Here is a 56,042-nt window from a genome sequence, read left to right on the forward strand (position 1 = left end):
TCCCACTCCTTCGACGTGATGGGCCTCCTGGAGGAGCTGGGCCTGCCGTACGCGGTCGCCGTCAACGACTTCGAGGGCGCCCCCGTGCACGAGCTGGACGAGGTGCGCGAGGCCCTCGACCTGCTGGACGAGACCCCGCTGGTGCGCTGCGACGCCCGCGACGCGGACTCCTCCACCCGGGCCCTGATCGCCCTCGTCGAGTATCTGCTCAGCCGGCAGCCCGACACCGAACTGGAGCACGCGTGACCTCCGCATCGCCGTCCGGTCCGCCGCCGGGCTGCCCGGCCCACCGGCCCATGTACGGACCGGAGTTCGCCGCCGACCCGGCCGCGTTCTACCGGCGGGCCCGCGCGACCGGCCCGACCACCCCCGTGGAGCTGGCGCCCGGCGTCCGCGCCACCCTCGTCACCTCGTACGACGCCGCGCTGCACGTCCTGCGGAGCACGGAGACCTTCGCCAAGGACCCGCGCCGCTGGAACGACCTCAACGACGGCACGGTCCCCCCGGACAGCCCCGTCGTCCCGATGATGATGTACCGGCCCAACGCCCTGTTCTCCGACGGCGAGGAGCACCAGCGGCTGCGCGGCGCCATCACCGACAGCCTCGCCCGGGTCGAGCCCCACACCCTGCGCGGCTATGTCGAGCGCAGCGCCGACACCCTCATCGACCGGTTCGCGCCCACCGGCAAGGCGGACCTCCTCGGCGAGTACGCCCAGGTGCTGCCGCTGCTCGTCTTCAACCACCTCTTCGGCTGCCCGGCCGAACTGGGGCTGAAGCTGGTCGAGGGCATGTCCGGCATCTTCGACGGCGTGGACGCCGAGCGGGCCAACGAACTCCTCAGCACCACGCTCCTCGAACTGGTCACACTGAAGCGGAAGCGGCCCGGACCGGACGTCACGTCCTGGCTCACCCAGCACCCGGCGGAGCTGACCGACGAGGAGATGATCCACACCCTCGTCGTGCTCATGGGCGCGGGCACCGAGCCGCAGCAGAACCTCATCGCCAACGGACTGCGGCTGCTGCTCTCCGACGACCGTTTCGCCGGCGATCTGTCCGGCGGCAGCCTCCCCGTGGAGGACGCCCTCGACGAGGTGCTGTGGACCGACCCGCCGATGGCCAACTACGCCGTGCACTACCCGAAGCGGGACGTGCTGTACGAGGGCGCGCTGCTGAAGGCCGGTGACCCGCTCGTCGTCTCGCTGGCCGCCGCCAACACCGACCCAGCTCTGACGAACCATCAGCGAGTGGGCAACAGGGCGCACTTGGCGTGGAGCGCGGGCCCGCACAACTGCCCCGCGCAAAGCCAGGCCCGGCTGATCGCCTCGGTGGCGGTGGAGAAGCTCCTCGACCGGCTGCCGGACGTCGACCTCGCCGTACCCGTGGAGTCGCTGGAGTGGCGTCCGGGTCCCTTCCACCGAGCGCTCGCCGCCCTGCCCGTGACCTTCCCGCCGGCCTCCGCGGTCGGCGCGACCGCCGGGCCTCCCGTGTCCGCCGCCTCCCGCCCGCAGGGCCCGTACGGCGCCGGTTCCGGTGCCCCGCCGACGGAGCCCACCCGCCCGAGGAGCGGATGGGCCCGGCTGCTGTCCTGGTGGCGCGGCGAGTAGCCGTACCGCGCGGCGCGCAGCCGTTTCGCGCGGGGCCCGGTGGGGCTGCCCGTCAGGCCTCGCGGACCGGGAGCCGGCGGTGACCGTTGGAGATGAACGACTCCACGTACCCCAACTCCCCCTCCTCGACGGCCAGTTCGAGTGACGGGAACCGCTCGAAGAGTGCCGGGAGGGCGATCCGGGCCTCCATGCGGCCGAGCGGGGCGCCCAGGCAGAAGTGGACGCCGTGCCCGAAGGCCAGATGCTCCTTGTCGGCGCGGGTGACGTCGAAGACGTCGGCGTCCTTCCCGTGCCGCTCGGGGTCGCGCCCGGCGGCGGCGTACGCGGCCAGGATCGGCTCGCCCCGGCCGATCACCACGCCCGCCGGGCCGCCGAACTCGGCGAGGTCCAGGTCCTCCACGGCGTAACGCAGCGGCAGGCTCGCCACCGGCGCCTCGGTCCGCAGCGTCTCCTCGATCACGTCGTCCCAGCCCGCGCGGCCCTCCCGGACATGGGCGAGCTGCTCGGGGTGGGTCAGCAGGGCGTGGACGGCCTGGTCGAGGAGGTTGACGGTGGTCTCGTGCCCGGCGCTGATCATCAGCACCAGGGTGTCGATCAGCTCCTGCTCGCTGAGCCGCGTCTCGTCCTCGTCACGGGCGGAGATCAGCCCGGAGGTGAGGTCGTCGCCGGGCGACTCCCGCTTGGCGGCGACGAGTTCGGCCAGCACGGCCTGCAACCGACCGAATGCGGCGGTCATCTCCCCGGGGTCGGCGGAGGTGTCGAAGATCTTGTCCACCAACTCCCGCAGTTCCAGGCCCCGTTCCTCGGGCAGCCCGAACAGGTCGGTGATCACCTGGATCGGCAGCGGGTAACAGAGCTCCTCCCGCAGGTCGACCGCCTCTCCTCGCCGCAGGCCCTCCTCGACCCGGTCGAGCAGCCCCTTGGTGATCTCCTCGATCCGGGGCCGGAGGGCGTTCGTACGGCGCGAGGTGAACGCCTTGGCGACCAGGGTGCGCAGCCGTTTGTGGTCACCGCCGTACGCGGTGAACATGTTCTGCACGGCGACCCAGGTGAACAAAGGCCACTCCGGGGTGATCTCACCGGCGGCGAACCTGGGCCAGTGCTGCCGGGCGTCCTTGGACACCCGGGGATCGGTGAGCAGGCGCTTGAGCAGTTCGGGGCTGCTGACGGCCCAGGCCTCGACGGTGGGCGGCCCCGGCAGCACGACCCGGGTCGCCGGACCCGCCTCGCGGATCCGGGCGGCCTCACCGTGGATGTCACGGCCGGTCGCGTCAATCACCAAGGGGGTGGGGTTGCCCATCGGGCCCTCCTGCGGTCGAAAACAGTCCAACGACACAACGTGCGAGGCCGGTCACGCTACGACCCCGTAGCGTCGCCGGGCGAGATCACGTGGTGCCCGCTGCGTACGACGGCAACTTCCGTGCGCGTACTCGCAAGTCGGGTTCCGGGGCGGCTCCTAGGATCGGGCCCACCCCCCATGAAATGCCGGTGAGTGCCATGACTGTCAGCAGGGCCCCGCGCTGGATGTGTTCCTACAGCCCCGAAGTTCGCACCGTGCCGGCCGGGCGGTGGTGGAACGCCGTACGGGTGCCGGTCGCCCTCGGCACCCTCGTTCTGGAGTCCCTCGGAAGCGCGACGGGCGCCGTCATCAAGGACGGCTACGGCGGCATCATGTACTGGCTCGTGCTCCCGGGCGACGCGTCCGAGTGGCGACTGCCCGACGTCCAGGTCCTCGGCCGCGGCAGCCATGTCGCCGTCCCGCCCCTGCGCCGTACGGCGGGCCCCGGCCTCTACTGGCGCGTCCCGCTCACCCACGACACGTACTGGACCGACACGGCACGCCTCCACACGGCTCTGACGGCCGCAGTCCCCACGCCCTGAAGGGGCGCGGGGAACTGCACGAGCAACCACGACGAACCGGTACTCGCCGAACAACCGCGACTACCCGATCTCCACGGCGTGTTTCTCGGCCCGCTTCTCCCCCCGCTTCGCGGAGCGTGACCGCTTGACCCGGGGTTCCTGATCCGGCAGCCAGCCGAAGGCCAGCGTGCTGCCCACCGCCCCCATCAGCAGGCCCACGACGAACCCACCGATGTTGGACGTGAGCCAGGTGCCCAGCGAGAGCATGATCCCGAGGATGGAGTAGAACAGGCGCTGGGTGGGGTTGAAGAGGATCAGCAACCCGCACAGGATCATCAGCGAGGGCAGCAGATAACCCGCCAGCCCCTGCATTCCGATCTTGAGGATGACCGGCAGCGGCGCCTTCATGGTGAGCAGGATCTCCGCGCCGCCCAGCACCAGCAACAGACCACCGGCGAACGGCCGGTGACCCCTCCATTCCCGGAAGTCGCTCACTAGTCGCAGCCCTCGCTCTTGAAGCTCATGTGCAGGTCGGGGAGCTTGAAGACGGCCGCGGTGGCGGCGTAGTTGTGCTGGTACAGATCGGTGATGGTGACCGAGTCGGCCTGCTGGCCGTAGACACCGGGCATGCCCTTCTGGTCCACCTTGTCGAACGTGCTGGAGTCACGGCCGATCTCGATGTTGTTGAACGAGGCGTCACCCGAGATGTCGTCGGAGTCGATCGCCAGGTTCTTCACGCTGACCGGCGTGCCCTTGTTGCCGGCCGTGAGGATCAGCTGGATGCCGCCGAGGTCGACGCTCTGGCAGAGGTTCGTGAGCTTGCCGTTCTTCACGACCGAGGTCACGACCAGCACCTGACCGCCGGTGTCACCCTCGTTGGGGCTGTTCTCGATCATGTGGTCCAACGAGCCGTACTGGGCGAAACCCTCACCGTCGAGCTTGTCGGCGGTGACCACGAACGGCATGCCGGAGATGGCGAACTGGACGCCCAGCGCGCCCTGAGCGGTGAGGATCATGAGACCCGCGGCGACGGCCGTGGCCGGCACCGCCATCACGGCGGCGCGCTTGAGGCGGACCCGCCCGCGTCTTCCGGACGCTTCGGGACCCTCGGGTCTTTCGTTGGTGGACGCCGCGGCGTCCGAGGACGAGGCCATGTGTGCTCCCTGGACTTCCAAGTCATTGCGATGAAGCTTCGACGGCACGTTGTCCTGGCGCGGACAGCGGTTGCGGCGCACACCTGAGCGCACCTCCCGTGGGTGCAAGGGCTTGCTTGTTACGCCGCAGTAGCCATTCGCGAAGTTACCGGTGGTTACTTTCAAGGGTCAAGACGCTTGTGGCAAAAGGATGTTGGTTGTGCCGCCTCTGTGAAAGCTGAACATCTCTCACCTTTGGTTTTGTCGTCCAGGGCCACTGTTTCCAGCCGAAACGCGCCGGGCCACCGATTGTCAACTTCCTTACAACGCCTTGACGTTGGCTCATTTTCAGGTCTACAACTCTCCCGGGTTTCACCCTCGGATCCGTGGCGCCGGATCCGACGCGCAGCGCATGCCACCGTCCCGAACACCCCGTCGCAGACGAGGGTGTGGGTGGCGCCACCTGAACGCGCTGCGCGGCCCAGCACAGCACCACCCCTGACCGCGGTGCCGGGCACGGTCGCCTTCCCCTCCACTGGGCCGTGTCCCATCCCCGGCTGTCGCAGTCGCTGTCGATCCGTCACGTACGGAGAAGGCGTGTCACGGATCGACAGCGGCCGTAGGGCGCCGTGCGGCATCGCCGCGTTCCCCCGCGCGAACGGTGTCCACTCGCGCGCCCGCACCGCAGCCCGCGCTTCGCGAGGGCTGTCACCCGCACCTGCCGAGGGCCGCCACCGGCGTCCCTCACTTCATGAGAAGAGGCACCCCATGCGTACGCGATCCCTCCTTGCCCTCGCCGCCGGCACCGCCGCCCTGATGGTGTCCGCCATCAGCCCCGCCTCCGCCGCCGACACCGTGCTCACCACAGGCGGCCTCGCCGGTGACGCGGTCGCCGTCGGCGACGTCCTCAGCGCCTCGCTGGCGTCCGGCACCGCCGGCACGTTCCGCTCCAGCGCGACCGGCACGAGCGGTCTCTCCTGTGCCGAGTCGACCTTCACCGCGACCGTCACCGACAACCCGGCCGCGCCCGGCACGGCCACCGAGTCCGTGGACGCCCACACCTTCGGCAGCTGCACCAGCAACGTCCTCGGTGTCCTCGGCGTCAACAGCATCACGGTCAACAACCTGCCCTACACCACGACCGTCACCTCGGGCGGCGCCCTCACGGTCACCCCGGCGGCGGGCTCGGTCATCCAGACCACCGTCGTGCTGCGCACCTTGTTGGGCACCATCAACTGCGTCTACCAGGCGCCGAGCATCACCGGCACGTCCGACAACACCGACAACAGCATCAACTTCACCGCCCAGCCGTTCACCAGGACGTCGGGCTCGTCCCTGTGCTTCGCCACCGGCTACTTCACCGCGAAGTACGCGCCCGTCACGGACACCAACCAGGGCGGCGCGACGGTCTACACCAACTGACCTTCGACTGACCTCGACTCGCCCCTGAATCGGGTCGGTTACCGGTCCGGCGGCCGGTAACCGACCTCCAACCCTTCGACCGGCGGTCGACGCGGTCAGCTGTCGGTACGCGAGCGGCGTCCCCGTCCGCGCAGGTAGAGGGCGGCGCCCGCGGCGAGCACCAACGCCGTGGCGCCACCCGCCACCAGCGGTACGGAGACGCCGCTCGCGTCCGTGGTGGAGGCGACGGGGCTCCCGGGGTCGGCCACCCCGTCCCCTCCGCCACCGGAACCGTCTGTGCCGGCCGCCGGTGTCTTCGTGGACCGCGTCGGCGTGGCGTCGGCGGGCTCGGACGTCTCCGCGGCCGGCGTCTCCGCCGCGCTCTCCTCGCCCCCGGCGGGCGTCTTCGCCGAACTCCCCTCGTCCTTCCCGGAGTCGGCCTGCTTCGCCTTCGGGAACACCACGTCCGAGCACGAGTAGTACGTGTCGACCGTGCTCGTGTTCTGCCAGATCGTGTACAGCACATGGTGCCCCGACCGGTCCGCCGGCAGCTTCGCCGAGAACGCGTACGACCCGTTCCGCAGCGGCGGGTCGGTGACCGAGGCGAACGGCTTCTCGGGCAGATCGGACCATGTCAGCGGTTTCGTGGGGTCGTACCCCGGCTTCGTCAGGAACAGCTTGAAGGTCCCGGTGTGCGGGATCGTCGAGCGGTACGTCAGCTCCAGCGTGCCGCCGGGGGAGAGGCGGGTCGAGGGCCAGTCGGCGCGGGCCAGGTCGAGCCCCTTGTAGGGCGCGAGCCCGCCGCTGCACAGCTGCCCGTCCGGGACGACCTCCCGGTCCCGCCCGTTCACGCCGGCGATCCGCATGTTGTCCCACGCGGTGAAGGGCCCGCCGTTCGCGGCGATCGCCGCCCGGCACGCCGCCGACCCCTGGCTCCCGCCCTCCGGCGAGCACGCCGAGACCCGGCTCACCGGATCCGTCGGCGCACCGTGCGCCCAGGCCGGGGCGACGGCTCCCGCGGTGAGCAGCAGAGGGGCCACGACGGTCGCGGCGGCGGCCGTGACCACGGTGCGGTGGCCGGGAGCGTGACGGCGGCCGGCGCGGCAGCCGTCGCAGCCGTCGATGCGGCAGCCGTCGGTGTGGCGGGCGGACAAGCGGTACATCCGGTACGTCCGATCCATGGGGGTCGAGGGCTGAGAGGGCTGACGGGTCCACCGTGTCGTACGGGACCCATGGGTGCCGTGTTCAACGGCGCGGCCTTGTTCGACCGGTCGGATCCGGCCATGCGTGGTGCGCCGGCAAAGCCTCGGCAAACCCGGCGAAGCGGCACATCAGGACCCGACTCCCGGGCGGCATAGGGGAGTTCCCCGGGGGTCGAGGGTTTTCCCCGTATCCCCATGACCTGGGCTTTGCCTAATGTCATCGCACAGCCGAACCATAGGTAACCCCTGGTGGCACGGCTCGCGCTTGGCCGGTCTCTGCGCCAACCCTTTCTGGACCCCCCGCCGCTTCGATGAAGAAGCGTTTCACTGCCGCTCCTCCCCTGACATGAGCAGGCCACGAAAGGCGAAGCCCTTGCGTACTTCCCCCTCTCGTACCGCAGGACGGAAGCTCATATCCGTCGCCGCGGTCTCCGTCGCCCTGGTGGCCGGCATGACCTCCTCGGTCGCCGTCGCCCAGACCCCGTCCGCGAAGGCCGACGCCGCCCCCGCCGTGGCCGGTGCCACCGAGGCCGCGCCCGGCACCGTCGCCGAGCGCCTGATCGTCGGCTACAAGTCCGGTGCCGCCGAGGCCACGTCGAACAAGGCCGCCGACGCCGACGCCGCCGCCAAGGGCGAGGAGGCCGGCGAGAGCCTCGACTTCCAGCGCCGCCTCGGCAGCGGTGCCGCCCTGGTCGACCTGGGCGAGGACCTCACCAAGACGGACGTCGCCGACGTCATCTCCGAGTACCAGGCCGACCCGCAGGTCGCCTATGTCGTCCCGGACCGCCTGAACAAGGCGCAGGCCACCCCGAACGACACCGAGTACACCAAGCAGTGGGACCTCTACGAGTCCACCGCGGGCATGAACCTGCCGGGTGCCTGGGACAAGACCACCGGCACCGGAGTGACGGTCGCCGTCATCGACACCGGTTACGTCGCCCACTCGGACCTCGCCGCGAACATCGTCGGCGGCTACGACTTCATCGCCGACACCACCGTCGCCAACGACGGCAACGGCCGTGACAGCAACCCGGCCGACCCGGGCGACTGGACCGCCGCCAACGAGTGCGCCGCGGGCGACCCGGCCAGCACCTCCTCCTGGCACGGCACCCACGTCGCCGGCACCATCGCCGCCGTCACCAACAACAGCAAGGGTGTCGCCGGTATCGCCTACGGCGCCAAGGTCTCCCCGCTGCGGGTCCTCGGCAAGTGCGGCGGCTACGACTCCGACATCATCGACGCCATCACCTGGGCGTCCGGCGGCACCGTCTCCGGTGTCCCCGCCAACACCAACGTCGCCAAGGTCATCAACATGAGCCTCGGCGGGGGCGGCGCCTGCACCTCCGCGACCCAGACCGCGATCAACGCCGCCGTGAACCGCGGCACCACGGTCGTCGTCGCGGCGGGCAACAGCAACGCCAACGCGGCCAACTACTCGCCCGCCAGCTGCAACAACGTGATCTCGGTGGCGGCCACCAACCGCGCCGGCGCCCGCTCGTACTACTCCAACTTCGGCTCGGTCGTCGACATCGCGGCCCCCGGCGGCGAGACCCGCACCACCGAGTCCGGCGGCATCCTCTCCACGCTGAACGCGGGCGCCTCGACCCCCGGCAGCGAGTCGTACGACTACTACCAGGGCACCAGCATGGCCGCCCCGCACATCGCGGGCCTCGCCGCGCTGCTGAAGTCGGCGAGCTCCGCGCTCACCCCGGCCCAGATCGAGTCCGCGATCAAGACCAACTCGCGTGCTCTGCCCGGTGCCTGCTCGGGCGGCTGCGGCGCCGGCCTGGCCGACGCGGCCAAGACGGTGCAGGCGGTGACCGGTGGCGGTTCCACGGGGGGCACCACCTTCACCAACACCACGGCCGTCTCCATCCCGGACAACGGCGCGGCGATCGAGTCCTCGATCTCCGTCACCGGCCGCACCGGCAACGCGCCCTCGGCCCTCCAGGTCGGCGTGGACATCACCCACACCTACCGCGGTGACCTGGTCCTGACCCTGGTGGCCCCGGACGGCTCGACCTACCCGCTGAAGGCCTCCAGCTCGGACTCCGCGGACAACCTGGTCACCACCTACTCGGTGAACGCCTCCAGCGAGGTCGCCAACGGCACCTGGAAGCTGCGGGTCCAGGACGTCGCGGCCTCCGACACCGGCCGCCTGAACAACTGGAAGCTCACCTTCTGAGGCTCGGGCCGCGAGGCCTGAACCCCACCGAACAGTCCGGCTGAACGGCCGGACCGACGGACCGCCACCCCCCACTGCCGGCGGCCGACCGATGCGAGCGGGCATCGGTCGGCCGCCGGCGCATGTCTGGCACATAGGAACGAGCGCGTCGGCGGGCGTTAGCGTATGCGTATGGCGACAGAGAAGTTCGAGGGAACCGGCCCGGCCCGGAGCCGGACCGCAGGACCGGGCGAGACGGCAGGGGAGTTCGGCGCGGCTCCGGTCATGGCGGTCTGCCCCCGCTGTGGGGCCTCGGGGCCGGTGGTGCGCTCGGTCCCCGACGCGTGTGCCGCCCCCGACTCCCCGGGCTCCGGTCTCTCCGACCGGCTGGCGAAGGCGCCGGGTGCGGAGTCGAGGTTCGACAGCGTGATGCACTTCCTGGAGGGCATGGTCCTGACCGGTGTCTGCGCGGGCCTTGCCCAGCACGGCGTCCAGGAGGACAAACCCCTCTTCACGATCGGCGGTTCGGTCCTCGCCGTCCTCCTCTTCTTCGGCACCCTCTGGGTGATCCGCGGCGAGGCCCGCGAACGCGCCGTCGTCACGTCCGGCCGGCCCCGCGCCGAAGCCCTGTGGAACCCCGCCCACCACTGCGCCTCCTGCGACTCCGTGTTCTACCCGAGCGGCAGCCCCTGGTCCGGCCCGCTGACGACGGACCAGTTCAGGAAGTACGTGTGGACGGAGGCCGGCTTCCACGAGCAACTCGACGAGAAGGCGAAGCAGGCCGAACTCCTGCCCCGCACAGGAGCCCACGGCCATGCCTGACACCCCCGCACCCGCCCCGGCCCCGGTCATCCGCAGCGACGACCCGGCCTCCTTCCCGCACAGCGTCCTCGCCGAACGGCACCCCGCGCTCATCCGCAAGGTGCGGGACGCCACCCCCTACGGCCCCGAACAGCGCCGCGCCCTGGACGAGTTGCTGCACAACAGCACCGAGGGCGTGCTCGCCCCGCCGGCCGACGACGACTGGTGGGACATCTGGAACGTACGCCGCTACACCGGCCGCTCCTGGTTCTCCCTCCCCTTCCTCGCCGCCGAGAGCTGCTTCTACCGCCAACTCCTGCGCGCCGTCGGCTACTTCGGCCCCGGCCCCTGGCAGGGCGTCGACCCGTTCCGCCCCTTCAAGCTCGCCGAACTGGACACCCCCGAGGCCGCCGCCGAACTCACCGCGCTCGGCCCCCTGTCGGAACAGCCCCTCCCGGACCAGCTCGACGCCCTGCTCCACGGCTCCCTCTGGGGCAACCGGGCCGACCTCGGCTTCCGCCTCCAGACGGCCGGGGACGACGACACCGCCGAGTCCTCCCAACTGGTCGCGGACGACACCGAGTCGCTGCTGTCCCTCCTGACCGGCGCGCCCACCGCCTCCGCCGACCGCACCCTCTGCCTGGTCGCCGACAACGCGGGCCGCGAACTGATCCCCGACCTCCTCCTCATCGACCACCTCCTCGCCCACGGCCACTTCGGCCGCGCCGTCCTGCATCTGAAGCCGTACCCGTACTTCGTCTCGGACGCCACCACCGCCGACACCCTCGACGCGGTCGGGCACCTGGTGACCGCGAAGACCGACGCCGGCACCCGCCTCCGCACCGCCCTCACCGAAGGCCGCCTGGTCCTCCGCGCCCACCCCTTCTCCTGCGCGCCCCTGCCGTACGCGGACATGCCCGCCGACCTGCGCGCGGACTTCGCCTCGGCCGACCTGACGCTCATGAAGGGCGACCTCAACTACCGCCGCCTCGTCGGCGACCGCCTCTGGCCCCCCACCACCCCCTTCCCCGAGGCCACCGCCTACTTCCCCACCCCGGTCACCGCCCTCCGCACCCTCAAGTCCGACGTCATCACCGGCCTGACCCCGCAGACGGAATCCGCGCTCGTGGAGGCGGAGGGACAGACGTGGCGCACGAGCGGGACGAGGGCGCTGATCCAGGTGGGGGGAGCACCGTCCCTTTGACGGGGAAAACTCCTCGGATTCACGCGATGGTGTGATCATGTGCCCCCGTCCGGATGTTCGCCGAGGGCCGCGGGTAGGGCCCGGCCATGACGCAGCCGTTCGCACTCCCGCACTTCTATCTGCCGTATCCCGCACGGCTGAACCCCCACCTCGAAGAGGCGCGGGCCCACTCCGCCGAGTGGGCCCGGGAGATGGGCATGCTGGAGGGGTCCGGCGTCTGGGACCGGGCCGACCTGGACGCGCACGACTACGGCCTGCTGTGTGCGTACACCCACCCCGACTGCGACGGCCCGGCACTCTCGCTCATCACCGACTGGTACGTGTGGGTGTTCTTCTTCGACGACCACTTCCTGGAGCTGTTCAAACGGACCCAGGACCGCCCCGGCGGCAAGGCTCACCTCGACCGGCTCCCCCTCTTCATGCCCCTGGACCTCGCCACCCCCGTACCGGAGCCGCGGAACCCGGTGGAGGCGGGCCTCGCCGACCTCTGGGCGCGGACGGTCCCGGCGATGTCGATGGACTGGCGCCGCCGTTTCGCCGTGGCCACCGAGCATCTGCTCAACGAGTCGATGTGGGAGCTGTCCAACATCAACGAGGGCCGGATCGCCAACCCGGTCGAGTACATCGAGATGCGCCGCAAGGTCGGCGGCGCGCCCTGGTCGGCCGGTCTCGTCGAGTACGCGACCGCCGAAGTCCCGGAGTCCGTCGCGGAGTCGAGGCCGCTGCGCGTGCTGATGGAGACGTTCTCCGACGCCGTGCATCTGCGTAACGACCTGTTCTCCTACCAGCGGGAGGTCGAGGAGGAGGGCGAGAACAGCAACGGCGTGCTCGTGCTGGAGCACTTCTTCGGCTGCGGCACCCAGCAGGCCGCCGAGACCGTCAACGACATCCTCACCTCCCGGCTGCACCAGTTCGAGAACACCGCCCTCACCGAAGTTCCCGGCCTCGCCCTGGAGAAGGGCCTCACCCCCGGCGAGATCGCCGCCGTCGCGGCGTACACCAAGGGTCTCCAGGACTGGCAGTCCGGCGGCCACGAATGGCACATGCGGTCCAGCCGCTACATGAACGAGGGGGCCACCGCCACGCGCGGCCCGCTCGACCTCGGCGGCGCGGTCCTCTCCGGTCCCGCGTTTCTCGCCCAGGCCGGTTTCGGGACGTCCGCCACCGACGTCGGGGCGCTGCTCGCGACAGCCGCGGCGGAGCGGCTCCGCGCCCACACCCATGTGCCGTACCAGAAGGTCGGACCGTCCCGACTACCTGATTTCTACCTGCCGTTCGAGGTGGAGCTGTGCCCGCACCTGGACGGCGCCCGCCCCCGCCTCACCGCCTGGATGCACGAGATGGGCATGCTGAGCGAGGGCGTCTGGGACGAGGAGCGGCTCGCCGCCGCCGACCTCCCGCTCTGCGCCGCCGGCCTCGACCCGGACGCCACGGCCGAGGAACTCGACCTCAGCTCCGGCTGGCTGGCCTGGGGCACCTACGGCGACGACTACTACCCCCTCGTCTTCGGCCATCGCCGCGACCTCGCCGCCGCCCGCCTGACCACGGCCCGGCTCTCCGACTGCATGCCCGTCGACGGAGAGCCGGCCCCCGTCCCGGTCAACGGCATGGAACGGGGCCTCATCGACCTCTGGTCCCGGACGACGTTGGCGATGACCCCCGACGAGCGGCGCGGGCTGAAGGCGTCCGTCGACAAGATGACGGAGAGCTGGGTGTGGGAGGTGTTCAACCAGATCCAGAACCGCGTCCCCGACCCGGTCGACTATCTGGAGATGCGGCGCGCCACCTTCGGCTCCGACATGACCCTCAGCCTGTGCCGCATGGGCCACGGCCCGCAGATCCCGCCGGAGGTCTACCGCAGCGGCCCCGTCCGCTCCCTGGAGAACGCGGCGATCGACTACGGGTGGCTCATCAACGACGTCTTCTCGTACCAGAAGGAGATCGAGTACGAGGGCGAGGTGCACAACGCGATCCTCGTCGTGCAGAACTTCTTCGGCTGCGACTACCCGAAGGCGCTCGGCGTCGTCCACGATCTGATGACCCAGCGGATGCGGCAGTTCGAGCATGTCGTCGCCCATGAACTCCCCGTCGTCTACGACGACTTCGGGCTGTCGAAGGAGGCGCGCGCCATCATGGACGGTTATGTGGACGATCTGCGGAACTGGCTGGCCGGCATCCTCAACTGGCACCGGCAAGTGGACCGTTACAAGCCCGAGTTCCTGGCCCGCCGGGCCCACGGCTTCGTCCCGGACCGCCCGCCGGTACGGCCGTTCGCCCCGGCTCGCACCGGCTGAGTCATGGGCGGCCGGCTCACACCGGCTGAGGTGCCGCCGCCCGGGTCGCGTGCTCGACCGCGGCCCGGGCGAAGGCCCGTACGACCGGGTGCGGACGGCTGCCGTCGCCGGCCAGCTCCGGCTGGAAGAGCGTCGCCAGGAAGAAGGGATGGCCGGGCAGTTCGGCGATCCGCACCTGGCCGTCCTCGTCGTGCCCGGAGAACCGCAGCCCGTGCGCGCCCAGGGTGTCGAGGTGCCGGGTCGCGCCGTACGCGCAGAAGTACCGCTCGACCGACCGCTCGGTGTTCATCACGGACTGCGCGAGCGACCCGGGCTCGACGACGACCGCCGCCTCGTGCCCGACCAGGGAACAGGCGAGCGGTTCGATGAGGAAGTCCTCGGCGCCGGGGTCGTTCTCGGCGTGTGCGACCCGGGTGAGCCCGCACACGTTCCGGGCGAACTCCAGCAGCGCGTGCTGGAAGCCGCCGCAGGTGCCCAGGTACGGGATGCCCTCCTCGCGCGCGGTCCGGATCGCGGAGAGCACCCCCGCCTCGCTGCGGTACGGGCAGCCCGGCACTACCCACACCGCGTCGAAGCCCCGTACGGCTGCCGGGTCGGCGGCGGCGTCCTCGGAGGGGACCCAGTACGCGTCGAGGACCAGCCGGTCCCGCCCGGCGAGGGCGTCGAGGAGGAGCGGGATCCGGCTGTGCGAGACGACATCGGGCGAGCGGTCGCCGACGAGCGCGAGCCGGGCGGCCGGGGCCGTACGGGAGGAGGCGGGCTGAGCCGCGTGGTGGGTCATGACCGTCATCCTGGGCGGCGCCCCGACTTCACGTCCAACGATGATTTCTGCACCCCCGATAAGCATCACTGATGCACCGCCGGACGATCACCGGCCGAACCGCGCCCGCCCCAGTGCGCGATCCTGTCCGCCATGGATCCGCATCTCCTGCGTACGTACGTCACCGTGGCCCGCCTCGCCTCCTTCTCCGAGGCCGCGCGGGTGCTGGGCTACACCCAGTCCGCGGTGTCCCAGCACATCGCCGCGCTGGAACAGGACCTGGGCGCACCGCTGCTGACCCGGCGCCCCGTCGTCCCCACGGCCGCGGGCGAGCGGCTCCTCGAACATGCCGGACCCCTGCTGCTGCGGCTCGACGCGGCCCGCGCCGACGTCGTACGGATGGCCGCCGCGCCCGAGCACGGACTGACGCTCGCGGCGACCCCGACGGCACTCGGCCCCCGTACGCTCGCCGCGCTGCCCGCCGCCGGGGTCACGCTGCGGACCCTCGCCCGCGACGAGATCCCGGCGGCCGTCGCCACGGGCGGCGCGGATCTCGGCCTGGTCGACGGACTCGCCGCCCCCAGCGACCCCCTCCGGCTCCCCGACGTGGCACCCCTGACCACCCGGGGCGTCGGCGAGGAACCCGTCTGCGTACTCCTGCCCGCCGGTCACCCCCTCGCCCGCCGCCCCGGGCTCCGCCTCGCCGACCTCGCCGACGCCCGCTGGCTCGACGCCCCCGGCGTGGGCCTCCCCCTGGACCGGCTCCGCACCACGAGCGGCACCGGCGGCGTCCGCACCGCCCTCCGCTACGAGGGCACCGACCTGCGCACGCTCACCACCCTCGCCGCCGCCGGACACGGCCTGACCGTCCTGCCCCACGGCTTCGCCGCCGACGTCCCCGGCGCGGTCGCCGTCCCCCTCGTCGCACCACGCCTGGTGCACCGTACGGAGCTGGTGTACGGCGGAACGCCCCGGGGAGCGGCGGCGGCCCTGGTGCGGGAGCTGACCGAGCCGCGGCCGGTCCCGAACCCGATGTGACGGGGTGTCAGTCTCACTCTTTCGTGGCTCGTCGTGCCGTGCCGCCCCGGGTAGGTCCCCGGCCGGAGGTGGCGAGACCATGGAACAGACCGTGTTGAGGCCCAAGCCCATGCCGGGCCGGGAGTCCGGTGACGGCCGCCCGTCCGGCACCGCCCGGCGCCCGCACGCCGCGCCCCGCCGTGCCCGGCAGCGGCTGATCACCCTGCTGTTCGCCCTGGTCGTCTGCGCCCTCCTCGTCCTGTCGGGCGTCGGCCTCGGCACGATGGGCGCCACGGTGATCGGCATGAGCCGGCTCGCGGAGCTGCGGGGGAGCGCGCCGGATGCGGCGCCGGGGGTGTCCGCCCGGCCGGGCGGGCTGCCCAAGTCGGCACCGGGGGCGGGGAGTTCGGTCCCGACACCCACCGGCGCGCTCACCCGCCTCACCCTCGGCGTCGAAGTCGTCGACGCCCCCGGAGACCGCGCGGGCGGTACTGACACCGGAGGCGGAGGCGCCCGCGTCGTAGGTGTCCACGTCCCCGGCCCCGGCTACAGCGCGGGCCTGGTCCGGGGTGACACCGTCCTCGCCCTGGGCGGCACCCGGACCGGATCGGCGGCCGACCTGGCGCGGGCCGTCGCCGCCGCCCGGCCCGGCGTGGCGGTGCGCCTCCTGGTGCGGCACGCGACCGGCACCCGCCGGCACCTGGTCGCCGTACCCGGAGTCGTCACCTGAGCCGTCACCTGAGCCGTCGGGCCCGAACCCCCTACACGGCCACCCGGAAATGGCTGGTCAGCCGCCCCTCGTCGTCCAGCACATGGAACGCCAGTCCGGGCGGCGCCTCCCGGTCCGCGACCGCGTCGCCCTCCCAGGGCAGCCGCAGCGTCCAGGTGACCCCGGGGCCGACGACCAGCGGGCGCCCGGCGAACGTCGTCGCGGCGGGCGTGTGGGCGTGCCCGGTGATGATCCCCGCGATCTCCGGCCGGCGCTCCAGCAGCCGGGCGAGCTTCGACGGCTGGCCCAACCGGTAGGCGTCCGGCAGGGGGTGGTGGAGGGCCACCGGCGGGTGGTGGAAGGCGAGCAGGACCTGCCGGTCCCCGTCGAGACCGTCGAGGGTCTCCTCGATCCAGGCGTACGTCTGCGCGTCCAACTCGCCCTCGTCCCGGCCCGGCACGCTGGAGTCGCACATCAGCACGGCCGCGTCCGCGAAGACATGGACGGCGTTCACCGGCCCGTCGGCGGGCGGTTCCCCGAGCAGCGCCTTGCGGTAGGGCGCCCGGCTGTCGTGGTTGCCCGGGCAGGTGAGCACCGGGAAGGGGGCCCCGCCCTCCCGCAGCCCCAGCAGCCGCGCCGCCTCCTCGTACTCGGCCTCCGTGCCGTGGTCCGCGATGTCCCCGGTCACCAGCAGCGCGTCCACCCGCCCCGGCAGCCCCCACAGCAGATCCCGCACCCGCTCCGCCCGGCGGGTCGCCCGGTCGCTCCCGTCCAGATGCAGATCACTGATGTGCGCGAGTACGAGCATCGTCGTACGCCTCCTCGGGGCCTCGCCTAATGGAACACTCGAATACAAGCATTAGTTCTAATGGCTGGGCAACTCCCAAGCGTTAGGCGCAGCCCGCGCGGGGGGCACGGGGGCGCGGCGAAACGCATTGGCCGTACCCGGCGCCCGGCGGGCACGATGGCGGCATGCTGAGCACCCTTCTCGCCTTCCTCGGCGCCTGCACCCTGATCGCCGCCGCACCCGGCCCCAGCACGGTCCTGATCATCAAGGAGTCCCTGCGCAGCAGGCGTTCCGGCTTCCTGACCGTGCTCGGCAACGAGACCGGTGTTTTCATCTGGGGCCTCGTCGCCGCGTGCGGCCTGACCGCGCTGCTGGCCGCGTCCGAGCTGGCGTACGACGTCATGCGCATCGTCGGTGCGATCGTCCTCGTCGTCTTCGGCGTCCAGACCCTGTGGCAGGCGCGGCGCGGCAAGGGGGAGCCGGAGAGCGTGGGGGAGGCGGCCGCGAAGAGCGGCTGGGCGTCCTACCGGGGCGGGCTGCTGCTCAACCTCGCCAACCCCAAGGCCGCGATCTTCGCGATGTCCTTCCTGCCCCAGTTCGTTCCTCAAGGTGCGCCCCATCTGCCCACCATGGTCGGCCTCGCCGCGCTCTGGGCGGTCTTCGAGATCGGCTACTACGGCCTCTACGTCTGGTTCGTCGGCCGGATGAAGCACGTACTGTCCCGCGCGGGCGTGCGCCGGCGCCTGGAGCAGGTCTCCGGCGGTGTACTCCTGCTCCTCGGCGCTCGGCTCGCACTGGAGAGCTAGGGGGTGTTGCGACGCCGTGGTCGTGTCAATCGGCTCGCGTGGGCCGCTGCGGAGGGGCAGGATGCTGCCCGTGGCCCTGTGGTGGCAGGGGACTCCGAGCAGACGGAGGCATGGATGACCGGCACGCCCAGCGACGGGCCCGCGCCCGCCCCGACCGAGGTCCCGCCCGCGCCCTTCACCGCCGACGACTACCGGGCCCGGATGCGGCGCGTGGCCCGCGCCGCCGCGGAGGCCGGGCTCGACGGGCTGCTGGTGGCGCCCGGCCCCGACCTGGTGTGGCTGACGGGCCACCGCCCGCCGGAGACCGAGCGGCTGACGATGCTGGTGCTGCGCGACGGCGAGGACCCGGTGCTGGTGGTCCCCACCCTGGAGGCCCCGGACGCCGCCGGGGCACCCGGCGGCCCCGCGCTCACCCTCCGCGACTGGACCGACGGCAAGGACCCGTACGAGGCGGCCGTCTCCGTCCTCGGCCCGCGCGGCCGCTTCGGCGTCAGCGACAACACCTGGGCCCTGCACCTGCTCGGCCTGCAACGACGGCTGCCGGACACGGCGTACGTCGCGCTCACCGAGACGCTGCCCATGCTCCGGGCGGTGAAGGACGCCGCCGAGCTGGAACGGATGGCGGCGGCGGGCGCGGCGGCCGACCGGGCGTACGAGGAGATCCGGCGGGTGCCGTTCGCGGGGCGCCGGGAGACCGACGTCGCCGCCGATCTCGCCGCGCTGCTGCGCCGGTTCGGGCACTCCCAGGTGGACTTCACGATCGTCGCGTCGGGCCCGAACGGCGCCAATCCGCACCACGAGGCCGGCGACCGGGTCATCGGCCACGGCGACATGGTCGTCCTCGACTTCGGCGGACTCAAGGACGGCTACGGCTCCGACACCTCCCGCACGGTCCACGTCGGCGAACCGGCCGCCGAGGAACGCGCGGTGCACGACCTCGTACGGGCCGCCCAGGAGGCCGGGTTCCGCGCGGTACGGCCGGGCGCGGCCTGCCAGGACATCGACCGGGCCGCCCGCGCGGTGATCACCGAGGCCGGGTACGGCGACCGGTTCATCCATCGCACCGGGCACGGCATCGGTGTCACCACCCATGAACCGCCGTACATGATCGAGGGGGAGGAGCGGCCCCTCGTGCCCGGGATGTGCTTCTCGGTCGAACCCGGCGTCTATCTGCCGGGCCGGTTCGGCGTACGCATCGAGGACATCGTGACGGTGACCGAGGACGGCGGCCGGCGCCTCAACAACACACCGCGTGAGCTGGCGGTGGTCGAGTGACCGTTCCCGTACCCCCGCTCCTTCCGCTCCCCTGACCCCCCGGACGACGGCGCGACCATGACCCAGGCACCGACACCCACCGCGGACAGCGTCCGCCGGCTGGTCCGTACCCTGCTGAAGAACGGGGAGGCCCGGCCCGGCGGCAAGGGCGGCGGCGGCCCCGACGTACGGCCCGTCGCCGGGGACGCCACGCACGGCTCCTGGTGGGTCGGCACCCGCCATGTGCTGCGTCTGGCGACCGACCGGCACGCCGTCGGGCGGCAGCGGCGCGAGCTGCGGCTGCGGGACCTGGTCCGTCCGCACGTCGGTGTCGCGGTTCCGGTGAGCGTCGCGCACGGCGAGTGGTCCGGGGGCCTCACCTACACGCTCGACACGCGGCTGCCGGGCGGGACGGCGGAGGACCACGACGTGTCCGCGGTGGGCGAGGCCGATCTCGCGGCGCTGCTCACGGGGCTGCGCGAGGTGCCGCCCCGGCAGGCCGAGACGCTCGGGGTGCCGCGGCTCGCCCCGCGCTCGCTGGAGGCGCTGCGGGCGGCGGCGGGGCGGGCGGCGCGGCTGCTCGCCGAGGCCGACGAGTTCGACGCGGGACGGCTCGGGCAGCTGACCTCCGCGAACGCGGCGCAGCTGATGGCGCCGGGGGCGGTGCTGGTGCACCACGGGCTGACCGGGGACCGCCTCGTGCTGAGCGCGGACGGCCGGGTGCGGGGGGTGCTCGACTGGGGCGACGCGGCGATCGGTGATCCCGCCGAGGACATCGCGGGCCTCGCCACGGCCGTGGGTTCCCCGGCCGCCGTCCGCGCGGCGACCCTCGCGGGGTACGGGGCCCGGCCCTGTCTGCGCGGGCTGTGGCTGGCCCGCTGCGACACGGTGATCGCTCTCGCGGAGGGGGTGCGGGGGCGGGCCGGTGCCCCGCTCCCCGTCCTCCGCCACCGGGTGCGCCGCACGTGGGAGCCGATCCTGCTGGAGAGGGTGACGGATCTGCGGGGTGAGGACTGAGGAGGGGCGCCTCATGGCTCGGGGGTGCGCGTAGTAGGGCGACTGCGGGCCGTGTGTGGCTGGTCGCGCAGTTCCCCGCGCCCCTGACGGGCCTGCGGCCCCGTCATCTCGCGGGCGTCTCACGCCACCGTCAGTACCACACACGACTCCCCGCCCAGCGTCAGTACCCCGTCCGCCCCTGGGGCCTCCACCGGGTCCCAGGCGGCCAGGATCCTCGCGTGCGGTACTCCGACCGGGATCGTGGCTGTCTCCTTGGACAGGTTCACCGCGACGCGGACGTCGCCTCGGCGGAAGCCGAACCAGCGGGTGTCCTCGTCGTAGGCGACCTTGACGTCGGAGAGGTCGGGGTCGGAGAGGTCGGGGAAGGTGCGGCGGAGGGCGATGAGGGTGCGGTACCAGGCCAGCATCCGGGCGTGCGGCTCCCGCGCCGGCTCGGACCAGTCGAGGCAGGAGCGGTCCCGGGTCGCGGGGTCCTGCGGGTCGGGGACGTCCTCCTCGGCCCACCCGTGCGACGCGAACTCCCGCCGCCGCCCCCGCCGTACGGCCTCCGCCAGCTCCGGATCGGTGTGGTCGGTGAAGAACTGCCAGGGCGTGGACGCCGCCCACTCCTCGCCCATGAAGAGCATCGGGGTGAAGGGCCCGGCGAGCATCAGTGTGGCCGCGCAGGCCAGCAGCCCGGGGGAGAGGGTCGCGGCGAGCCGGTCGCCCTGGGCGCGGTTGCCGATCTGGTCGTGGGTCTGGGTGTAGCCCACCAGCCGGTGCGCGGAGACGCTCGTACGGTCCAGGGGGCGCCCGTGGCGGCGCTCCCGGAAGGACGAGTACGTGCCGTCGTGGAAGTAGCCGCCGGTCAGGGTCTTCGCCAGACCCGCCAGCCCGGCCCGCGCGAAGTCCTCGTAGTAGCCGTGGGACTCGCCGGTCAGCGTGGTGTGCAGGGTGTGGTGGAAGTCGTCGTTCCACTGGGCGTGCAGGCCCAGACCGCCCTGGGCGCGCGGGGTGACCAGGCGCGGGTCGTTGAGGTCCGACTCGGCGATCAGGAACAGCGGCCGGTCCACCTCCTCGGCGAGCGAGTCGACCGCCGTCGACAGCTCCTCCAGGAAGTGCAGCGCGCGGGTGTCCTTGAGCGCGTGCACCGCGTCCAGCCGCAGCCCGTCGAGGCGGTAGTCCCGCAGCCAGGCGAGCGCGCTGCCGAGGAAGTACGCCCGCACCCCGTCCGAGCCGGGCGCGTCCAGATTGACCGCCGCGCCCCACGGCGTGTGGTGCCGCTCGGTGAAGTACGGGCCGAACACGGGCAGGTAGTTGCCGGACGGACCCAGATGGTTGTGCACGACGTCGAGCACGACCCCGAGGCCCAGCCCGTGCGCCGCGTCCACGAACCGCTTCAGCGCCTCGGGACCGCCGTACGGCTCGTGCACGGCCCAGAGGGAGACCCCTTCGTAGCCCCAGCCGTGCGTCCCCGGGAACGGGCACAGCGGCATCAACTCCACGTGGGTGATGCCCAGTTCGACGAGATGGCCGAGGCGTTCGGCCGCCGCGTCCAGGGTGCCCTCGGGGGTGTACGTGCCCACGTGCAGCTCGTACAGCACCGCGCCCGGCAGCCCGCGCCCCGGCCACTCGGCCCGCCACGGGTACCGCCCGTGGTCGACGACCGCGCTCGGCCCGTCGGGGCCGTCCGGCTGGCGGCGCGAGCGCGGATCGGGCCGAACCGGGCCGTCGTCGACGGCGAAGCCGTAGCGCGTGCCGTCCGACGCCTCCGCCTCCACGGTCCACCACCCCGGCCGCTCCGGATCGCGCTCCATGGCGTGCACGGCGCCCTCGCGATGGAGAGCCAAACGGTCGGCCTGCGGTGCCCACACCTCGAACTGCACGGAACGCTTCTCCCTCGGCTGCCGGTGGTGGTCCTGGGTAGTCAGGGGTCGAGCGACCTCGTGCCACCCGGCCGCTCGTGTCCATCGTGCGGCAAACGAGATCGCCGCGTGCTCGGATCGCCGCTTTTGCCCGCACGCGTCGCATCGCCCGGCGGCCGTGTTCGGGCATGTTCCGGCATGTCCGGGGATGGTCACCGTTCACGGCCTGTCTGGACACCTCATGTCCTGCTGACCGACAATCACACGCGTGACGTCGTCCTTCGAGTTCCACACATACCCCGCGCGGCTGTCGGACGCCGAGCGCGACCGCGCGCTGAGGGTGCTCCGTGACGGCGTCGCGCTGGGCCGCCTGTCGCACGACACGTTCATCCGACGGATGGAGCTGGCCCTCACCGCCCGCCGCTCCGACGAACTCGCCGCGCTCACCGCCGACCTGCCCGCCGAGAAGCGCTGGTCCCGGCTGGTGCTCGGCACCGTCGGCGCGGTCTCCGGCTTCGGTGTGAAGCTCCGCCGGGCCTGGCAGGCCGAGCGGCTCCCCAAGCTGCAGCTGCCGCACCCGGCGAGCGGCCACGCCCTGCGCATCGGCCGGGACCCCGGCAGCGGACTGCGGCTCAGCCACGAGACGGTCTCCCGGGTGCACGCAGAGCTGAGCCGGCAGGGCGGCCTGTGGATCCTGCGCGACCTCGGCTCCACCAACGGCACCACCGTCAACGGCCGTCGGGTGATCGGCGCGGCCGTCGTCCGCGACGGCGATCAGGTGAGTTTCGGCCGGATGAACTTCCGGCTCTCCTCGGAATGACCTTCCGACCGATCCCACGGCAAAGCTCTGGCCTGGGATTTACGCAGCGAGTTCGTCAACTTCCCTTCCGTTCCAGGGTGTTGACGTGTGTTCTCGGCCATGACTGACTGTGTGTACACCATGCACACCAGGTGAGTCGACGGCGCCACATTCGTGGAGGTGTGTGCCCTGCCGCCACTCCTCCGCTATCCCACCGTGGACGAGTTGTCCGCCCGCGCCGCGGCCCTGGTCGCCCGGCATCCGCACCGCTCCCGACTGCGCCGCGTGGGCACCTCACGGGCGGGCACCCCGATGTGGCTGCTCTCCGTCGGGCACGGCTCCCGTCACACCCTGATCGTCGCCGGCCCGCACGCCAACGAACCCGTGGGCGGCGCTACCGTCCTCCGGCTCGCCGAACGGGCCCTGGCCGACCCCCGGTTGAGCGACGCCGCCGACGTCACCTGGAACCTGCTGCTGAGCCTCGACCCCGACGGCTCCCGCCGCAACGAGGGCTGGCTGTCCGGCCCGTACACCCTCGGCCACCACTTCCGGCACTTCTTCCGCCCCGGCTTCCTGGAGCAGCCCGAGTGGCTGCCCGACGGCGCCGCCGGGGCCGCCCTGCCGGAGACCCGCGCCCTGCTCGACCTCCAGGACGAACTGCGGCCCCTGTTCCAGTGCTCGCTGCACGGCGTCGACGTCGGCGGCGGCTTCGTCGAGCTGACCCGTGAACTGCCAGGCCTCGCCGAACGCGTCGCCCACACCGCCGCCCGCCTCGGCATCCCGCGTGAACTGAGCCCGTACGACACCCTGTACTGGCCCCGCCTCGGCCCCGCCGTCTACCGCATCCCGCCGCCGCGCCGGGGCGACCTGGCCGCCGCCATGACCGAGGCCGCCGTCGAGTCCACCTGGTACCACCCGCACCGCCACGGCACGCTCACCGCCGTCGTCGAGGCACCCATGTGGGGCGTGACCGCCGTCGAGGACGCCTCCCCGTCGCCCGACGCCGACGCCGTACTGCGCCGCGTCAGCCACACCCTGCGCCGCGACACCCGGCTCCTGGCGGACCTCCTCGCCCGGGTCCGGCCCTCGGTGAGCGGCGGCCCGGACGCCGCCCGGCTCCTCGCCCCGGTCGACGACTACGCACTGGTCGGGCCGGGCCTCGCCGACTCCTGGGACCCCGACGTCCACGACCGCGCCGCCCGGCCGCTGCCCCCGCTCGACACCGCCCGGCTCACCAGCCTCGCCCTCTCCGGCCGCCGCGTCGCCCTGCGCACCGCCGGACTGCTGCACCAGCTGGTCATCCGGTCCGGACACGACCCGGCCGGCGCGCTGCCCGAGCTGGACCGGCTCATCGACGAGTGGTGCGCCGAGTACCGCGACGGCTACGGGGCGCGGTGGATCCCCGTCGCCCGCCAGGCCGAGTACCAGACCCGGGTGGTCCTCGCCGCCTTCGCACTGACGGCCGGGCGCCCGCACACCTCGCCGCGGGAACCCTGCCCGGACGGCCGCGCCGACTCCCGTTCGGGTGAGCCGGGATGGAGTTCCGAGCCCGCCGTGCCGATGCACCGGGAATGACCGACCCCACCCGCGCGGCCCGCGCCGCCCTCCTCGCCGCCCTCGCCCTCCTCACCGTCGGCGCCTCGGCCCCCGACCGTACGACCGCCGTCCAGGGCGACTGGCTCTACGTCTCCCTCACCCGAGTCGACGCCCAGGCCCCCGGCGCCGCCGCCGACCCCCGCACCTCCGACACCCGGGGCACCCTCCTCCTCTGCGACCCACCCCAGGGCCACGGCCGCGCCACCGAGGCCTGCGCCGAACTCCGCCGCACCGAAGGCGACATCACCCGCATCCCCCACCGCGACGCCATCTGCACCGAGATCTACGCCCCGGTCCGAGCCACCGCCGAAGGCCAGTGGAACGGCCGCCAGGTCGCCTACGAGCAGACGTTCGCGAACGCGTGCGTGATGTCGGCCAGAACAGGAGCGGTGTTCGCCCTGTCGAGTTAGGGCCTGTCGTTTGGATCACGCCTGGGGCGCGGGGCGTGGCACGCACATCTGCGGCGTTGTCGTCGGTTGCCAACGCTCCGCGTTGACGCCCTCCTCCGCCTTGCAGCTGCACGCACCACGCCCCGCTCACCGGCAGCCATCAGGCGCCGCCGCCCGAAGCCGGCGTGATCCAAACGACAGGCCCTAGGGGCCGACAGCGTGCCCCAAAGGGGCGCGGGGAACTGCGCGACCAGCCACGACGGCGCAGCGGTCGCCCAACCACACAACGAGGCACCCCAGTAGGCGCACTCAGCCGACAACCCCCAGCGCACAATCCGCCGCCGCCACCACCGTCCGCACCTGATGCTCGACCTGATCCCCCACCGGCACCCACCGAGCCCGAAACCGCTCACCGAAAGACTCACACCACTCGGCGACCAGCTCTTCCAACAGGCCCGCCCCCGGCACATCCGCATCCACCAGGGCCCGCCGCAACATCGCGGCGGCCCGCAACGGCAGCCGCCGCCCGAACGCGTCCACACTCCCCACATACGCCGCCGACAGATCCGGCGGCGGCCCGTCCGTCCAGTCCCGCGCCAGCCCCGGCACCAGCGTCAGCGCCCACCGGGCCGCCCGCAGCAACGGCCCGTCGGGCCCCGGCAGCCGGGGCAGCGCCTCGGCGAGCACCTGCTCCACCCGGCCCGCGTCCGTGACGAGCCGCCGTGCCAGATACCGCAGGGCCGCCGCGGGCGCCGGGTGCGGGGCCGTGTCGTCCACCAGGTCGCTCGCCCACATCGGCACCTCGACGACCGCCGTCAGACCGCCGTACCGGTGGGCGTGGTACCAGGTGCTGTGCCGCGCGTCGTCCGGCATGCTCGGGTACGCCACCTGGGCGCCCGGCCGGGGCATCACGAACACCCCGGGCCCCGACACCGGCCAGCCCGCGGCGTCGGACGCGCCCCGCTCCACCGGGATGCCCAGCTCCGCCGCGGACTTGGCGAACGGCTCGGCGAGCCCCGGCACGTCCCTGGTCAACTGCACCCAGCTGCCGCCGAGATCCGTGCCGTGCAGCGTCACCTGGAGGTAGGGCCGCAGCTCGTCCAGCACCCCGATCAGGGCGTGCGTCTCGGGCGGCAGCCGGTCGGGCGGCAGCACCGACGGCGACCACTCCGGCTGCTCGGGACCGGCCGGCCGGAAGAACCCCAGGTGGTAGTCGAGGAGCGTGCGCGGCGCGGGAGCCGTGTGCAGGCTCGCACCGTCCGGGTCCGCGCAGAGCACGAAGTGCCAGGAGACACCGGACCGCAACTCCCGTTGCCGCAGAACCCGTTCGGCCAGGGCGAGCACCGTGGAGCCGCCGGTCGGCTCGTTGGCGTGCGCGCCCGCGACGACCAGCACGGCGCGTCTCGCATGGCCCACGGACAGCAGCCGCAGCGGCCGGCCGGCACGCGAGAGGCCGATGCTCCGCAGAGCGCACAGGCCCGGCCGACGGACCGTCAGGGTTCTCGCGGCCGACTCCAGTTCAGCCACCGTGGGATAACCGAGCTCCGACAGCAGACCCACCCCCGTCCCGTCCGCCTGGCACCGGAGTCCGCGCGCCCGGCCTGGCCGAGCGGAGGACGTACCCAGTGTCCGTCCGTGGAAGGGGCGGCTCTCAGGGGCGCCCGGTCGCATTCACCGTCACCCGGTACGGGGAGCGCCGCTACCCGGCGGTCACGTCACCGTCACCCGGTGCGGGAGGCACGTCTCACGCGCCCACCCGCTCCAGCAGCGCGACCGGCAGGGCCGCGAACAGCTCCGCCACCCGCACCTCACCCGTGAACTCCCGTTCTCCGCCGACCACTTCGACCCACCGGCCCTTCGGCAGCGTCAGCCGGGTGTCCCCCCAGCCCCCGGCCTCCTCCAGCCGCAGCGACAACCGGGTCACCGCCGTGACCACCTCGCCGGACCGGGTGAAGGCCACACAGTGCCCGGCACCCACCCCCTCCGCGGCCAGCGGCGCGTACGTCGCCGCGTCCCCGAAGACCTCCGGCCGCCGCCAGCGCAGCCGCAGCGCCGCCCCGGTCAGCCGGAACTTCTCCGCCCCCTCCTCGTGCGCGGCGAAGGCCCGCCGGTTGTCCGGGTCCACCAGGGCCCGGTACTCGGCCTCCGTCCCCTGGTACACGTCCGGCACCCCCGGCATCGTCAGCTGCACCAGGGCCGCGCCGAGGACGTTCGCCCGCACATGGGGCGCCAACTCCTCGCGCAGCGCGGCGACCCGGGCGTCCAGCGCCGGGCCACGCGCGACGAACTCCGCCACCTCCTGCTCGTACGCCGGGTTCTGCTCGGTCCAGGAGGTGTGCAGCCCGGCCTCCCGCACATGCTTCAGCAGGGCCCCCTGAAGCCGTTCCTCATCCGCCGGGCCGAGCCCGAACGCCGTCTGCCAGGCCGCCCACGCCAGCTGCGGATCCGGCACCCCCGCACCGTCCCGTGTCACCTCCGCCAGCAGGTCGGCCCAGCGCCCCGGGCACTCCGCGAGCACCGCGACCGCCGCCCGGACATCCGCGCTGCGCTTGGTGTCGTGCGTCGACAGCACGGTTCCGGTGGCCGGCCAGTCGCGCTGCACCCGGGCGCAGTAGGCGTGGAAGTCCTCCGCCGACACCGCCGGGCGGCCCGGATCGCCGCCCACCTCGTTCGCCGACACCAACGGCACATAGCGGTAGAACGCCGTGTCCTCCACCGACTTGGCCCGCAGCGCCGACGAGGTCTGCGCGAACCGGGCCCGGAACTCGGCGTACTCCGGCCCGCCGTCCACGCGCCCCAGCACCAGATCCCGTACGGCGTCCACCGACCGGGCCTCCTCCGGCACCACGAACACCGCGCGCGCCTCGGCCGCGGCCTCCTCGGTGACGACGAGGGAGGCGTCCTGGGAGGTGTACGGCCGGTACACCTCCATCCGTGCGAGCAGCTCGCACAGCGCGGTGCGCAGCGCCCACGGCGCCTGGTCGCGCAGGGAGAGATCGGGGGAGCGCTCGCACAACCGGTGCGCCGCCCGAGTGAGCCGTTCCACCTCCGCGACCAGCTCGTGCGTGAGCACCCGGTACGCGGCCCGCCGTACCGTCGACTCCCACTCGCCGCCCCGGTCGGCCTGCGCGGCCGTGAACCTCCGGTACTGCCCCAGCAGCTCACCCACTCCCGCCGGATCGGTGAACAGCCCGTCGATGTGCCGCAGCGCGTCGTAGCCGGTGGTCCCGGCGACCGGCCAGGCCGCGGGCAGCGCCTCCCCGTCGGCGAGGATCTTCTCGACGACGGTCCACCGCCCTCCGGTGGCCTCGTGCAGCCGCCGCAGATAGGCGTCGGGATCGGCGAGCCCGTCGGGATGGTCGACCCGCAGCCCGTCGACGACCCCCTCCGCCAGCAGCTGAAGGATCTTCCCGTGCGTCGCGTCGAAGACCTCCGGCTCCTCGACCCGCACCCCGATCAGCTCCGAAATACTGAAGAACCGCCGGTAGTTCAGCTCCGTACGGGCCAGCCGCCACCACACCGGCCGGTACCACTGCGCGTCCAGCAGCTGCGCCAACGGCAGCTTCTCGGTGCCCTCCCGCAGCGGGAACACATGGTCGTAGTACCGCAGCTCCCGCCCGTCCACCACGAACTGCTCGATCTCCGCACCCAGCGGCCCCCCGAGCACCGGCAGCAGCATCCGCCCGCCCTGCACCTCCCAGTCCACGTCGAACCACCGCGCGTACGCCGACCCCGGCCCCTCCCGCAACACCTCCCACAGCGCCCGGTTGTACCGGGGCGCCATGGCCATGTGGTTGGGCACGATGTCCAGCACCAGCCCGAGGCCGTGGTCGCGCGCGGTCCGGGCCAGCTCCCGCAGCCCTTCCTCGCCCCCGAGTTCCCCCCGCACCCGCCCGTGATCGACCACGTCGTACCCGTGCGACGACCCGGGCACGGCCTCCAGCACGGGGGAGAGATGCAGATGGGACACACCGAGCGAGGCGATGTACGGCACGGCGTCCGCGGCGGCGGCGAAGGGAAACCCGGGCTGAAGCTGAAGCCGGTAGGTGGAGGCAGGCACGACAGAGGTCATGGGTTCCTACGTACCCGCCACACCGGACTTGGAGCACTTGGACACGCGAGGACGCGGAGTTTTTAGGGGCGCGGGGAACTGCGCGACCAGCCACGAACGACCAGCACTCCGCGACGAACCGCACCCCCTACGGCGAACCCCGCACCCTAGGTCGGCCTCCGGAACACCACCAGACTCCGGTCCACCAACCGCACCCGCTCCCCGGCCGCCACCTTCACCTCGTCCACCGGCACCGCGTCCTCCCGCCCGGTATCCACCACCATCCGCCACTCGGGCCCATGGTTCACCGGCACCACGAACTCAAGCGGCAGCGCCGACGCGTTGACCATCAACAGGAACGAGTCGTCACTGATCCGCTCCCCCCGAGCCCCCGGCTCGGAGATCGCGTTCCCGTTCAGGAACACGGTCACCGCCCCCGCCCGCTCCGCGTCCCAGTCCCGCTGCGTCATCTCCGGCCCCTCGGGCGTGAACCAGGCGATGTCCGACAGCTCGTCGTGCGTCCCCTCCACCGGCCGCCCGTGGAAGAACCGCCGCCGCCGGAAGACCGGATGGTCCCTCCGCAGCCACACCATCGCCCGCGTGAACTCCAGCAGATCCCCGAAGACCCCACCGTCACCCTCGTCGCCGTCCTCCCCGGAGGGCCACGGCACCCAGGACACCTCGTTGTCCTGGCAGTACGCGTTGTTGTTGCCGCCCTGGGACCGCGCGAACTCGTCCCCGTGGCTGAGCATCGGCACGCCCTGCGACAGCATCAGCGTCGCGATGAAGTTCCGCATCTGCCGTACCCGCAGCGCCGTCACCCCGGGGTCGTCGGTCTCGCCCTCGGCCCCGCAGTTCCAGGACCGGTTGTGGCTCTCCCCGTCCCGGTTGTCCTCGCCGTTCGCCGCGTTGTGCTTCTCGTTGTAGGAGACCAGGTCCCGCATCGTGAAGCCGTCGTGGCAGGTGACGAAGTTGATGGAGGCCAGCGGGCGCCGCCCGTCGTCCTGGTACAGGTCGGACGAGCCGGTCAGCCGGGACGCGAACTCCGCGAGCGTCCGCGGCTCGCCCCGCCAAAGGTCCCGGACGGTGTCCCGGTACTTGCCGTTCCACTCGGTCCACAGCGGCGGGAAGTTCCCCACCTGGTAGCCGCCCTCCCCGACGTCCCAGGGCTCGGCGATCAGCTTCACCTGGGAGACCACGGGGTCCTGCTGGACGAGGTCGAAGAACGACGACAGCCGGTCCACCTCGTGGAACTGCCGGGCCAGCGTGGCCGCGAGGTCGAAGCGGAACCCGTCGACATGCATCTCGGTGACCCAGTACCGCAACGAGTCCATGATCAGCTGGAGTACGTGCGGCGACCGCATGAGCAGGGAGTTCCCCGTGCCCGTGGTGTCCATGTAGTAGCGCGGATCGTCCGTGAGCCGGTAGTACGAGGAATTGTCGAGGCCCTTGAAGGAGAGGGTCGGGCCCAGGTGGTTGCCCTCGGCGGTGTGGTTGTAGACCACGTCGAGGATCACCTCGATCCCCGCCTCGTGCAGCGCCCGGACCGCCGACTTGAACTCCAGCACCTGCTGCCCCCGGTCGCCCCAGGAGGCGTACGCGTTGTGCGGGGCGAAGAAGCCGATCGTGTTGTAGCCCCAGTAGTTGCCGAGCCCCATGTCGGCCAGCCGATGGTCGTTCACGAACTGGTGTACGGGCATCAGCTCCAGCGCCGTGACACCCAGCCCGGTGAGGTGCTCGATGATCGCGGGATGCGCGAGCGCCGCGTACGTACCGCGCAGCTCCTCCGGCAGCCCCGGGTGCCGCATGGTGAGGCCCTTGACATGGGCCTCGTAGATCACCGTGTGGTGGTACTCGGTGCGGGGCCGCCGGTCGTCGCCCCAGTCGAAGTAGGGGTTGACCACGACCGAGGTCATCATGTGCGGGGCCGAGTCGAGGTCGTTGCGCTCCTCCGGCGCCCCGAAGTGGTAGCCGTACACCTCCTCCCCCCACTTGACCGAGCCGCTGATGGCACGCGCGTACGGGTCGAGGAGCAGCTTCGCGGAGTTGCAGCGCAGCCCGCGCTCCGGCGCGTACGGGCCGTGCACACGGAAGCCGTACCGTTGCCCGGGCATCACGCCGGGCAGGTACGCGTGCCGCACGAACGCGTCCGTCTCGCGCAGTTCGACCGCCGTCTCGGAGCCGTCGTCGTCCAGCAGACACAGCTCGACTCGGTGCGCGGCCTCCGAGAAGACCGCGAAGTTGGTACCGGCGCCGTCGTACGTGGCGCCGAGCGGATACGCCTGTCCAGGCCAGACCTGCATGGATACGACTCTTCCAGTTGTCGCGCGCCGCCGGGGGCCACTCCGGGGGGAGTCTCCCCCAAAGTGATGGAACCTCCTAGGACATACGTCTCTCCTGCCCAGTGGTGGACGGATCGTGACGCTCCGCGGGCGGCCGGTATCGGCCCCCGGCCCCCGGTCCCCCGGCCGGCCGCTATGAAACAGCTCACTCCCCGGGCGGTCGCGCGCCGGAACGGCCAAGTCACGGGCGGTAGTTGGGAAACGACCTGTCCATCCGGCTGTATCGTCACCCGCTACCGGAGTACCCTTCCTTGATCGTTGAGTAGGGGTGAGCTCGGGGGAGCGGAAGGCGGTGCGTGGGTGGGCTCGGGAGGGCTGGAGCTGCCTCCTGGTGACGCGGGCGACACGGGTCACGAGGGGAACTCCACAGATGTCCCACCCGGCGCGGTGTCCCTGGCGCGGCCGATGGAGATGGGGTCCATCGGCCCGGAACTGGACTGGAACGCCGACGCCTGGCTCGAAGTGCGTACGCGCGCCCAGCGAGCCGGCCGCGCCTACATCTGGCTGAACCTCGTCGAACAGCGGCTGCGCGCCGTGGTGGCCGCCGTGCTGCGGCCCATCTACGAGCCCGTCCACGGCGACGACTGGGTGGTGGCCGCCGCCGGGCCCGCCGGACAGGAGTGGGTGCAGCGGGCCGTCGCGGTCCGTGAGGTCAGTCGCCGCAAGGGCTATCTGCTCGACCCCGCCGACGACAACGTGCTCAGCTTCCTCACCCTGCCGCAGCTGCGCGAGCTGATGGTGCAGCACTGGCCCTGCTTCGAGCCGTACGTCGACGAGCGGCGCGACGTGGAACTGGCGCTCGACGAGCTGGAGGTCACCCGCAACGTCGTCTCCCGCAACCGGGCCCTGTCCGGGACCGTCCTCGCCCAGGCGGAGCGCGCCTCGGCGAAGCTGCTGGAGATCCTGGGCGCGGGCAGCGACGTGCCCTCCGCGCGCCGGCTGCCCGTCGACGCGGTCGAGGACCTGGTCGGCGACCGGTACGCGGACGTCGTCGGCGTCCACCCCGACCGGGTGCGGCTGCTGCGGCAGTTCCCCGCCGAGGACCTCTTCGGCGGCGCCCGCCGCCTCGACGCCATCGGCATAGGCCTGAACCTCCTCGTGCAGAACTTCTCCGGCCGGCGGCTGGTCCGGCTGGCCGACGGGGGCTGCCGGGTACGGCTGCTGTTCCTCAACCCCGCGTCCAGCGCGGTCAAGCGACGCGAGCGCGAACTCGGCATAAAGCGCGGCGAGTTGAGTCGCGCCGTGGAGATGAACATCCTCCATATGCGCCGGGTCCGCTCCCGGCTCCGCGACCCCGGCGCCTTCGAGATCCAGGTCTTCGACGAGACCCCGCGCTTCACCGCCTACCTCGTCGACGGCGACGGCACGGACGGGGTCGCGGTCGTCCAGACCTATCTGCGGCGCACCCGGGGCATGGAGGCGCCGGTCCTCGTCCTGCGCGGCGGCAACCGGGTCCTCAAGGCGGACGACCATGGCGAAGTCGGGCTTTTCGATACATACCGCGAGGAGTTCGAAGTGGCGTGGGCGGACTCCCGGCCGGTGTCGTGAACGCCTGTCGAGGGGCCAAGCGGAATGCGGTCCTCGGATTGTCAGTGGCCCATGCGATGGTGGTGGTCACTGGGGGAAAGCACCACCAAGAAGGGGGGCCAGCATGGGTTGGCACCGGCAGCTGCTGATCGGCTTCGACCTGGAGACCACCGGGACGGACCCGCGCGAGGCGCGGATCGTCACGGGCGCGGTGATCGAGGTCAGGGACGGGGAGCCGGTCGGACACCGGGAATGGCTCGCCGATCCGGGCATGGAGATCCCGGAGGAGGCGGTGGCGGTGCACGGCATCACCAACGCCCGCGCGACGGCCGAGGGCAGACCGGCCGACCAGGTCGCCGACGCCATCGCCGACGTCCTCGTCTCCTACTGGAAGACGGGCGTCCCGGTCGTGGCGTACAACGCGGCCTTCGATCTGACCCTGCTCTCCGCCGAGCTGCGCCGGTACGCCCTGCCGTCCCTGCGCGACCGCCTCGGCGGCCTCGACCCGGCACCGGTGATCGACCCGTACACGATCGACCGCTCCGTGGACCGCTACCGCCGGGGCAAGCGCAACCTCGAAGCGGTCTGCGGGGAGTACGGAGTGCCGCTGGACGCCGCGCACGACGCGTCCGCCGACGCCCTGGCCGCCGCCCGGCTCGCCCGCGCGATAGCCGAGCGCCATCCGAAGGTCGCGGGCCTCGGCCCGGCCGCGCTGCACCTCCGTCAGATCGAGTGGTACGCGGAGTGGGCCGCCGACTTCCAGGCCTTCCTCCGCCGCAAGGGCGACCCCGAAGCGGTTGTGGACGCGACCTGGCCGCTACGCGAACTGGAGGACGAAACGGTATGAGCGCCAACGAGATCTCCCTGCGCGAAGTACGGGACGGCGACCTGCCGTTCTTCTGGGAGCACGCGTCCGACCCCGAGGCACAGCGGATCGCCGCCTTCACCGGGGAGTACCACTCCGACCGGGGCCTCTTCGACAGTCACTGGGCGAAGATCCGCGCCAACCCCGACATCCTGACCCGCACGGTGGTCGCCGACGGCGAGGTCGTCGGCAACGCGGCGGTCTACGGCCCGCCGGACGAACGCGAGGTCACCTACTGGATCGACCGCGCCCACTGGGGCCGGGGCATCGCCACCGCCGCCCTCACCGCCCTGCTCGACCTGGACCCCACCCGGCCGCTGCACGCCCACGCCGGCGCCGACAACACGGGCTCGGTCCGTGTCCTCGAGAAGTGCGGCTTCGTCGTCACCGGCCACAAGCGCGGCTTCGCCCTGGCCCGTGACGCCGAGATCGACGTAGTGGTGCTCATACTCCGGGCCGGCTGAGCCGGGAGCCGCACGGCCGGGCGCCGCTCAGAACGGATACCAGCGGACCGTCTCGTCCCCGTCGCGCAGCGAGGCGACCCGGCGTTCGAACTCGGCCAGTGCCTTGGGGTTGCTCGGCGCGTGCTGGGCGACCCAGGCACAGCTGGCCGTCTCCCGGGCACCCCGCAGCACGGAACAGCCGTCCCACTCCCGTACGTCCCAGCCGTAGGCGGCCGTGAAGGTGTCGTACTCCTCGGCCGGCAGCCCGTACCGGTCGTGGGAGAGGGCCATGACGACGAGGTCGTGTTCGCGGAGGTCGCCGGAGAAGGTCTCCAGGTCGACGAGGACCGGCCCGTCGGGACCGATGTGGACGTTGCGGGGGAGTGCGTCGCCGTGCACGGCACCCGGCGGCAGCTGCGGGACGAGCGCCGCCGCGGCTGCCGCGAAGCCGTCGCGGCGTGCCCGGAGACAGTCCGCGTCCGCCGGGTCGATCGCGTCCCCGGCGAGCCGCAGCCAGCGCTCCACCCCGCCCAGGAGTTCACGGCGGGGCAGCGCGAAGGGAGGGGTAGGCAGGGCGTGGACCAGCCGTAGGAGTTCGGCCAAATCACGGGCGCCGGCGGGGCGTACGGCGTCGGGCAGGCGGTGCCACACCGTCACCGGGTGCCCCTCGACGAGCAGTGCCTCCGGCTCGGCGGCGCGCACCGCCGGGACGCCCGCCCCGGCGAGCCAGCCCGCGATGGTCAGTTCGCGGCGGGCCCGGTCCAGGAGTTCGGCGTCGCGGCCCACCTTGACCACCAGGTCACCGGCGGCGAACACCGCGTTCTCGCCCAGCGCGAGCAGCCGCGCCTCCCCGGCCCCGGCGGGCAGCACACCGGCCGCGACCAGTACCTCCCGGGCCCCTGCCTCGTCCATCCTTCGCCTCCGTGTCCGTACCGCCGATGCCCCTGCCCGGGGCATCCAGTTCACGCCATCCGCCGCACAGTCTCGCATTCGCACAGGTCGGGCCCTGTGCGCGGTGCCTTGACGCCCTGTCATGGCCTCAGCACCATGACGGACATGACCTTGGCGACCGCGAAGCCGCGACGCCCGCGACCGGCCAAGCGGCGCGCCCCGGCGGACGGCCGGGACCGGCGTCTGCTCGACCACGGCGCCTGGTTCCTCGTCCTGCCCGCCCTGATCCCCATCCTGGTGCTGAGCGTCGGACCGCTGCTCTACGGCATCGCGCTGGCGTTCACCGACGCCCAGTCCGGGCGGACCGAGCCGACCCGGTGGATCGGCACCCTCAACTTCCAGGACCTGCTGCACGACACCCTGTTCTGGGAGTCGTTCCGCATCGGCCTGCTCTGGGCGGTCGGTGTCACCGTCCCGCAGTTCCTTCTCGCCCTCGGCCTCGCGCTGCTCCTCAACGAGCCCCTGCGGCTGCGCTGGCTGGCGCGGGCGCTGGCGATCATCCCCTGGGCGATGCCCGAGGTGGTCGTCGGCATCATGTGGCGGCTCGTCTACAACCCCGACGCGGGCATCCTCAACGAGACGATCCGCGACCTGGGCCTCGGCGACGGCCGGGACTGGCTGAGCGGACTGGCCACCGCCCTGCCCGCCGTCATCGTGGTCGGCGTCTGGGCGGGCATGCCCCAGACCACCGTCGCCCTTCTCGCCGGCCTGCAGAACACCCCGCGCGAACTGCACGAGGCCGCCGCGATGGACGGCGCGGGCGCCTGGCGCCGCTTCCGCACGGTCACCTGGCCCGCCCTCAGACCCGTCGCCCTCGCGATCACCGCGCTCAACCTGATCTGGAACTTCAACTCCTTCGCCCTGGTCTACGTCCTGACCAACGGCGGCCCGGGCGGCCGCACCCGCCTGCCGATGCTCTTCGCCTACGAGGAGGCCTTCCGCTACGGGCAGTTCGGGTACGCGGCGGCGATGGGCTGTGTGATGGTCGCGGTGATCTCGATCGTCCTGGCGTTCGTGCTGGTGGGCCGACTGCGACGGGGTGAGGGCAAGTGAGGACCAGCAGAGCCGCTCGCACCGGCCAGTACCTGGCCCTTCTCGCGTATCTCGTCTTCCTCGCGTTCCCGTTCCTCTGGCTGGTCTCCACCGCCTTCAAACCGGCCCGCGAACTGGGCAGTCTCCACCCGACCTGGATCCCGGAGGACCCCACCCTCGCCAACTTCCGCCAGGCCTTCGACGAACAGCCCCTGCTCCAGGCCGCGTTCAACTCGTTCCTCGCGGCGCTCGGCGCGGCCGTCGTCGCCGTACTGATCGCGACCCCGATGGCGTACGTGATGGCCCGGCACCGCACGACGCTGTCGCGGATGGCGACCGGGTGGGTGGTGGTCAGCCAGGCGTTCCCGTTCGTGCTGGTGATCATCCCGCTGTTCCTGGTGCTGAAGAACCTCCGGCTGATCAACTCCCTGCCCGGACTGATCATGGTGTACGTGGTGTGGGCGTTGCCGTTCGCGCTGTGGATGCTCGTCGGCTACGTCCGGGCCGTGCCCGCCGAGCTGGAGGAGGCGGCGGCGGTCGACGGGGCCGGGAAGCTGCGGACGCTGTTGTCGGTGACGGCGCCGCTGCTGGCACCCGGCATCGTGGCGACGGCGCTGTTCGCGTTCATCACCGCCTGGAACGAGTTCTTCTTCGCGCTGGTCCTGCTGAAGACCCCGGAGAAGCAGACCCTGCCGGTCGTGCTCACCCACTTCATCGGCGCGGAGGGCGTGGCCGACCTCGGCCCGCTGGCGGCGGCGGCCTTCCTCGCGACACTCCCGTCCCTGGTCGTCTTCGCGGTCATCCAGAGACGGATCACGGGCGGCATGCTCGCCGGGGCGGTGAAGAGCTGATGCGCGCACGACGACTCGTCGCGGCCCTGCTGCTGTGGGCCCTCGCCGCCGGCTGCACCGGCGGTGAGGGCACCTCCGACGACGGCCGGGTGACCCTCCGCTTCCAGTCCCTGGCCTGGCAGGAGGAGTCCGTCGCCGTCAACAAGGAGCTGGTGAAGGAGTGGAACGCCACCCACCCCGGTGTCGAGGTCGAGTACGTACAAGGGAGTTGGGACAGCGTCCACGACCAGCTGCTCACCTCCTTCGAGGGCGGTGAGGCGCCCGACATCATCCATGACGCCTCCGACGACCTCGCGGACTTCGCGTACGGCGGCTACCTCGCCGATCTGCGCGAGCTGCTGCCGGAGCGGCTGAAGTCGGACATCCCGCGCCGCAGTTGGGAGACGACGACGTTCGGGGACGGTGTCTACGGGGTGCCGTTCCTCCAGGAGCCGAGGGTGCTGATCGCCAACGCGACGTGGCTGCGCGAGGCGGACGTGCGCGTTCCGACGCCGGAGGACCCGTGGACCTGGGAGGAGTTCAGGGCGGTCGCGAAAGAGCTGAGCGGGGACGGCAGGTACGGGGTGGCCTGGCCGCTGAAGGAGCCGGTGTCGGCCACGCTGAACCTCTCCCTCTCGGCGGGCGGACAGCTCTTCCACCGGGACGCGGAGGGCAAGGTCGAGGTCCGCTTCGAGGCGGCCGACGCGGTCGTCCCGCAGACCGTGCACGACGAGGTGAACACCGACGGGAGCGCGCCCCGCACCACGCTCGGCATGGGCGGCTCCGACACCCTGCCCGGCTTCTTCGGCGGCAAGTACGCGATGGTTCCGCTCGGCTTCTCGTACCGTCAGCAGATCGTGCAGCAGGCTCCCGAGGGCTTCGAGTGGCAGGTGCTGCCCGCGCCGGCCGGGGCGGAGGGGCTTGCGCAGGGGGTCAGTCCGCAGACGCTGTCCGTCGCCGAGGACAGTCCGCACCGGCGGGAGGCCGTCGCGTTCATCGACTTCCTCCTCCGCCCGGACAACATGGTCCGCCTCGCCCTCGGGGACTGGATGCTCCCGACCGGCACGGAGGCCCTCCGGGATCCGGCCCTGCGTACGGCGGAGGACGACTGGGCCACGGGGACGGCGCTGTCCGCGTACCTCCGCTCCGCGCCCGCGCAGTCCGTACGCGGGTACCCGGAGTGGAAGGACAAGGTCGCCACGCCCGCGTACCAGGAGTACTACAGCGGGGCGATCGGTCTGGGTGAGCTGCGCAGACGCCTGGAGCGGGACGGGAACCTGGTGCTCGCGCGGTACCAGCGCTAGGGGGGTGGTTGGGTGCGCTGTCGGCTGCCGGCCCGGTGGGGCTTCTCGCGCAGTTCCCCGCGCCCCTGAAAAGCCGGGGCTGCGCCCCATGCTTTTCACCCTGCAGCCCCGTCGACTTTTTAGGCCCGCAGCCCCGTCGCCCCTTCAGGCCCGCAGCCCGTCGCCTTTTCAGGCTCGCAGCCCCATCGCCTTTCAGGCCCGGAGGGCCGTGGTCTTTCAGGCCCGCAGGGCCTGGTTTTTTAGGGGCGCGGGGAACTGCGCGAGAAGCCCCACCGACCCGCACTCGACGACGCACCCGAAAGTGCGACCACAAAAACCCGGTTGCACGATACGTCTCGTCTCGCGTACCGTCGGGTTCATGACCTCCCACATCGCCATGTTCTCCATCGCCGCCCACGGCCACGTGAACCCCAGCCTCGAAGTGATCCGAGAGCTGGTGGCCCGGGGTCACAGGGTGACGTACGCGATCCCGCCGGCCTTCGCCGAGAAGGTCGCGGAGACCGGCGCCGAACCGAAACCCTGGCACTCGACCCTGCCCGGCCCCGACGCCGACCCCGAGGCGTGGGGGAGCACGCTCCTCGACAACGTGGAACCCTTCCTGGACGACGCCATCCAGGCCCTGCCCCAGCTCATCAAGGCGTACGAGGGCGACGAACCCGACCTCGTGCTCCACGACATCACCTCCTACCCCGCGGCCGTCCTAGCCCACCGCTGGGGCGTCAAGGCGATCTCCCTCTCCCCGAACCTGGTCGCCTGGACCGGCTACGAGGAAGAGGTCGCCGAACCCATGTGGGCCGAACCGAAGAAGACCGAACGCGGCCGGGCGTACTACGCCCGCTTCGAGGCCTGGCTGAAGGAGAACGGGATCACCGAGCACCCCGACCCCTTCCTCGGCCGCCCCGAACGCTCCCTCGTCCTCATCCCGAAGGCACTCCAGCCGCACGCCGACCGGGTCGACGAGCGCCACTACACCTTCGTCGGCGCCTGCCAGGGCGACCGCGCGGCACAGGGCGACTGGACCCGCCCCGCCGACGCGGAGAAGGTGCTGCTCGTCTCGCTGGGCTCGTCCTTCACCAAGCAGCCCGACTTCTACTGGGAGTGTGTGAAGGCCTTCGGTGACCTCCCCGGCTGGCACATGGTGCTCCAGGTCGGCCGGCACGTCGACCCGGCCGAGCTGGGCGAGATCCCGGCCAACGTGGAGGTGCGGGACTGGGTGCCGCAGCTGGCGATCCTGAAACAGGCCGACGCCTTCATCACCCATGCGGGCGCCGGCGGCAGTCAGGAGGGCCTCGCCACCGCCACGCCGATGGTCGCCGTACCGCAGGCCGTCGACCAGTTCGGCAACGCCGACATGCTCCAGGCGCTCGGGGTGGCCCGCCATCTGCCCAAGGAGGAGGCGACGGCCGAGGCTCTGCGCGAGGCGGTCCTCGCCCTCGTCGACGATCCCGAAGTGGCCCGCAGGCTCCAGGGGGTCCAGCGGGAGATGGCGGCGGAGGGCGGCACCCGTCAGGCCGCCGACCTCATCGAGGCGGAGCTTCGTACCCCGCTCCGGACCCCCTGATAGCGGGGCAAGCCGGTTGGTTCCACGCTTACCGTGAAATCCCGGAACTATTTAGGTCACAGTCGGATCACTCGGTAACGCTCAGGTAACGCCCGGTCCGCGCGGAACGCGCACTGACTCTGTTACCGGGTTCGACCGTTACCCCCTCCGAAAGGTTGTGTTCGACACTTCTTGTTCCTCGTGTGAACGACTTCCAAGCTGGGAGTGAATTCCATTCGAACGCCAGGAAGTTGACCCATGCGCCGAGACATACCCGACCTCGCGGAAGTGCGCCGCGTCACGCAGAAGAAGCGGGACGCCTGGTGGACGGTGCTGCTCGTCGACCCGGTCGCCACCCCGCTGGTACGGCTGACGGCGAAGTACACGAGGATCACGCCCAACCAGCTGACCTGGGGCGCCTTCCTGCTGGGTCTGGTCTCGGCCGGCTTCTTCGCGCTGGGCGACTGGCGCTGGCTGATCGCCGGCGCCGTCGTCTACCACCTGAGCTTCATCCTCGACTGCATGGACGGCAAGGTCGCCCGGCTCACCGGCCAGGGCTCGGTGTTCGGCGCCTGGCTCGACTTCGTCTTCGACCGGGTCCGGGTCGCCGCGTGCTCGGTGGCCCTGATGGCCGGGCAGTACCACCGCACCGGCGACACGCTCTACATCTGGCTCGCCGCCGCCGTCATCGGCTGCGACGCGCTGCGCTACATCAACTCCCTGGAGACCTTCAAGGTCCGCCACACCATGCGCAAGCAGATCAAGGCCCGGCTCCGCGAGGCCCGCCGCGCCGAGAACGGGCGGGAACTCGCCTTCATGGAGGACCTGCTGCGCGAGAACCCCGAGGCCGACATCGAGCAGGACCTGCGCACGGCCGCCGCCGAGGTCACCCAGGCCGCGCCGCAGGCCCAGGTCGTCGACCTGCACCAGGAGTTCCGCCGCCGCTTCCCCGCGTATCTGCGCGTCCGCTCCTTCCTGCTGCGGCACCGCGTCCGCCCGCATCTGATCAGCGGCATCGAGTTCCAGATGGGCGTCTTCATGATCGGCCCGATCATCGACGCGGTGCTGACGACGACCATCGTCTCCGGCGTCCTGCTCCTCGTCTTCGAACTGGCCATCGTCTACAAACTGCTGCTCTCCACCCGCGACTTCACCCGCACCCTCGACTCCTTCGACCGGGGAGACATGCGGGGGGACGTGGCCAGGGCGGCCTGAGCCGACGGACGACAGACGGGGGCCGGGGTGGTGACACCACCCCGGCCCCCGGCCACGCTCGGGCCCCGATCAGACCCGTACCCGCGCACCCTCCCTGGCCGGCGGCAGCGGGTCCGGCCCCGGCTCCGGGGACTCGTCGTGGGTGAGGTCCGGCAGCCGGTTCAGCCACTTCGGCAGATACCAGTTGCGCTCGCCGAGCAGGGCCATCACCGCCGGGAGCAGTACACCCCGGATGATCGTCGCGTCGATGAGGACGGCCGCCGCCAGGCCCACACCCATCTGCTTCATGGATTGCATGGAGAGCGTCCCGAAGATCGCGAAGACGGCGACCATGATGACGGCGGCGCTGGTCACGACCCCGGCCGTGGTGACCACCCCGTGCCGGATCGCCTCCTTCGTCGTACGGCCCTTGAGTCGCGCCTCACGGATCCGCGAGACCACGAACACGTGGTAGTCCATCGACAGCCCGAACAGGATCACGAACAGGAACAGCGGCAGCCAGGTGATGATGGCGCCGACACCCTCCGCGCCCACCAGCGAGGCACCCCAGCCGTGCTGGAAGACCGCGACGAGGATGCCGTACGCGGCGCCCACCGACAGCAGGTTCAGCACGATCGACGTGATCGCGATCGTCAGCGAGCGGAACGACAGCAGCATCAGCAGGAAGGCGAAGACCACGACGAAGGCGAAGACCGGGACGACCGAGCCGACCAGCTGGTCGTTGAAGTCCTGGTTGCCCGCGACCTGCCCGGTGACCGGCGCCTCGACACCGTCGACCTTGCCGAGCGTGGCGGGCCGTACCTCGTCGCGCAGCTTGTCCAGACTCGCGCCGGCCTTGTCCTGGTCGGAGCCGCCGACCAGCGGCACATACACGAAGGCCACGTTCTGGGCGTCGTGCACCTTGATCTCCACCGGGCCGCGCGAGGCGCCCGAGGCGACGGCCTCCGCCTTGAAGTCCGCCAGCGCCGCCCGCACCTCGGGCGCGTTGATGTCCTCGGCCTTCACGACCACCTCGGCCGGCTCGGAACCGCCCGGGAAGGCCTCGTTGACCCGGTTGTAGGTCTGCACGATCGGCAGCGAGTCGCCGAACTCCTGGTCCAGCGTGAGGTTCTGCGTCTTCATCCCGAGCGCGGGCGCGGCCACGGCGAGCAGCGCGCCCGTCGCGACGGCCAGCGACAGCGCCGGCTTGGCGAGGACGACCCGCAGCACGGCGTTCCAGAAACGGCTCTCCGCACCGTCGCCCGCGGAACGGCCGTTCCTCCGCCGCTTCTCCGGGTGCAGGAAGGGGATACGGCCCTTCTCGACCCGCCCGCCCAGCAGCGACAGCAGCGCCGGCAGCACCGTGACCGACCCGACCATCGCGACGGCGACGACCATCAGCGAGGCCAGGCCCATCGCCTCGAACTCGGCGAGCCCGGTGAACAGCATGCCCGCCATCGCCACACACACCGTGACACCGGAGACGATGATGGCGCGGCCACTGGTCGCGGCGGCCACCCGCAGCGCGGTCTGCGGATCCCGGCCCGCCGCGCGCTCCTCGCGCTCCCGGCGCAGATAGAACAGGCAGTAGTCCACGCCGACGGCCAGACCCACCAGCAGCATCACGGAGTTGGCGGTGTCGCTCATCGGGATCGCATGGCTGACGATGGCCATCAGACCCATCGTCGCCATGATCGCGGTGACCGCGAGCGCCACCGGCAGCAGCGCCGCGACGACCGCGCCGAACGCGATCAGCAGAATGCCGAGCGCCACCGGCACCGCCGAGTACTCGGCCTTCTTGAAGTCGTCCCCGAACGCGTCGTCGAACGTCTTCATCATCGAGGCGCCGCCGATCTCCTCGATCCGCAGCGTCCCGTGCTCCTTCTGCACCCCCTCGACGGCCTTCAGCACCGGCTCGATCCGTTCGCCCGCGGTGTCCGACGCGCCCCGCACGTCGAACTGCACCAGCGCGCTGCGCCCGTCCTCCGAGATCGTCCGCGTGTCGTACGGCGAGGTCACGTCCGTGACCTTCCCCGTGCCCTCGACGGCCTTCATCACATCGTCCACGGCGGCCCGGAACGCGGCGTCCGTGGCCTTGACGCCGTCGTCCTTCGCCTGGATCAGCACCGTCTCACCGGCGGGCTCCTCGATCCCCGCCTTCTCGACGATATGGGCCGCCGTGCTGGTCTCCCCCTTGAGCTGGTCGCTGTCCTTGACCTCGACCGAGCCCATCGCCGAGCCGATCCCCATCGTCAGCGCCACGAACAGCAGCCAGATCCCGACGGCCGCCCAGCGGTGCCGGGCGCTCCAGCCGCCCGCCCGCGCGGCGACCCCCCGCACCCGTATGTCTCCGTCAGCCATCGCCGACCAGTCCCCTCGTCGCCGGGTGACGGCCCCCTGCCGTCGCCCTTCACTTCGAAGGTATGGGCCGGATAAGGGCATCGCTTCGTACTGTCCGGTGAACCCCGGCGCCTACGACTCATCCGCTCGGACCGCACCTCCTCCCCACCAAGGAGGACAGCGACCCCCTACACCTATCCGCGCCTCTCAGGGCCCCTCCTCAGGGTGCCCGCGCCCTGCCGTGCCTATCGTGACCCCATGACGACGACGTACGCGGCGCTCCTGCGCGGAATCAACGTGGGCGGCAACAAGAAGGTCCCCATGGCCGACCTCCGCACCCTCCTGACCGGCCTCGGCCACACCGGCGTGGCCACCTACCTCCAGAGCGGCAACGCCGTCCTCACCAGCGACCACGGCGACGAGACATCCCTCGCCACCGAGATCACCGCCGCCATCGAGAACGACTTCGGCTTCACCGTCGACGTCCTGGTCCGCGACCACGCCTACCTGAAGGCCGTTCGCGACGCCTGCCCGTTCCCGGCGGCGGAACTGGAGGGCAAGCAACTGCACGTGACGTATCTGTCGGAGACGGCGGACGCGAGCCGCTTCGAGGAGATCGACCAACCGGCCTTCCTCCCCGAGGAGTTCAGGCTCGGAGACCGCGCGCTGTACCTGTACGCCCCCGAGGGCCTCGGCCGCTCCAAGCTCGCGGAGACCCTGGCGAAGCCGCGCTTCCTGAAAGGCCTGATCGGCACGTCCCGCAACTGGAACACGGTGACGAAACTGGTGGAGCTGACCGCGGCCGGCTGACTGTCGCGTTTGTTCAAGAGGGTCGGGCGGGCCGTGCCTAGCGTGAGGCGCATGAACAACCACGACGCCTTTCCGTACATGGTCGAATGCGCCGCCGAGGCGTCCCGGATCGCCCGGGACGTCACGGCGGACCAGCTCGCCCACCCCACCCACTGCGGCGACTGGGACGTCCGCGCCCTGGTCAACCACTGGGTCCTCTACACCTCGCACGGCCTGGAGCACCGCGCCCTGCGCAAGCCCCTCCCCGACGAGCTGACGCAGCGCGACTTCACCGCCGACCCCGACTGGGCCGACGCCTATGCCGCCCAGCTGGACCGCGCGGTCACCGCCTGGGCCGACCCGTCCCTCTGGGAGGGCGACATCGACCTCGGCATGGGCCCCCTGCCCGCCGCCGATCTCGCCGGCATGATCATCAAGGAGATGGCCGTCCACGGCTGGGACGTCGCGGCGGCCACGGGCGGACACTTCCGGATCTCGGACCCGGCCGCCCGCTTCGTTCTGGGCGTCGTGGAGACCCACGGCGCCCTCTACCGCCAGTACGACGGCTTCGCGGACCCCGTCCCGGTCCCGGCCGACGCACCGGTGTTCGACAGGGCGTTGGCGTCGAGCGGCCGGGACCCGAAACTCGGCGGATGAGATGACAGGAACGCACGCGCCGGGCCGGGAGGGCCCCGAGCCTTGAGCACCGGGCCCTGAGTACCCGGCCCTGAGGCACGGGCCCTGATTCAGGCGCTGGCGACGACCCTGGTCGGCAGCAGCGCCTTCACGGACGCCTCGTCGTAGCGGCGCAGCAGCAGCCGGGCCACCTCCGGCGCCGGGCCCAGGACGTCGGCGAGGACGTCCGCCCCGGCCGCGCCCCGCGCGATGCGGTCCGGGAGCCGGCCGGGGGCGAGGACGTACGGCGCCACGGCCACCCGTTCGCAGCCGAGCGCGCGCAGTTCCCGTACGGCGTCTTCGGTGCGGGGGAGTGATGCGGAGGCGAACGCGGGTCGCACGGCGCACCAACCGGTGTGCCACCACTCCCGCGCGATGTCGGCGATCACCGCGATCGCCTCCGGGTCGGAGGACCCCGCCGAGGCCAGCACGACCCCGGTCGAGGACTTGTCGGCGGGGCTCAACCCCTCCTCGTACAAACGGCGTTCGAGGGCCGACCGCAGCAGGGGCGAGGGGCCCAGTACCTCCGCCTGGCGGACGCGCAGGCTCGGCGGGGCCTCCCGCAGGACGGCCGGGATGTCGGCCTTGGCGTGGAAGGCGCGGGTCAGGAGCAGCGGCAGGGCCACCACGTCCCGGACGCCCTCCGCCGCCAGCGACTCCAACACCCCTTGCACGGAAGGGACGTTGAAGTCCAGGAAGCCGGTCTCCACGCGCAGCCCGGGGCGCAGCGCCCGCACCCGCCGGACGAGGGCGTGCACGGTCGCGGCGTGCCGCGGGTCGCGGCTGCCGTGGGCGACGACGAGGAGGACCGGCTTCCTGGACCTGGGGAACACGCGGATCAGCTCTTCACCAGCAGACCGCGACTGCGCAGCACCCAGCGCTCCAGCGGGCTGAAGATCAGCAGGTCGATGGCGATACCGACGATCAGGATGAGGAAGATGGCCAGGAACACCTGCGGCATGCTGCTGTTGGTGCGGCCCGCCTCCAGCATCTGGCCGAGGCCCGAGCCGATGTCGGGAGCCTTGGCGATGATCTCGGCGGCCATCAGCGAACGCCAGGAGAACGCCCAGCCCTGCTTCAGACCGGCCACATAGCCGGGCAGCGCGGCCGGCATCACGATGTACCAGGTGCCCTTCAGCCCGGTCGCGCCCAGGGTGCGGCCGGCCCGCAGGAACAGCGGTGGCACCTGGTCAATGCCGGACACCAGACCGTTGGCGATCGACGGGACCGCGCCGAGCAGGATGACCGTGTACATCACCGACGGCTCCAGGCCCAGCCACACCACCGCGGCCGGCACCCACGCCACCGACGGCAGCGACTGCAGACCGGAGAGGATCGGACCGATCGCCGCGCGGACGACCCGGACCCGGGCCACCAGCAACCCCAGCGGGGTGCCGATCGCCAGGGCCGCGAGGAAGCCGAGCAGACCGCGGGAGACGCTGGTCCAGATGGATTCCAGGAGCGTGCCCTGCAACCAGGCCTGCCGGACCTCGTCCCACACCGCGGAGGGTGCGGGCAGCTTGTAGGCCGGCGCGACCTCCGCCAGGACGAGGAGCTGCCAGACCGCCAGCACCAGGGCGATCGCGGTGATCGGCGGCAGCACCTTCTGGACGAGGACCTGACGCAGCGGCGGACGCCCGGTCTGCACCGAGTCCAGCGCGTCGAGGCCCGCCTCCAGCCCGGCGAGATCGTCGGAATCCCCGGCGTTCCTGCCGTTCTTGCCGGGGCCGGCGTCGCTCGTGGTCTCAGTGCTGGCCATGGCGGCGGATCTCCTTGCGCAGTTCTTCGGTGATCTCGACGGACAGCTCCGCCACGGCGGTGTCCTCGATGCGGCGCGGCTGCGGAATGCCCACGGTCCACTCGCGGGCCACCCGGCCGGGGCGCGAGGACAGCAGCACGACCCGCTCGGCGAGCCGCACCGCCTCGCGCACGTTGTGCGTCACGAACAGCACCGAGACCCGTGTCTCGCTCCAGATCCGGGTCAGCTCGTCGTGGAGCACGTCCCGGGTGATGGCGTCGAGCGCGGCGAACGGCTCGTCCATCAGCAGCAGTTTGCTCTCCTGCGCCAGGGCGCGGGCCAGGGCGACCCGCTGGCGCATACCGCCGGACAGCTCGTGCACCCGCTTGTCGTAGGCGCCCTGGAGCCGGACTAGACCGAGCAGTTCCTCGGTCCGCTCGCGACGGTCGTTCTTCGGAACTCCCCTGAGCTTCAGGGCCAGTTCGATGTTCTTGCCCGCGGTCAGCCACGGGAACAGGGCGTGCTCCTGGAACATCAGCGCCGGACGCCCGTCCGTCGTGATGCTGCCGGCCGTCGGGTCGTCGAGACCCGCGACCAGGTTGAGCAGCGTCGACTTGCCGCAGCCCGAGGCCCCCAGGAGGGTGACGAACTCGCCCGGAGCGACATCGAGCGTGATGTCGTCCAGGACGAGCTGCTGCCCGGCGGGCCCGGCGAAGGACTTCGATACGTGCTCGATACGGGCGGCGTGCTCGGCCGCCTGGACGCCGTCGGCGGCCTTGGCGAGTGCGGTGGCCATGGTCGTCACCTCCTGGGAACTCATCGGACCAACTCAGCTGACTTCGTGGTTACTTGACGCCGAGACCCGCGTCGTCGACCTCGTCGTCGCCCTCGGCCTTGAGGACCTTGTTGAGCAGCGACAGGTCATAGATGCCGTCGAGCTTCGGGTTCTCCAGCAGACCGGCCTTGACCGCGTGGTCCGCCTCGGTCTGCAGGGTGGACGCCAGGGGGTCGTTGATGAACTGGATGGACTTCCACGCCGGGTCGAGCACCTCGGCCGGCAGCTCCTTGCCGGAGTCGGCCTTGAGCTGGGCGTTGGCCGCTGCCTTCGCCGCGTCACCGTCGGAGGCGATGTACGCGTTGGTCTTCACCGAGCCGCGCAGCACGGCCTCGACGACGTCCGGGTGCTCCTTCAGGAACTCCTGGCGCACGATGATGTTCGTGATCACGAACTTCTTGTCCGGCCACAGGTCGGCCTCGTCCAGCAGGACCTTCGCACCCTCGGCGACCAGCTTGGAGGCGGTCGGCTCGGGCACCCAGGCGCCGTCGATGGCGCCGGACTTGTAGGCGTCCGGGGCGACGGAGTTCTCCGTGCGGACCACCGACACATCGCCCTTGCCGGTGCTCGCGTCGACCTTCCAGCCCTGCTCCGCGATCCAGTTGAGGAACGCCACGTCCTGGGTGTTGCCGAGCTGCGGGGTGGCGATCTTCTTGCCCTTGACGTCCTTCAGGGACTTGATCTTGTCCGGGTTGACGACGAGCTTCACTCCGCCGGAGGCCGAACCGCCGATGATGCGCAGGTTGGCGCCGTCGGCCTTGGTGTAGCCATTGATCGCCGGGGAGGGGCCGATCCAGCCGATGTCGATGGAGCCGCCGTTGAGGGCCTCGATCTCGGAGGGGCCGGCGTTGAAGGTCGTGTACTTCGCCTCGGTGCCGCCGAGCTCCTTCTGGAAGAAGCCCTTCTGGATGCCGACGAGGGCGGTGGCATGGGTGAGGTTGCCGAAGTAGCCGATGTTGACGGTGTCGAGACCGTCGATCTTCTCGGCCCCGGCGGCGACCTTGTCGGTCTTGGCCTCGGTCGACTGGGAACCGTAACCGCAAGCGGCGAGAGCGAGCAGGGGCAGCGCGGCGACGGCGGCGAAGGTGCGCCGGAAGGCGGACGAGCGGTGTGCAGGCACGGGAGGTGTTCCTCTCGGAGGCCCGGCGGTCACGGTCTCTCAGGTCGTGGCCGGGAGGTCGGGTTTTCGTCTACGGCGGTGGGGGGTGAGGGCGCGCGAGCGGTGCGCGTACGTCAGCGCACACATCGCGCGACTCCGCCCTGCCCGCTGCCGAGGGCGCCGCTGCCGACCCGGCCGCCCTCCTTCGCGAACGTCGCGTAGTAGTCCACGGGGTTCATGTCAGAAGTCCCACCCGTCGTCCTCGGCCTCGTCCTTGACGGGCTCGGGGGAGGCGAACGACTCGCCGACCATGCCGGCGGTCAGCGTGGTGCCGTCGGAGGGGTCGATCAGGATGAAGGAGCCGGTGCGCCGGGAGTCGGCGTAGGAGTCGACGGGCAGTGCCTCCGCCGTACGGACCTTCACCCGGCCGATGTCGTTGGCGACGAGCTGCCCGGGGTGCGGGTGCAGGGACAGGTCGTCGAGGGTGAGCCGGGACGGGATGTCCTTGACGATCGCCTTGACCGTGCGGGTGCCGTGCTTGAGCAGCACCCGGTGGCCCACCGTCAGCGGCTGGTCGGCCACATGGCAGACGGTCGCCTCGATGTCCTGCGTGGTCGCGGGCGCGTCCTTGCTGGGGACGAGGAGATCGCCGCGCGAGATGTCGATGTCGTCCTCCAGCAGGAGGGTGACCGACTGCGGGGTGTGGGCCGCGTCGACCGGCTCGCCGAGGAGGTCGATGCCCGTGACCTTGGTGGTGCGGCCGGAGGGCAGGACCGTCACCGCGTCGCCGACCCGGAACGTCCCGGCCGCGATCTGGCCCGCGTAGCCCCGGTAGTCCGGGTGCTCGGCGGTCTGCGGCCGGATCACGTACTGCACGGGCAGCCGTGCGTGGCAGTGCGCCAGGTCATGGCTGACCGGGACCGACTCCAGGTGCTCCAGGAAGGTCGGGCCGCCGTACCAGTCCATGTTCGCGGACGGCTCCACCACGTTGTCGCCGGCGAGCGCCGAGATCGGGATGGAGGTGATCTCCGGGACGCCCAGCTCGGACGCGTACGCCGTGAACTCCTCGGCGATCCGCGCGAAGACCTGCTCCTCGTACGCGACCAGGTCCATCTTGTTGACGGCCAGCACCACGTGCGGCACGCGCAGCAGCGCGGCGATCGCGGCGTGCCGGCGCGTCTGCTCGACGACGCCGTTGCGGGCGTCGACCAGGATCACCGTCAGCTCGGCGGTGGAGGCGCCGGTGACCATGTTGCGGGTGTACTGCACATGGCCGGGGGTGTCGGCGAGGATGAACCGGCGCTTGGCCGTGGCGAAGTAGCGGTAGGCCACGTCGATGGTGATGCCCTGCTCGCGTTCGGCCCGCAGTCCGTCGGTGAGCAGCGCGAGGTCCGGGGCGTCCTGGCCACGGCTCGCCGAGGCGCGCTCCACGGCCTCCAACTGGTCGGTGAGGACCGACTTGGAGTCGTGCAGCAGCCGCCCGACGAGGGTGGACTTGCCGTCGTCGACCGAACCGGCGGTCGCGAACCGCAGCAGGGTCGTCTCGGTGAGTTCCGTGGTCGTGGTCATGCCTAGAAGTACCCCTCGCGCTTACGGTCTTCCATCGCGGCCTCGGACATCTTGTCGTCGGCGCGGGTCGCGCCCCGCTCGGTGAGCCGGGAGGCGGCGATCTCGGTGATGACCTGGTCCAGCGTCACCGCGTCCGAGTCCACCGCGCCCGTGCAGGACATGTCCCCCACGGTGCGGTAGCGGACGAGGCGCTTCTCCACGGTCTCGTTGTCCTTGGGGCCGCCCCACTCGCCGGCGGTCAGCCACATCCCGGCCCGCTGGAACACCTCACGCTCGTGCGCGAAGTAGATCTCCGGCAGCTCGATCTTCTCGCGGGCGATGTACTGCCAGACGTCCAGCTCGGTCCAGTTGGACAGCGGGAACACGCGGACGTGCTCACCGGGTGCGTGCCGCCCGTTGTAGAGGTTCCACAGCTCGGGACGCTGGCGCCGCGGGTCCCACTGGGAGAACTCGTCCCGCAGGGAGAACACGCGCTCCTTGGCCCGCGCCTTCTCTTCGTCGCGACGGCCACCGCCGAAGACGGCGTCGAACTTCTCCGCCTGGATCTTCTCGGTCAACGGCACGGTCTGGAGAGGGTTGCGGGTGCCGTCAGGCCGCTCCTTGAGCACACCGCGGTCGATGTAGTCCTGCACGGAGGCGACGTGCAGGCGCAGCCCGTGCTCGGCCACCGTACGGTCGCGGTACTCCAGGACCTCGGGGAAGTTGTGCCCGGTGTCGACGTGCAGCAGCGTGAAGGGGATCGCCGCCGGGGCGAAGGCCTTCAGTGCCAGGTGCAGCATGACGATGGAGTCCTTGCCGCCGGAGAACAGGATCACCGGCCGCTCGAACTCGCCCGCCACCTCACGGAAGATATGGACCGCCTCGGACTCCAGCGTGTCCAGGTGGGACAGGGTGTACGGGGTGCCGGTCTCCCCGGAGACGGCGGCGACGGTCGTCGTCATGCCAGACCCCTCTCGGTGAGCAGCTTGTGGACCAGCGCCGCGGACTCCTGGACCGTCTGGTCCTGCGACTCGATGCGCAGATCCGGGGTCTCGGGAGCCTCGTACGGGTCGTCGACCCCGGTCAGCCCGGAGATCTCCCCGGCCGCCTGCTTGGCGTACAGGCCCTTCACATCGCGTACGGAGCAGACCTCGACCGGCGTCGCCACATGCACCTCGACATACGCGGCGCCGCTCGCCGCGTGCCGCTTGCGGACCGCCTCGCGGCTGTCGGCGTACGGCGCGATGACCGGGACGAGCGCCTTGACGCCGTTACGGGCGAGCAGATCGGCGAGGAAGCCGATGCGCTGCACGTTGGTGTGCCGGTCGGCGCGGCTGAAGCCCAGGTCCGCGGTGAGGAACTCGCGGATCTCGTCGCCGTCGAGGACCTCCACGAGGTGGCCGTCCTCGCGCAGGCGGCCCGCGAGTTCGTAGGCGATGGTGGTCTTGCCGGCACTCGGCAGACCCGTGAGCCAGACGGTGGCTCCGGTGGCTCCGGTCGTCACGTGGTTCTCCTGGTTCGTCACAGGAACGGGGTCGTCGTTCTTCGCGGGTACGTCGTTCGTCGTGGGCACGGTCGCGGTCACAGGTGCAGCCCGCACTCGGTCTTGGCGTTCCCGGCCCAGCGGCCGGCCCGCGCGTCCTCGCCCGGGGCGACCCGGCGGGTGCAGGGGGCGCAGCCGACGGAGGCGTAGCCGTCCATCAGCAGGGGGTTGGTCAGCACACCGTGCTCGGCGACATAGGCGTCCACGTCGTCCTGCGTCCAGCGCGCTATCGGGGAGACCTTGACCTTGCCGCGCTTGTCGTCCCAGCCGACGACCGGGGTGTTCGCCCGGCTCTCGGACTCGTCGCGGCGCAGGCCCGTCGCCCAGGCGTCGAACCGGGTCAGACCCTCTTCGAGCGGCTTGACCTTGCGCAGGAAGCAGCACAGGTCGGGGTCGCGGTCGTGCAGCTTCGGCCCGTACTCGGCGTCCTGCTCGGCGACCGTCTGCCGCGGGGTGATCGTGAGGACGTTGACGTCCATCACGGCCTCGACGGCGTCCCGGGTGCCTATGGTCTCCGGGAAGTGGTAGCCGGTGTCGAGGAAGACGACGTCCACGCCGGGCCGGGCCCGGGACGCGAGGTGGGCGACGACCGCGTCCTCCATCGAGGAGGTCACGCAGAAACGCTTGCCGAAGGTGTCCACGGCCCACTGGAGGATCTCCAGCGCCGAGGCGTCCTCCAGGTCGCGGCCGGCCTGCTCGGCGAGCGCCTTGAGTTCGGCGCGCCGCGCCGCGTCCGGGTCGGCCGCGTCCGTCGAGGACGCGGCCGTGGACGCGGATGTATCGGAATCCGAGTCCGTCTGAACGGCAGTCATATGTGATCCCCTCCGCTGTCGGCTCGCTGAACACCCCGGGAAAGCAGCCCGAGGAACTTCAACTGGAAGGCTCGATTGCAGGCTCCGCATTCCCACGCCCCATGACCTTCTTCGTTGGGGCGCAGGTCCTCGTCACCGCAGTAGGGGCAGTAGAAAGGGGCGGCTCGCTCGCTCATGAGAGGGCCTCCTCGCTGGCACGCGTGACCCAGGCGGCGAAGCGCTCGCCGTCCTCGCGCTCGTCCTGGAACCGCTTGAGCACGCGCTCGACGTAGTCCGGGAGTTCGTCGGAGGTGACCTTGAGACCGCGGACCTTGCGGCCGAAGCCGGCCTCCAGGCCGAGCGCGCCGCCCAGGTGCACCTGGTAGCCCTCGACCTGCTCGCCCTGGTCGTTGAGCATGAGCTGGCCCTTGAGACCGATGTCCGCCACCTGGATACGCGCACAGGCGTTCGGGCAGCCGTTGATGTTGATGGTGAGCGGCTCGTCGAAGTCGGGGATGCGGCGCTCCAGTTCGTCGATCAGCTGGGAGCCGCGCGCCTTGGTCTCGACGATGGCGAGCTTGCAGTACTCGATGCCGGTGCAGGCCATGGTGCCGCGCCGGAAGGGCGAGGGGTTGACCGTGAGGTCCAGCGCCTCCAGGCCCGAGACGAGCGAGTCGACCTGCTCCTCGGTGACGTCGAGCACGATCATCTTCTGCTCGACGGTGGTCCGGACCCGGCCGGAGCCGTGCGCCTCGGCGAGGTCGGCGATCTTCGTCAGCGTGGTGCCGTCGACCCGGCCGACGCGCGGGGCGAACCCGACGTAGTAGCGGCCGTCGTTCTGCTGGTGGACGCCCACGTGGTCGCGCCAGCGGGCCACCGGCTGGTCGGGCGCGGGGCCGTCGACCAGCTTGCGCTTGAGGTACTCGTCCTCCAGGACCTGGCGGAACTTCTCCGTGCCCCAGTCGGCGAGCAGGAACTTCAGCCGGGCGCGGGTGCGCAGCCGCCGGTAGCCGTAGTCGCGGAAGATGGAGATGACGCCCTCGTAGACGTCCGCGACCTCGTCGAGCGGCACCCAGGCGCCGAGCCGCTGCCCGATCTTGGGGTTGGTGGAGAGACCGCCGCCGACCCAGAGGTCGAAGCCGGGGCCGTGCTCGGGGTGGCGGACGCCGACGAAGGCGATGTCGTTGATCTCGTGTGCCACGTCGAGCAGCGGCGAGCCGGAGATCGCGGACTTGAACTTGCGGGGCAGGTTCGAGAAGTCCGGGTTGCCGATGATCCGCCGGCTGATCTCGTCCATCGCCGGTGTGCCGTCGATGATCTCGTCGGCGGCGATCCCGGCGACGGGCGAGCCGATGATCACACGGGGGGTGTCACCGCAGGCCTCGGTGGTGGACAGCCCGACGGCCTCCAGCCGCTCCCAGATCTCGGGGACGTCCTCGACGCGGATCCAGTGGTACTGGACGTTCTGCCGGTCGGTGATGTCGGCGGTGCCCCGGGCGAACTCCTGCGAGATCTCGCCGATCACCCGCAGCTGCTGGGTGGTCAGGCGTCCGCCGTCGATCCGCACCCGCAGCATGAAGTACTTGTCGTCCAGCTCCTCCGGCTCCAGGATCGCGGTCTTGCCGCCGTCGATCCCGGGCTTGCGCTGGGTGTACAGGCCCCACCAGCGCATGCGGCCGCGCAGGTCGTTGGGGTCGATCGAGTCGAAGCCACGCTTGGAGTAGATCGTCTCAATGCGTGTCCGCACATTGAGACCGTCGTCGTCCTTCTTGAACTGCTCGTTGCCGTTCAGCGGGGTGAAGTGTCCCGCGGCCCACTGGCCCTCGCCACGGTGACGGCTCACCTTGCGGCGGGGCGTGGCGGGGTTCTGCGGGGTGGCGGCCATGGGTGTATGTCCTTCGGGAAAGGCGGGGAGGCGGCTCTGACCTGCGCTTGCGCGCGCATGCGGGCACACGCGGGCAGCGTGTGCGTCGCCTGCGCGTCGTTGCGCGGGCTGAAACAGAGGAGGGTGCGGCGCTAGTGCCCGGGGTCGTCCAACCCCTCGCGGCAGGGGCGTCAGCTCACCGGACAGATGGCGCTGGACATGCGGCCGAGGTCGACATGGCGCCGACTCACCAAGGCAATTCCAGTTCCAGACATGACGGAAGCGTGTCACGGCTCTTTAGACCGAGTCCACCGTCATCCACATTCCGGACAAGGATGTCTCGCATGTCGAGACGATGTGATGTGGGTCATGGTGTGGGAACGGTCGCGCCGGGCCAGGGCCCCGGCGCCGGGGCGTCCGCCTCCTCCGTCACCTTGGTGTCGAACAGCTGGAAACCCCGCCGCTGGTAGTTCGCCATGGCGTGCTCGCCGTCCCGGGTGCAGGTGTGCAGCCAGACCCGCTTGGTCGGCGGCAGCTCCGGCCACCGCTCGGCGAGGTCCCAGGCCCGCGCCGCCCCGTACGACAGCAGATGCCCGCCGATGCGCCGCCCGCGGAACGCCGGGATCAGTCCGAAGTAGACGATCTCCACGGCCCCGCCGTCCTGCGGCTCCAGCTCCACATAACCGGCCGGCGTCCCCCGGTCGTAGGCCACCCAGGTCTCCACCCCGGGCCGGCCCAGGTGCTCCTGCCACCGCTCGTACGGCCACGACAGCCGGTCGATCCAGCGGATGTCGCCGCCGACGGAGGCGTACAGGAAGCGGCTGAACTCGGGGGAGGGGACCTCGGCGCGCACGATGCGGACGTCGTCGCCCTCGGGGGCGGCGGCGGGAAGCAGATCGCTCGGCGAGGTCTGCTCCAGGGACCAGGTGGTGACGGGGCTGCTGCTCATGGGCCCAGGGAATCACGGTCCCCGGCCCGCCTCCAAGGCCGGGCCGGGATGCCTCGTCGGCGGAGACGCCTAGTCCAGCGAGCCGTCGACGTCCGACAGTTTCACCGCGTACAGCACGCGCTCCGGGATGGGATCGGTGAGGGTCCACAGCTCGCCGGTCTCCGGTGAGTAGGAGAGGGAGGCGCTGTTCCGGCCCCAGCAGTCGTAAGACTCCAGCGCCGAGCCCGAGGACTCGCCGGACTGGCCGTCCGCACACTTGGCGGCGTCGGCCCCTTCCTCGTCCTGCCGCCAGAGGGTGCCCTGCCCGTCGCGCTTCTCGGCGGCCTGGTCGACGTACCAGTCCCCCTGGTGGGCGAGGACGCCCCGCACCCGGGACGCCTCCGTCGCGTACGCCTCGGTGGCGACGGCGGTGCTCCGGCGCCCGGTGGTGGTGAGCAGGCCGGTGCGGTCGGCGGTGGTGTCGAGGGCGTAGCGCCAGACCCGGGCGGGCTCCTCGCGGCCCGGCCGGAGCCGCTCGCTCGCGACGACCGTGGGCGGGTTCGACGTCCGGTCCAGGGAGAGCGAGCCGAGACAGGGCGCCCCGTCGTCGCCCCGGGGGTCGCAGCCGCCGCCCGCCGCCGGGCTGTACGCGGCGACCGCGGGCAGCGCGTACCGGTAGTGGTGGGCCGACCAGCCGTCGCCGGCCCTGCCGATCGCGTCGCTGTCCGTCACGCCGGCCCGGAGGAAGCGGGCCAGGTCGAACACGTATACGGAGTCGTCCTGCTGTCCGCGGCTCTGCGGGCCCCGGGCGGTGACGATCAGCTTGTCCTCGTACCAGGCCATGCCGCCGAGCCGGGACCGCAGGCCCTCGAAGCCCCGGGCGTCGGCCGTCGGCACGACCAGCAGGACCCAGCGGTAGCGGAGGTTCGCCGGGTCGCGGGCGTCGACGAAGGCGACCCGGGCGAGCCCGGCGTCGTCCGCACCGCTGCCGCTGCCGTCGAGGTTGTCGCTCGTGGCGCCGCTGTGGGTCCAGCCGGCCGCGATGACCTGGTTGTTCCGGGACGTGGTGACCGAGCGGGGGATCCAGCGGTCGTTGACCGCGTCGCCCGGCTCCCAGCAGTACGCCCGCGAGGCCACCGGCTCGACGGGCAGGTTCTCCCGCTCGGAGCCGA

The 56,042-nt window shown here is 71.7% G+C and carries 50 protein-coding genes and 1 pseudogene (2 of these 51 cut by a window edge); 26 read left to right on the forward strand and 25 right to left on the reverse strand.

Features of this window, described 5'->3' with window-relative positions; translation table 11 throughout:
• Positions 1–246: the 3' end of a GTP-binding protein gene (locus ACZ7MG_RS28725; RefSeq protein WP_471384293.1), read on the forward strand. 363 nt of this gene lie to the left of the window's left edge; the window shows 246 of its 609 coding nt (coding positions 364–609); its start codon lies off the left edge, out of view; its stop codon occupies positions 244–246.
• A 50-nt stretch (positions 247–296) separates the two neighbouring features.
• On the forward strand, positions 297–1,604 hold the full coding sequence (locus ACZ7MG_RS28730) for a cytochrome P450 (protein ID WP_471384946.1): 1,308 nt from the start codon (positions 297–299) through the stop codon (positions 1,602–1,604).
• A gap of 52 nt (positions 1,605–1,656) precedes the next feature.
• On the opposite strand, the gene ACZ7MG_RS28735 is transcribed toward ACZ7MG_RS28730, so the two are convergent.
• Complete coding sequence (locus ACZ7MG_RS28735) at positions 1,657–2,904, reverse strand: cytochrome P450 family protein (RefSeq protein ID WP_471384291.1); 1,248 nt, start codon at positions 2,902–2,904, stop codon at positions 1,657–1,659.
• 197 nt (positions 2,905–3,101) lie between these two features.
• Here ACZ7MG_RS28735 and ACZ7MG_RS28740 point away from each other — a divergent pair, with 197 nt between their 5' ends.
• Positions 3,102–3,485 (forward strand): hypothetical protein, encoded by a 384-nt coding sequence (locus ACZ7MG_RS28740; RefSeq protein WP_471384288.1) that lies wholly within the window; start codon positions 3,102–3,104, stop codon positions 3,483–3,485.
• 60 nt (positions 3,486–3,545) lie between these two features.
• Here the strand turns inward: ACZ7MG_RS28740 and ACZ7MG_RS28745 are convergent, their stop codons facing one another.
• Together ACZ7MG_RS28745 and ACZ7MG_RS28750 are read right to left on the reverse strand one after the other, a co-directional pair.
• Complete coding sequence (locus tag ACZ7MG_RS28745; protein WP_471384286.1) at positions 3,546–3,959, reverse strand: DUF6114 domain-containing protein; 414 nt, start codon at positions 3,957–3,959, stop codon at positions 3,546–3,548.
• On the reverse strand, positions 3,959–4,618 hold the full coding sequence (locus ACZ7MG_RS28750) for a DUF6230 family protein (protein ID WP_471384284.1): 660 nt from the start codon (positions 4,616–4,618) through the stop codon (positions 3,959–3,961). The genes ACZ7MG_RS28745 and ACZ7MG_RS28750 overlap by 1 nt, the downstream gene beginning before the upstream one ends.
• Before the next feature lie 747 nt (positions 4,619–5,365).
• On the opposite strand from ACZ7MG_RS28750, the gene ACZ7MG_RS28755 reads away from it, so the two are divergent.
• Positions 5,366–6,019, forward strand: coding sequence for a Tat pathway signal sequence domain protein (locus ACZ7MG_RS28755; RefSeq protein ID WP_471384281.1), 654 nt, complete (start codon positions 5,366–5,368; stop codon positions 6,017–6,019).
• Between the two features lie 95 nt (positions 6,020–6,114).
• Here the strand turns inward: ACZ7MG_RS28755 and ACZ7MG_RS28760 are convergent, their stop codons facing one another.
• Positions 6,115–7,179: a lytic polysaccharide monooxygenase auxiliary activity family 9 protein gene (locus ACZ7MG_RS28760; RefSeq protein ID WP_471384280.1), complete on the reverse strand. Its 1,065-nt coding sequence runs from the start codon at positions 7,177–7,179 to the stop codon at positions 6,115–6,117.
• A gap of 394 nt (positions 7,180–7,573) precedes the next feature.
• Between ACZ7MG_RS28760 and ACZ7MG_RS28765 the strand changes: the two genes are divergently transcribed.
• From ACZ7MG_RS28765 to cyc2, 4 genes are all read left to right on the forward strand, one after another.
• The gene (locus ACZ7MG_RS28765; RefSeq protein ID WP_471384277.1) at positions 7,574–9,385 is read left to right on the forward strand and encodes a S8 family peptidase; all 1,812 of its coding nucleotides are present in this window, start codon (positions 7,574–7,576) and stop codon (positions 9,383–9,385) included.
• A 171-nt stretch (positions 9,386–9,556) separates the two neighbouring features.
• The gene (locus ACZ7MG_RS28770) at positions 9,557–10,186 is read left to right on the forward strand and encodes a hypothetical protein (protein WP_471384275.1); all 630 of its coding nucleotides are present in this window, start codon (positions 9,557–9,559) and stop codon (positions 10,184–10,186) included.
• Positions 10,179–11,369, forward strand: a complete 1,191-nt coding sequence (locus tag ACZ7MG_RS28775) for a damage-control phosphatase ARMT1 family protein (RefSeq protein WP_471384273.1) — start codon at positions 10,179–10,181, stop codon at positions 11,367–11,369. The genes ACZ7MG_RS28770 and ACZ7MG_RS28775 overlap by 8 nt, the downstream gene beginning before the upstream one ends.
• A gap of 86 nt (positions 11,370–11,455) precedes the next feature.
• Positions 11,456–13,663 (forward strand): germacradienol/geosmin synthase Cyc2, encoded by a 2,208-nt coding sequence (cyc2, locus tag ACZ7MG_RS28780; protein ID WP_471384271.1) that lies wholly within the window; start codon positions 11,456–11,458, stop codon positions 13,661–13,663.
• A 16-nt stretch (positions 13,664–13,679) separates the two neighbouring features.
• On the opposite strand, the gene ACZ7MG_RS28785 is transcribed toward cyc2, so the two are convergent.
• Positions 13,680–14,444 (reverse strand): CTP synthase C-terminal region-related (seleno)protein, encoded by a 765-nt coding sequence (locus ACZ7MG_RS28785; protein ID WP_471384268.1) that lies wholly within the window; start codon positions 14,442–14,444, stop codon positions 13,680–13,682.
• A 132-nt stretch (positions 14,445–14,576) separates the two neighbouring features.
• Between ACZ7MG_RS28785 and ACZ7MG_RS28790 the strand changes: the two genes are divergently transcribed.
• Positions 14,577–15,461, forward strand: coding sequence for a LysR family transcriptional regulator (locus ACZ7MG_RS28790; RefSeq protein ID WP_471384265.1), 885 nt, complete (start codon positions 14,577–14,579; stop codon positions 15,459–15,461).
• 79 nt (positions 15,462–15,540) lie between these two features.
• On the forward strand, positions 15,541–16,170 hold the full coding sequence (locus tag ACZ7MG_RS28795) for a PDZ domain-containing protein (protein ID WP_471384262.1): 630 nt from the start codon (positions 15,541–15,543) through the stop codon (positions 16,168–16,170).
• A gap of 31 nt (positions 16,171–16,201) precedes the next feature.
• On the opposite strand, the gene ACZ7MG_RS28800 is transcribed toward ACZ7MG_RS28795, so the two are convergent.
• Positions 16,202–16,957, reverse strand: coding sequence for a phosphodiesterase (locus ACZ7MG_RS28800; RefSeq protein WP_471384260.1), 756 nt, complete (start codon positions 16,955–16,957; stop codon positions 16,202–16,204).
• Positions 16,958–17,121: 164 nt separating this feature from the next.
• Between ACZ7MG_RS28800 and ACZ7MG_RS28805 the strand changes: the two genes are divergently transcribed.
• From ACZ7MG_RS28805 to ACZ7MG_RS28815, 3 genes are all read left to right on the forward strand, one after another.
• Positions 17,122–17,742, forward strand: coding sequence for a LysE family translocator (locus tag ACZ7MG_RS28805; RefSeq protein WP_471384257.1), 621 nt, complete (start codon positions 17,122–17,124; stop codon positions 17,740–17,742).
• Positions 17,743–17,856: 114 nt separating this feature from the next.
• Complete coding sequence (locus tag ACZ7MG_RS28810; protein ID WP_471384255.1) at positions 17,857–19,017, forward strand: M24 family metallopeptidase; 1,161 nt, start codon at positions 17,857–17,859, stop codon at positions 19,015–19,017.
• 57 nt (positions 19,018–19,074) lie between these two features.
• Positions 19,075–20,013, forward strand: coding sequence for an aminoglycoside phosphotransferase family protein (locus ACZ7MG_RS28815; protein ID WP_471384252.1), 939 nt, complete (start codon positions 19,075–19,077; stop codon positions 20,011–20,013).
• 119 nt (positions 20,014–20,132) lie between these two features.
• Here ACZ7MG_RS28815 and treZ read toward each other — a convergent pair whose 3' ends face one another.
• Positions 20,133–21,878: a malto-oligosyltrehalose trehalohydrolase gene (gene treZ, locus ACZ7MG_RS28820; protein WP_471384249.1), complete on the reverse strand. Its 1,746-nt coding sequence runs from the start codon at positions 21,876–21,878 to the stop codon at positions 20,133–20,135.
• Positions 21,879–22,125: 247 nt separating this feature from the next.
• Here treZ and ACZ7MG_RS28825 point away from each other — a divergent pair, with 247 nt between their 5' ends.
• The 3 genes from ACZ7MG_RS28825 (at position 22,126) to ACZ7MG_RS28835 (ending at position 24,662) form a co-directional block, all read left to right on the forward strand.
• Positions 22,126–22,677, forward strand: a complete 552-nt coding sequence (locus ACZ7MG_RS28825) for a DUF1707 and FHA domain-containing protein (protein WP_336538260.1) — start codon at positions 22,126–22,128, stop codon at positions 22,675–22,677.
• Positions 22,678–22,872: 195 nt separating this feature from the next.
• Entirely contained in the window at positions 22,873–24,231 is a 1,359-nt protein-coding gene (locus ACZ7MG_RS28830) for a M14 family zinc carboxypeptidase (RefSeq protein WP_471384246.1), read from the forward strand.
• Positions 24,228–24,662 (forward strand): SSI family serine proteinase inhibitor, encoded by a 435-nt coding sequence (locus ACZ7MG_RS28835; protein ID WP_471384244.1) that lies wholly within the window; start codon positions 24,228–24,230, stop codon positions 24,660–24,662. The genes ACZ7MG_RS28830 and ACZ7MG_RS28835 overlap by 4 nt, the downstream gene beginning before the upstream one ends.
• A gap of 288 nt (positions 24,663–24,950) precedes the next feature.
• On the opposite strand, the gene ACZ7MG_RS28840 is transcribed toward ACZ7MG_RS28835, so the two are convergent.
• The 3 genes from ACZ7MG_RS28840 to glgX form a co-directional block, all read right to left on the reverse strand.
• Complete coding sequence (locus ACZ7MG_RS28840; RefSeq protein WP_471384242.1) at positions 24,951–26,201, reverse strand: M14 family zinc carboxypeptidase; 1,251 nt, start codon at positions 26,199–26,201, stop codon at positions 24,951–24,953.
• 184 nt (positions 26,202–26,385) lie between these two features.
• Complete coding sequence (gene treY, locus ACZ7MG_RS28845) at positions 26,386–28,713, reverse strand: malto-oligosyltrehalose synthase (RefSeq protein ID WP_471384240.1); 2,328 nt, start codon at positions 28,711–28,713, stop codon at positions 26,386–26,388.
• Positions 28,714–28,859: 146 nt separating this feature from the next.
• Positions 28,860–30,995, reverse strand: a complete 2,136-nt coding sequence (gene glgX, locus ACZ7MG_RS28850; RefSeq protein WP_471384237.1) for a glycogen debranching protein GlgX — start codon at positions 30,993–30,995, stop codon at positions 28,860–28,862.
• Positions 30,996–31,334: 339 nt separating this feature from the next.
• Between glgX and ACZ7MG_RS28855 the strand changes: the two genes are divergently transcribed.
• The 3 genes from ACZ7MG_RS28855 (at position 31,335) to ACZ7MG_RS28865 (ending at position 33,890) form a co-directional block, all read left to right on the forward strand.
• Entirely contained in the window at positions 31,335–32,582 is a 1,248-nt protein-coding gene (locus ACZ7MG_RS28855; protein ID WP_471384235.1) for an SAV2148 family HEPN domain-containing protein, read from the forward strand.
• 103 nt (positions 32,583–32,685) lie between these two features.
• Positions 32,686–33,408, forward strand: a complete 723-nt coding sequence (locus tag ACZ7MG_RS28860) for an exonuclease domain-containing protein (RefSeq protein ID WP_471384232.1) — start codon at positions 32,686–32,688, stop codon at positions 33,406–33,408.
• The gene (locus ACZ7MG_RS28865) at positions 33,405–33,890 is read left to right on the forward strand and encodes a GNAT family N-acetyltransferase (RefSeq protein ID WP_471384230.1); all 486 of its coding nucleotides are present in this window, start codon (positions 33,405–33,407) and stop codon (positions 33,888–33,890) included. Before ACZ7MG_RS28860 ends, ACZ7MG_RS28865 begins: the two co-directional genes overlap by 4 nt.
• 27 nt (positions 33,891–33,917) lie before the next feature.
• Here ACZ7MG_RS28865 and ACZ7MG_RS28870 read toward each other — a convergent pair whose 3' ends face one another.
• Positions 33,918–34,781 carry a phosphotransferase enzyme family protein gene (locus ACZ7MG_RS28870; protein WP_471384229.1) on the reverse strand — a complete coding sequence of 288 codons (864 nt, stop codon included), beginning with the start codon at positions 34,779–34,781 and terminating at the stop codon, positions 33,918–33,920.
• Between the two features lie 144 nt (positions 34,782–34,925).
• On the opposite strand from ACZ7MG_RS28870, the gene ACZ7MG_RS28875 reads away from it, so the two are divergent.
• The 5 genes and pseudogenes from ACZ7MG_RS28875 to ACZ7MG_RS28895 all read left to right on the forward strand — a co-directional run bounded on the left by ACZ7MG_RS28875 (position 34,926) and on the right by ACZ7MG_RS28895 (position 40,741).
• Positions 34,926–35,873, forward strand: a complete 948-nt coding sequence (locus ACZ7MG_RS28875) for a carbohydrate ABC transporter permease (RefSeq protein WP_471384226.1) — start codon at positions 34,926–34,928, stop codon at positions 35,871–35,873.
• Positions 35,870–36,703 (forward strand): carbohydrate ABC transporter permease, encoded by an 834-nt coding sequence (locus ACZ7MG_RS28880; RefSeq protein ID WP_471384223.1) that lies wholly within the window; start codon positions 35,870–35,872, stop codon positions 36,701–36,703. Before ACZ7MG_RS28875 ends, ACZ7MG_RS28880 begins: the two co-directional genes overlap by 4 nt.
• Positions 36,703–37,986 (forward strand): ABC transporter substrate-binding protein, encoded by a 1,284-nt coding sequence (locus ACZ7MG_RS28885; RefSeq protein WP_471384222.1) that lies wholly within the window; start codon positions 36,703–36,705, stop codon positions 37,984–37,986. The genes ACZ7MG_RS28880 and ACZ7MG_RS28885 overlap by 1 nt, the downstream gene beginning before the upstream one ends.
• A 255-nt stretch (positions 37,987–38,241) precedes the next feature.
• Positions 38,242–39,547, forward strand: a pseudogene (locus ACZ7MG_RS28890) (glycosyltransferase).
• A gap of 237 nt (positions 39,548–39,784) precedes the next feature.
• On the forward strand, positions 39,785–40,741 hold the full coding sequence (locus ACZ7MG_RS28895; protein WP_471384219.1) for a CDP-alcohol phosphatidyltransferase family protein: 957 nt from the start codon (positions 39,785–39,787) through the stop codon (positions 40,739–40,741).
• A 69-nt stretch (positions 40,742–40,810) separates the two neighbouring features.
• Here the strand turns inward: ACZ7MG_RS28895 and ACZ7MG_RS28900 are convergent, their stop codons facing one another.
• Positions 40,811–43,081 (reverse strand): MMPL family transporter, encoded by a 2,271-nt coding sequence (locus tag ACZ7MG_RS28900; RefSeq protein WP_471384216.1) that lies wholly within the window; start codon positions 43,079–43,081, stop codon positions 40,811–40,813.
• Between the two features lie 237 nt (positions 43,082–43,318).
• On the opposite strand from ACZ7MG_RS28900, the gene ACZ7MG_RS28905 reads away from it, so the two are divergent.
• Positions 43,319–43,870 carry a DUF1697 domain-containing protein gene (locus ACZ7MG_RS28905; RefSeq protein ID WP_471384213.1) on the forward strand — a complete coding sequence of 184 codons (552 nt, stop codon included), beginning with the start codon at positions 43,319–43,321 and terminating at the stop codon, positions 43,868–43,870.
• A 51-nt stretch (positions 43,871–43,921) separates the two neighbouring features.
• Positions 43,922–44,506, forward strand: a complete 585-nt coding sequence (locus ACZ7MG_RS28910) for a TIGR03086 family metal-binding protein (RefSeq protein ID WP_471384211.1) — start codon at positions 43,922–43,924, stop codon at positions 44,504–44,506.
• Between the two features lie 89 nt (positions 44,507–44,595).
• On the opposite strand, the gene ACZ7MG_RS28915 is transcribed toward ACZ7MG_RS28910, so the two are convergent.
• From ACZ7MG_RS28915 to ACZ7MG_RS28975, 13 genes are all read right to left on the reverse strand, one after another.
• A complete protein-coding gene (locus tag ACZ7MG_RS28915; RefSeq protein ID WP_471384209.1) occupies positions 44,596–45,357 on the reverse strand; it encodes a sirohydrochlorin chelatase in 762 nt (253 codons plus the stop codon).
• 5 nt (positions 45,358–45,362) lie between these two features.
• A complete protein-coding gene (locus ACZ7MG_RS28920; protein WP_471384207.1) occupies positions 45,363–46,283 on the reverse strand; it encodes an ABC transporter permease in 921 nt (306 codons plus the stop codon).
• The gene (locus ACZ7MG_RS28925) at positions 46,270–47,058 is read right to left on the reverse strand and encodes an ABC transporter ATP-binding protein (RefSeq protein WP_471384204.1); all 789 of its coding nucleotides are present in this window, start codon (positions 47,056–47,058) and stop codon (positions 46,270–46,272) included. The genes ACZ7MG_RS28920 and ACZ7MG_RS28925 overlap by 14 nt, the downstream gene beginning before the upstream one ends.
• A gap of 49 nt (positions 47,059–47,107) precedes the next feature.
• A complete protein-coding gene (locus ACZ7MG_RS28930; protein WP_471384201.1) occupies positions 47,108–48,217 on the reverse strand; it encodes an ABC transporter substrate-binding protein in 1,110 nt (369 codons plus the stop codon).
• A 219-nt stretch (positions 48,218–48,436) separates the two neighbouring features.
• Entirely contained in the window at positions 48,437–49,765 is a 1,329-nt protein-coding gene (locus tag ACZ7MG_RS28935) for a sulfate adenylyltransferase subunit 1 (protein ID WP_471384199.1), read from the reverse strand.
• A 2-nt stretch (positions 49,766–49,767) separates the two neighbouring features.
• A complete protein-coding gene (gene cysD / locus ACZ7MG_RS28940) occupies positions 49,768–50,706 on the reverse strand; it encodes a sulfate adenylyltransferase subunit CysD (RefSeq protein ID WP_471384196.1) in 939 nt (312 codons plus the stop codon).
• Positions 50,703–51,269, reverse strand: coding sequence for an adenylyl-sulfate kinase (gene cysC, locus ACZ7MG_RS28945; RefSeq protein WP_471946199.1), 567 nt, complete (start codon positions 51,267–51,269; stop codon positions 50,703–50,705). The genes cysD and cysC overlap by 4 nt, the downstream gene beginning before the upstream one ends.
• Before the next feature lie 56 nt (positions 51,270–51,325).
• Positions 51,326–52,099, reverse strand: a complete 774-nt coding sequence (locus ACZ7MG_RS28950) for a phosphoadenylyl-sulfate reductase (protein ID WP_471384193.1) — start codon at positions 52,097–52,099, stop codon at positions 51,326–51,328.
• Positions 52,096–52,275: a hypothetical protein gene (locus ACZ7MG_RS28955; RefSeq protein WP_471384192.1), complete on the reverse strand. Its 180-nt coding sequence runs from the start codon at positions 52,273–52,275 to the stop codon at positions 52,096–52,098. The genes ACZ7MG_RS28950 and ACZ7MG_RS28955 overlap by 4 nt, the downstream gene beginning before the upstream one ends.
• On the reverse strand, positions 52,272–53,963 hold the full coding sequence (locus tag ACZ7MG_RS28960) for a nitrite/sulfite reductase (protein ID WP_471384189.1): 1,692 nt from the start codon (positions 53,961–53,963) through the stop codon (positions 52,272–52,274). Before ACZ7MG_RS28960 ends, ACZ7MG_RS28955 begins: the two co-directional genes overlap by 4 nt.
• A 170-nt stretch (positions 53,964–54,133) precedes the next feature.
• The gene (locus tag ACZ7MG_RS28965; RefSeq protein ID WP_309474722.1) at positions 54,134–54,217 is read right to left on the reverse strand and encodes a putative leader peptide; all 84 of its coding nucleotides are present in this window, start codon (positions 54,215–54,217) and stop codon (positions 54,134–54,136) included.
• A 92-nt stretch (positions 54,218–54,309) separates the two neighbouring features.
• A complete protein-coding gene (locus ACZ7MG_RS28970) occupies positions 54,310–54,891 on the reverse strand; it encodes a GNAT family N-acetyltransferase (RefSeq protein WP_471384186.1) in 582 nt (193 codons plus the stop codon).
• 69 nt (positions 54,892–54,960) lie between these two features.
• Positions 54,961–56,042: the 3' portion of a hypothetical protein gene (locus tag ACZ7MG_RS28975; protein ID WP_471384185.1), read on the reverse strand. Its footprint extends 307 nt past the window's final position; only the last 1,082 of its 1,389 coding nucleotides appear in the window; its start codon lies beyond the right edge, outside the window; the stop codon is at positions 54,961–54,963.

This window comes from Streptomyces sp. NPDC107538 (assembly GCF_055657445.1).

Coding starts and splice junctions, on each gene's coding strand:
- ACZ7MG_RS28730 (WP_471384946.1), top strand. CDS start 297: ATGTACGGACCGGAGTTCGCCGCCGACCCGGCCGCGTTCTACCGGCGG.
- ACZ7MG_RS28735 (WP_471384291.1), bottom strand. CDS start 2,904: ATGGGCAACCCCACCCCCTTGGTGATTGACGCGACCGGCCGTGACATC.
- ACZ7MG_RS28740 (WP_471384288.1), top strand. CDS start 3,102: ATGACTGTCAGCAGGGCCCCGCGCTGGATGTGTTCCTACAGCCCCGAA.
- ACZ7MG_RS28750 (WP_471384284.1), bottom strand. CDS start 4,618: ATGGCCTCGTCCTCGGACGCCGCGGCGTCCACCAACGAAAGACCCGAG.
- ACZ7MG_RS28755 (WP_471384281.1), top strand. CDS start 5,366: ATGCGTACGCGATCCCTCCTTGCCCTCGCCGCCGGCACCGCCGCCCTG.
- ACZ7MG_RS28760 (WP_471384280.1), bottom strand. CDS start 7,179: ATGGATCGGACGTACCGGATGTACCGCTTGTCCGCCCGCCACACCGAC.
- ACZ7MG_RS28770 (WP_471384275.1), top strand. CDS start 9,557: ATGGCGACAGAGAAGTTCGAGGGAACCGGCCCGGCCCGGAGCCGGACC.
- ACZ7MG_RS28775 (WP_471384273.1), top strand. CDS start 10,179: ATGCCTGACACCCCCGCACCCGCCCCGGCCCCGGTCATCCGCAGCGAC.
- cyc2 (WP_471384271.1), top strand. CDS start 11,456: ATGACGCAGCCGTTCGCACTCCCGCACTTCTATCTGCCGTATCCCGCA.
- ACZ7MG_RS28785 (WP_471384268.1), bottom strand. CDS start 14,444: ATGACCCACCACGCGGCTCAGCCCGCCTCCTCCCGTACGGCCCCGGCC.
- ACZ7MG_RS28790 (WP_471384265.1), top strand. CDS start 14,577: ATGGATCCGCATCTCCTGCGTACGTACGTCACCGTGGCCCGCCTCGCC.
- ACZ7MG_RS28795 (WP_471384262.1), top strand. CDS start 15,541: ATGGAACAGACCGTGTTGAGGCCCAAGCCCATGCCGGGCCGGGAGTCC.
- ACZ7MG_RS28800 (WP_471384260.1), bottom strand. CDS start 16,957: ATGCTCGTACTCGCGCACATCAGTGATCTGCATCTGGACGGGAGCGAC.
- ACZ7MG_RS28805 (WP_471384257.1), top strand. CDS start 17,122: ATGCTGAGCACCCTTCTCGCCTTCCTCGGCGCCTGCACCCTGATCGCC.
- ACZ7MG_RS28810 (WP_471384255.1), top strand. CDS start 17,857: ATGACCGGCACGCCCAGCGACGGGCCCGCGCCCGCCCCGACCGAGGTC.
- ACZ7MG_RS28815 (WP_471384252.1), top strand. CDS start 19,075: ATGACCCAGGCACCGACACCCACCGCGGACAGCGTCCGCCGGCTGGTC.
- ACZ7MG_RS28835 (WP_471384244.1), top strand. CDS start 24,228: ATGACCGACCCCACCCGCGCGGCCCGCGCCGCCCTCCTCGCCGCCCTC.
- treY (WP_471384240.1), bottom strand. CDS start 28,713: ATGACCTCTGTCGTGCCTGCCTCCACCTACCGGCTTCAGCTTCAGCCC.
- glgX (WP_471384237.1), bottom strand. CDS start 30,995: ATGCAGGTCTGGCCTGGACAGGCGTATCCGCTCGGCGCCACGTACGAC.
- ACZ7MG_RS28860 (WP_471384232.1), top strand. CDS start 32,686: ATGGGTTGGCACCGGCAGCTGCTGATCGGCTTCGACCTGGAGACCACC.
- ACZ7MG_RS28865 (WP_471384230.1), top strand. CDS start 33,405: ATGAGCGCCAACGAGATCTCCCTGCGCGAAGTACGGGACGGCGACCTG.
- ACZ7MG_RS28870 (WP_471384229.1), bottom strand. CDS start 34,781: ATGGACGAGGCAGGGGCCCGGGAGGTACTGGTCGCGGCCGGTGTGCTG.
- ACZ7MG_RS28875 (WP_471384226.1), top strand. CDS start 34,926: ATGACCTTGGCGACCGCGAAGCCGCGACGCCCGCGACCGGCCAAGCGG.
- ACZ7MG_RS28885 (WP_471384222.1), top strand. CDS start 36,703: ATGCGCGCACGACGACTCGTCGCGGCCCTGCTGCTGTGGGCCCTCGCC.
- ACZ7MG_RS28895 (WP_471384219.1), top strand. CDS start 39,785: ATGCGCCGAGACATACCCGACCTCGCGGAAGTGCGCCGCGTCACGCAG.
- ACZ7MG_RS28900 (WP_471384216.1), bottom strand. CDS start 43,081: ATGGCTGACGGAGACATACGGGTGCGGGGGGTCGCCGCGCGGGCGGGC.
- ACZ7MG_RS28905 (WP_471384213.1), top strand. CDS start 43,319: ATGACGACGACGTACGCGGCGCTCCTGCGCGGAATCAACGTGGGCGGC.
- ACZ7MG_RS28910 (WP_471384211.1), top strand. CDS start 43,922: ATGAACAACCACGACGCCTTTCCGTACATGGTCGAATGCGCCGCCGAG.
- ACZ7MG_RS28920 (WP_471384207.1), bottom strand. CDS start 46,283: ATGGCCAGCACTGAGACCACGAGCGACGCCGGCCCCGGCAAGAACGGC.
- ACZ7MG_RS28925 (WP_471384204.1), bottom strand. CDS start 47,058: ATGGCCACCGCACTCGCCAAGGCCGCCGACGGCGTCCAGGCGGCCGAG.
- ACZ7MG_RS28935 (WP_471384199.1), bottom strand. CDS start 49,765: ATGACCACGACCACGGAACTCACCGAGACGACCCTGCTGCGGTTCGCG.
- cysD (WP_471384196.1), bottom strand. CDS start 50,706: ATGACGACGACCGTCGCCGCCGTCTCCGGGGAGACCGGCACCCCGTAC.
- ACZ7MG_RS28950 (WP_471384193.1), bottom strand. CDS start 52,099: ATGACTGCCGTTCAGACGGACTCGGATTCCGATACATCCGCGTCCACG.
- ACZ7MG_RS28955 (WP_471384192.1), bottom strand. CDS start 52,275: ATGAGCGAGCGAGCCGCCCCTTTCTACTGCCCCTACTGCGGTGACGAG.
- ACZ7MG_RS28960 (WP_471384189.1), bottom strand. CDS start 53,963: ATGGCCGCCACCCCGCAGAACCCCGCCACGCCCCGCCGCAAGGTGAGC.
- ACZ7MG_RS28965 (WP_309474722.1), bottom strand. CDS start 54,217: ATGTCTGGAACTGGAATTGCCTTGGTGAGTCGGCGCCATGTCGACCTC.
- ACZ7MG_RS28970 (WP_471384186.1), bottom strand. CDS start 54,891: ATGAGCAGCAGCCCCGTCACCACCTGGTCCCTGGAGCAGACCTCGCCG.